This window comes from Parafrigoribacterium humi, from assembly GCF_040227205.1.
In the GTDB taxonomy this organism is placed as follows: domain Bacteria; phylum Actinomycetota; class Actinomycetes; order Actinomycetales; family Microbacteriaceae; genus Parafrigoribacterium_A; species Parafrigoribacterium_A humi.
In genome coordinates, this window is sequence record NZ_JBELOA010000011.1 from 1 (window position 1) to 55732 (window position 55732).

At 66.0% G+C, this 55732-nt stretch carries 59 protein-coding genes; 25 read left to right on the top strand and 34 right to left on the bottom strand.

Going from position 1 to position 55732, the window contains the following annotated elements:
• The 3 genes from ABUA28_RS13355 to glgB all read left to right on the top strand — a co-directional run.
• Positions 1-516: hypothetical protein (locus ABUA28_RS13355; RefSeq protein ID WP_349904746.1), on the top strand; the 516-nt coding region annotated here is incomplete at its 5' end.
• Positions 517-944: 428 nt separating this feature from the next.
• Positions 945-2939, top strand: a complete 1995-nt coding sequence (locus ABUA28_RS13360) for an alpha-1,4-glucan--maltose-1-phosphate maltosyltransferase (protein WP_349904850.1) — start codon at positions 945-947, stop codon at positions 2937-2939.
• Positions 2939-5137, top strand: coding sequence for a 1,4-alpha-glucan branching protein GlgB (gene glgB, locus ABUA28_RS13365; protein WP_349904747.1), 2199 nt, complete (start codon positions 2939-2941; stop codon positions 5135-5137). The genes ABUA28_RS13360 and glgB overlap by 1 nt, the downstream gene beginning before the upstream one ends.
• A gap of 27 nt (positions 5138-5164) precedes the next feature.
• Here glgB and ABUA28_RS13370 read toward each other — a convergent pair whose 3' ends face one another.
• Entirely contained in the window at positions 5165-6091 is a 927-nt protein-coding gene (locus tag ABUA28_RS13370) for a tetratricopeptide repeat protein (protein WP_349904748.1), read from the bottom strand.
• A complete protein-coding gene (locus ABUA28_RS13375) occupies positions 6088-7851 on the bottom strand; it encodes a hypothetical protein (protein ID WP_349904749.1) in 1764 nt (587 codons plus the stop codon). The genes ABUA28_RS13370 and ABUA28_RS13375 overlap by 4 nt, the downstream gene beginning before the upstream one ends.
• 304 nt (positions 7852-8155) lie before the next feature.
• Between ABUA28_RS13375 and ABUA28_RS13380 the strand changes: the two genes are divergently transcribed.
• From ABUA28_RS13380 to ABUA28_RS13390, 3 genes are all read left to right on the top strand, one after another.
• Positions 8156-9646, top strand: coding sequence for a DivIVA domain-containing protein (locus ABUA28_RS13380; RefSeq protein ID WP_349904750.1), 1491 nt, complete (start codon positions 8156-8158; stop codon positions 9644-9646).
• Positions 9647-9722: 76 nt separating this feature from the next.
• Positions 9723-10775, top strand: coding sequence for an AI-2E family transporter (locus tag ABUA28_RS13385; protein ID WP_349904751.1), 1053 nt, complete (start codon positions 9723-9725; stop codon positions 10773-10775).
• 596 nt (positions 10776-11371) lie between these two features.
• Positions 11372-11665, top strand: coding sequence for an ATP-binding cassette domain-containing protein (locus tag ABUA28_RS13390; protein ID WP_349904852.1), 294 nt, complete (start codon positions 11372-11374; stop codon positions 11663-11665).
• A 73-nt stretch (positions 11666-11738) separates the two neighbouring features.
• Here ABUA28_RS13390 and ABUA28_RS13395 read toward each other — a convergent pair whose 3' ends face one another.
• From ABUA28_RS13395 to rpsB, 9 genes are all read right to left on the bottom strand, one after another.
• Positions 11739-12449, bottom strand: coding sequence for an alpha/beta hydrolase (locus ABUA28_RS13395; RefSeq protein ID WP_349904752.1), 711 nt, complete (start codon positions 12447-12449; stop codon positions 11739-11741).
• A 20-nt stretch (positions 12450-12469) separates the two neighbouring features.
• Complete coding sequence (locus ABUA28_RS13400; protein WP_349904753.1) at positions 12470-12775, bottom strand: hypothetical protein; 306 nt, start codon at positions 12773-12775, stop codon at positions 12470-12472.
• Between the two features lie 36 nt (positions 12776-12811).
• A complete protein-coding gene (locus ABUA28_RS13405) occupies positions 12812-13468 on the bottom strand; it encodes an aggregation-promoting factor C-terminal-like domain-containing protein (RefSeq protein WP_349904754.1) in 657 nt (218 codons plus the stop codon).
• A gap of 45 nt (positions 13469-13513) precedes the next feature.
• Positions 13514-14065 carry a DivIVA domain-containing protein gene (locus ABUA28_RS13410; RefSeq protein WP_349904755.1) on the bottom strand — a complete coding sequence of 184 codons (552 nt, stop codon included), beginning with the start codon at positions 14063-14065 and terminating at the stop codon, positions 13514-13516.
• A 59-nt stretch (positions 14066-14124) separates the two neighbouring features.
• A complete protein-coding gene (locus ABUA28_RS13415) occupies positions 14125-15114 on the bottom strand; it encodes a phosphatidate cytidylyltransferase (protein ID WP_349904757.1) in 990 nt (329 codons plus the stop codon).
• On the bottom strand, positions 15114-15668 hold the full coding sequence (frr, locus tag ABUA28_RS13420; protein WP_349904758.1) for a ribosome recycling factor: 555 nt from the start codon (positions 15666-15668) through the stop codon (positions 15114-15116). Before frr ends, ABUA28_RS13415 begins: the two co-directional genes overlap by 1 nt.
• A gap of 55 nt (positions 15669-15723) precedes the next feature.
• Complete coding sequence (gene pyrH, locus ABUA28_RS13425; RefSeq protein ID WP_349904759.1) at positions 15724-16440, bottom strand: UMP kinase; 717 nt, start codon at positions 16438-16440, stop codon at positions 15724-15726.
• A 111-nt stretch (positions 16441-16551) separates the two neighbouring features.
• Entirely contained in the window at positions 16552-17379 is an 828-nt protein-coding gene (tsf, locus tag ABUA28_RS13430) for a translation elongation factor Ts (RefSeq protein WP_349904760.1), read from the bottom strand.
• Positions 17380-17404: 25 nt separating this feature from the next.
• Positions 17405-18436, bottom strand: a complete 1032-nt coding sequence (rpsB, locus tag ABUA28_RS13435; protein ID WP_349904761.1) for a 30S ribosomal protein S2 — start codon at positions 18434-18436, stop codon at positions 17405-17407.
• A gap of 385 nt (positions 18437-18821) precedes the next feature.
• On the opposite strand from rpsB, the gene ABUA28_RS13440 reads away from it, so the two are divergent.
• The 4 genes from ABUA28_RS13440 (at position 18822) to ABUA28_RS13455 (ending at position 21808) form a co-directional block, all read left to right on the top strand.
• Entirely contained in the window at positions 18822-19364 is a 543-nt protein-coding gene (locus ABUA28_RS13440) for a M23 family metallopeptidase (protein WP_349904762.1), read from the top strand.
• Between the two features lie 93 nt (positions 19365-19457).
• The gene (locus tag ABUA28_RS13445; RefSeq protein WP_349904763.1) at positions 19458-20675 is read left to right on the top strand and encodes a sensor histidine kinase; all 1218 of its coding nucleotides are present in this window, start codon (positions 19458-19460) and stop codon (positions 20673-20675) included.
• Positions 20672-21301: a response regulator transcription factor gene (locus ABUA28_RS13450; RefSeq protein ID WP_349904764.1), complete on the top strand. Its 630-nt coding sequence runs from the start codon at positions 20672-20674 to the stop codon at positions 21299-21301. Before ABUA28_RS13445 ends, ABUA28_RS13450 begins: the two co-directional genes overlap by 4 nt.
• A 75-nt stretch (positions 21302-21376) precedes the next feature.
• A complete protein-coding gene (locus ABUA28_RS13455; RefSeq protein WP_349904766.1) occupies positions 21377-21808 on the top strand; it encodes a DUF2871 domain-containing protein in 432 nt (143 codons plus the stop codon).
• Between the two features lie 47 nt (positions 21809-21855).
• Here ABUA28_RS13455 and ABUA28_RS13460 read toward each other — a convergent pair whose 3' ends face one another.
• From ABUA28_RS13460 to ABUA28_RS13475, 4 genes are all read right to left on the bottom strand, one after another.
• Complete coding sequence (locus ABUA28_RS13460) at positions 21856-22842, bottom strand: tyrosine recombinase XerC (protein WP_349904768.1); 987 nt, start codon at positions 22840-22842, stop codon at positions 21856-21858.
• 117 nt (positions 22843-22959) lie between these two features.
• Positions 22960-24207 carry a DNA-processing protein DprA gene (dprA, locus tag ABUA28_RS13465; RefSeq protein WP_349904770.1) on the bottom strand — a complete coding sequence of 416 codons (1248 nt, stop codon included), beginning with the start codon at positions 24205-24207 and terminating at the stop codon, positions 22960-22962.
• Entirely contained in the window at positions 24204-25736 is a 1533-nt protein-coding gene (locus tag ABUA28_RS13470; RefSeq protein WP_349904772.1) for a YifB family Mg chelatase-like AAA ATPase, read from the bottom strand. Before ABUA28_RS13470 ends, dprA begins: the two co-directional genes overlap by 4 nt.
• A complete protein-coding gene (locus ABUA28_RS13475) occupies positions 25736-26092 on the bottom strand; it encodes a YraN family protein (protein ID WP_349904773.1) in 357 nt (118 codons plus the stop codon). The genes ABUA28_RS13470 and ABUA28_RS13475 overlap by 1 nt, the downstream gene beginning before the upstream one ends.
• Positions 26093-26240: 148 nt before the next feature.
• On the opposite strand from ABUA28_RS13475, the gene ABUA28_RS13480 reads away from it, so the two are divergent.
• The gene (locus ABUA28_RS13480) at positions 26241-26990 is read left to right on the top strand and encodes an SDR family oxidoreductase (protein ID WP_349904774.1); all 750 of its coding nucleotides are present in this window, start codon (positions 26241-26243) and stop codon (positions 26988-26990) included.
• Positions 26991-27091: 101 nt separating this feature from the next.
• Here ABUA28_RS13480 and ABUA28_RS13485 read toward each other — a convergent pair whose 3' ends face one another.
• From ABUA28_RS13485 to ABUA28_RS13505, 5 genes are all read right to left on the bottom strand, one after another.
• On the bottom strand, positions 27092-27415 hold the full coding sequence (locus ABUA28_RS13485) for a DUF2469 family protein (RefSeq protein ID WP_349904775.1): 324 nt from the start codon (positions 27413-27415) through the stop codon (positions 27092-27094).
• Positions 27416-27470: 55 nt separating this feature from the next.
• Complete coding sequence (locus ABUA28_RS13490) at positions 27471-28112, bottom strand: ribonuclease HII (protein WP_349904776.1); 642 nt, start codon at positions 28110-28112, stop codon at positions 27471-27473.
• An 18-nt stretch (positions 28113-28130) separates the two neighbouring features.
• Positions 28131-28880: a signal peptidase I gene (lepB, locus tag ABUA28_RS13495; RefSeq protein WP_349904777.1), complete on the bottom strand. Its 750-nt coding sequence runs from the start codon at positions 28878-28880 to the stop codon at positions 28131-28133.
• A 75-nt stretch (positions 28881-28955) separates the two neighbouring features.
• Positions 28956-29306: a 50S ribosomal protein L19 gene (gene rplS, locus ABUA28_RS13500; protein ID WP_349904778.1), complete on the bottom strand. Its 351-nt coding sequence runs from the start codon at positions 29304-29306 to the stop codon at positions 28956-28958.
• Between the two features lie 173 nt (positions 29307-29479).
• Positions 29480-29980, bottom strand: coding sequence for a hypothetical protein (locus tag ABUA28_RS13505; RefSeq protein WP_349904780.1), 501 nt, complete (start codon positions 29978-29980; stop codon positions 29480-29482).
• A gap of 53 nt (positions 29981-30033) precedes the next feature.
• Here ABUA28_RS13505 and map point away from each other — a divergent pair, with 53 nt between their 5' ends.
• Entirely contained in the window at positions 30034-30801 is a 768-nt protein-coding gene (gene map / locus ABUA28_RS13510; protein WP_349904781.1) for a type I methionyl aminopeptidase, read from the top strand.
• Between the two features lie 4 nt (positions 30802-30805).
• Here the strand turns inward: map and trmD are convergent, their stop codons facing one another.
• The 7 genes from trmD to ABUA28_RS13545 form a co-directional block, all read right to left on the bottom strand.
• Complete coding sequence (gene trmD, locus ABUA28_RS13515) at positions 30806-31516, bottom strand: tRNA (guanosine(37)-N1)-methyltransferase TrmD (protein WP_349904782.1); 711 nt, start codon at positions 31514-31516, stop codon at positions 30806-30808.
• A gap of 127 nt (positions 31517-31643) precedes the next feature.
• Positions 31644-32288, bottom strand: a complete 645-nt coding sequence (gene rimM / locus ABUA28_RS13520) for a ribosome maturation factor RimM (protein WP_349904783.1) — start codon at positions 32286-32288, stop codon at positions 31644-31646.
• The gene (locus ABUA28_RS13525; RefSeq protein WP_349904784.1) at positions 32245-32481 is read right to left on the bottom strand and encodes an RNA-binding protein; all 237 of its coding nucleotides are present in this window, start codon (positions 32479-32481) and stop codon (positions 32245-32247) included. Before ABUA28_RS13525 ends, rimM begins: the two co-directional genes overlap by 44 nt.
• A gap of 3 nt (positions 32482-32484) precedes the next feature.
• Positions 32485-33012, bottom strand: a complete 528-nt coding sequence (rpsP, locus tag ABUA28_RS13530; protein WP_349904785.1) for a 30S ribosomal protein S16 — start codon at positions 33010-33012, stop codon at positions 32485-32487.
• Positions 33013-33156: 144 nt separating this feature from the next.
• A complete protein-coding gene (locus tag ABUA28_RS13535) occupies positions 33157-34065 on the bottom strand; it encodes a DMT family transporter (RefSeq protein ID WP_349904786.1) in 909 nt (302 codons plus the stop codon).
• A 46-nt stretch (positions 34066-34111) separates the two neighbouring features.
• Positions 34112-34915: an LLM class F420-dependent oxidoreductase gene (locus ABUA28_RS13540; RefSeq protein ID WP_349904788.1), complete on the bottom strand. Its 804-nt coding sequence runs from the start codon at positions 34913-34915 to the stop codon at positions 34112-34114.
• Between the two features lie 127 nt (positions 34916-35042).
• Positions 35043-35732: a hypothetical protein gene (locus tag ABUA28_RS13545; RefSeq protein WP_349904789.1), complete on the bottom strand. Its 690-nt coding sequence runs from the start codon at positions 35730-35732 to the stop codon at positions 35043-35045.
• Between the two features lie 188 nt (positions 35733-35920).
• On the opposite strand from ABUA28_RS13545, the gene ABUA28_RS13550 reads away from it, so the two are divergent.
• Together ABUA28_RS13550 and ABUA28_RS13555 are read left to right on the top strand one after the other, a co-directional pair.
• Positions 35921-37075 (top strand): sensor histidine kinase, encoded by a 1155-nt coding sequence (locus ABUA28_RS13550; RefSeq protein WP_349904790.1) that lies wholly within the window; start codon positions 35921-35923, stop codon positions 37073-37075.
• Positions 37072-37737, top strand: a complete 666-nt coding sequence (locus ABUA28_RS13555) for a response regulator transcription factor (RefSeq protein WP_349904791.1) — start codon at positions 37072-37074, stop codon at positions 37735-37737. Before ABUA28_RS13550 ends, ABUA28_RS13555 begins: the two co-directional genes overlap by 4 nt.
• 34 nt (positions 37738-37771) lie before the next feature.
• Here ABUA28_RS13555 and ffh read toward each other — a convergent pair whose 3' ends face one another.
• On the bottom strand, positions 37772-39328 hold the full coding sequence (gene ffh, locus ABUA28_RS13560; RefSeq protein WP_349904792.1) for a signal recognition particle protein: 1557 nt from the start codon (positions 39326-39328) through the stop codon (positions 37772-37774).
• A 500-nt stretch (positions 39329-39828) separates the two neighbouring features.
• Here ffh and ABUA28_RS13565 point away from each other — a divergent pair, with 500 nt between their 5' ends.
• From ABUA28_RS13565 to mnhG, 8 genes are all read left to right on the top strand, one after another.
• Entirely contained in the window at positions 39829-40350 is a 522-nt protein-coding gene (locus ABUA28_RS13565; protein WP_349904794.1) for a gamma carbonic anhydrase family protein, read from the top strand.
• 96 nt (positions 40351-40446) lie between these two features.
• Positions 40447-40737, top strand: coding sequence for a hypothetical protein (locus tag ABUA28_RS13570; RefSeq protein WP_349904796.1), 291 nt, complete (start codon positions 40447-40449; stop codon positions 40735-40737).
• A gap of 35 nt (positions 40738-40772) precedes the next feature.
• Entirely contained in the window at positions 40773-43685 is a 2913-nt protein-coding gene (locus ABUA28_RS13575) for a Na+/H+ antiporter subunit A (RefSeq protein WP_349904798.1), read from the top strand.
• Positions 43682-44248 carry a Na(+)/H(+) antiporter subunit C gene (locus tag ABUA28_RS13580; protein ID WP_349904799.1) on the top strand — a complete coding sequence of 189 codons (567 nt, stop codon included), beginning with the start codon at positions 43682-43684 and terminating at the stop codon, positions 44246-44248. Before ABUA28_RS13575 ends, ABUA28_RS13580 begins: the two co-directional genes overlap by 4 nt.
• A complete protein-coding gene (locus ABUA28_RS13585) occupies positions 44245-45801 on the top strand; it encodes a Na+/H+ antiporter subunit D (protein WP_349904800.1) in 1557 nt (518 codons plus the stop codon). The genes ABUA28_RS13580 and ABUA28_RS13585 overlap by 4 nt, the downstream gene beginning before the upstream one ends.
• Positions 45798-46400 carry a Na+/H+ antiporter subunit E gene (locus ABUA28_RS13590; RefSeq protein ID WP_349904802.1) on the top strand — a complete coding sequence of 201 codons (603 nt, stop codon included), beginning with the start codon at positions 45798-45800 and terminating at the stop codon, positions 46398-46400. Before ABUA28_RS13585 ends, ABUA28_RS13590 begins: the two co-directional genes overlap by 4 nt.
• Complete coding sequence (locus tag ABUA28_RS13595) at positions 46397-46663, top strand: monovalent cation/H+ antiporter complex subunit F (RefSeq protein WP_349904803.1); 267 nt, start codon at positions 46397-46399, stop codon at positions 46661-46663. The genes ABUA28_RS13590 and ABUA28_RS13595 overlap by 4 nt, the downstream gene beginning before the upstream one ends.
• Positions 46660-47040 carry a monovalent cation/H(+) antiporter subunit G gene (gene mnhG / locus ABUA28_RS13600; RefSeq protein ID WP_349904804.1) on the top strand — a complete coding sequence of 127 codons (381 nt, stop codon included), beginning with the start codon at positions 46660-46662 and terminating at the stop codon, positions 47038-47040. Before ABUA28_RS13595 ends, mnhG begins: the two co-directional genes overlap by 4 nt.
• Positions 47041-47047: 7 nt before the next feature.
• Here the strand turns inward: mnhG and ftsY are convergent, their stop codons facing one another.
• Positions 47048-47917 carry a signal recognition particle-docking protein FtsY gene (gene ftsY, locus ABUA28_RS13605; RefSeq protein WP_349904805.1) on the bottom strand — a complete coding sequence of 290 codons (870 nt, stop codon included), beginning with the start codon at positions 47915-47917 and terminating at the stop codon, positions 47048-47050.
• A 101-nt stretch (positions 47918-48018) separates the two neighbouring features.
• Here ftsY and ABUA28_RS13610 point away from each other — a divergent pair, with 101 nt between their 5' ends.
• On the top strand, positions 48019-49209 hold the full coding sequence (locus ABUA28_RS13610; protein WP_349904807.1) for an aminotransferase class I/II-fold pyridoxal phosphate-dependent enzyme: 1191 nt from the start codon (positions 48019-48021) through the stop codon (positions 49207-49209).
• Here ABUA28_RS13610 and ABUA28_RS13615 read toward each other — a convergent pair.
• The 4 genes from ABUA28_RS13615 to ABUA28_RS13630 form a co-directional block, all read right to left on the bottom strand.
• A complete protein-coding gene (locus tag ABUA28_RS13615) occupies positions 49206-50984 on the bottom strand; it encodes a sensor histidine kinase (protein ID WP_349904809.1) in 1779 nt (592 codons plus the stop codon). The genes ABUA28_RS13610 and ABUA28_RS13615 overlap by 4 nt on opposite strands.
• Positions 50981-51382 (bottom strand): response regulator transcription factor, encoded by a 402-nt coding sequence (locus ABUA28_RS13620; protein ID WP_349904810.1) that lies wholly within the window; start codon positions 51380-51382, stop codon positions 50981-50983. Before ABUA28_RS13620 ends, ABUA28_RS13615 begins: the two co-directional genes overlap by 4 nt.
• On the bottom strand, positions 51379-51759 hold the full coding sequence (locus ABUA28_RS13625) for a response regulator (protein WP_349904812.1): 381 nt from the start codon (positions 51757-51759) through the stop codon (positions 51379-51381). Before ABUA28_RS13625 ends, ABUA28_RS13620 begins: the two co-directional genes overlap by 4 nt.
• Before the next feature lie 173 nt (positions 51760-51932).
• The gene (locus ABUA28_RS13630) at positions 51933-52943 is read right to left on the bottom strand and encodes a response regulator (RefSeq protein WP_349904813.1); all 1011 of its coding nucleotides are present in this window, start codon (positions 52941-52943) and stop codon (positions 51933-51935) included.
• Positions 52944-53198: 255 nt separating this feature from the next.
• Here ABUA28_RS13630 and ABUA28_RS13635 point away from each other — a divergent pair, with 255 nt between their 5' ends.
• Positions 53199-53900 (top strand): GAF and ANTAR domain-containing protein, encoded by a 702-nt coding sequence (locus ABUA28_RS13635; protein ID WP_349904815.1) that lies wholly within the window; start codon positions 53199-53201, stop codon positions 53898-53900.
• A gap of 49 nt (positions 53901-53949) precedes the next feature.
• Positions 53950-54702: a GAF and ANTAR domain-containing protein gene (locus tag ABUA28_RS13640; protein ID WP_349904817.1), complete on the top strand. Its 753-nt coding sequence runs from the start codon at positions 53950-53952 to the stop codon at positions 54700-54702.
• Between the two features lie 19 nt (positions 54703-54721).
• On the opposite strand, the gene ABUA28_RS13645 is transcribed toward ABUA28_RS13640, so the two are convergent.
• On the bottom strand, positions 54722-55327 hold the full coding sequence (locus ABUA28_RS13645) for a TetR/AcrR family transcriptional regulator (RefSeq protein ID WP_349904819.1): 606 nt from the start codon (positions 55325-55327) through the stop codon (positions 54722-54724).
• Between the last annotated feature and the right edge of the window lie 405 nt (positions 55328-55732).

Here is a 55732-nt window from a genome sequence, read left to right on the forward strand (position 1 = left end):
CCGGAACTCCCTCGGAAACGCTCTCGGCATGGCAAACATCCTTCCAGAGACGAGCTACTCGCCCCAGATCAGGAGTCACCTAAACCTGCAGCAGTCCCGTCCCTCGGCCACGTGGTTCCTGGTGACTGGACGAAGATGGTTATCGTATGTGCAGGCGCGACGAAGGACGAGCTTGACAAAGCGTTGGGATTTGAATGGAAGGACGCGCCTTCGCTTCAAGCTTCCAGCAATTTCATTTCAATGGCTGTGTTTGCCCGAAAAAACGATGTCGAGTCCTTCGACAACGTCGGCTCCGATCCATTTATTGAAGGGGAATGGTATTTCACTCCCTGTACATCAGAAATCCTCGGTGATCCGGATACGGCTGAGCCTCTCTCCCTACCGCGTGCCCATAGCAAGATTTTTCTCACCTTTCATAATTCCGATACTCCGCACTTCTGGTATGTCTCGAAGCAAGAATTCCAGCGGCTCAGGAGCGAATCGAATAATTTCCGAGAGTCTGACGTCTCGCAGTAGCCAATGACATGCGCTGTCACCAGAAAACCACGGCTGAATTAAGCAACCCTAGACTCCTGCGACGCGGGCGCTGGGCGGGATTCTGTGGGGCGGATGGTGCGGCGTACTCCGCGTCCGGCGACTGGTGCCGATCAAGTGCAGCGTTACGCCTATGGGCCGAGTGGTCATTCTGCGGTCCTTGGTGGATCAAACGCTCTGCTGTCGCACACAGTCTCACTTCCTGGTGGTGTGTCGGTCACGTTCCCGGCGCCGGGGAGTGCGGCGCGGTCGTATCCGAGCCTGCATGGCAACAGCATTGTTACGGCAGACAGTGCGGGTGTGAGGGGCCCTGTGTACCCGTACGATCCGTTCGGGCAGCCGATCGACCGGGCATGACCGCACAAATCCATGCGACGTGGAGGTGCACGCGCTACGGTCGTTGAGTGGCTATTGCGTATGAACCAAAGCTGGGGCGCATTCCGATTCGCCACCTGTCTCCGCAGCAACCAGAGAACCTCTGGCCCGCGAAGGCGTTTGTGGGGGAGGTCGTGCCGTTCCAGGCGACCGTGTTCAAAGAGGGGCACGACGCGATCGGCGTCGATTTGCTCCTGACCGACCCGAGTGGCGCCCAGACCGTGCACCGCATGTCCGAGCGAGACGAAGGCAGCGACCGCTGGCAGACGGATGCCCTGCTCGACGCCCCGGGCGACTGGAGCTGGAGCGTGCAGGCCTGGCTCGACGAGTGGGCCGCCTGGCTGCATGTGGCCGAGATCAAGGTTCCCGCGGGAATCGACGTGCAGGTCACCCTGGCCGAAGGGGCCCGCCTGCTGGCCCGCGCATCCACGGCCGCTCCAGACAACAAAGTTCTGAAGGACGCCGCCAAGACCATCGCGAGCAAGAGCCTCGCCCCCGCGGTGCGACTGGGAGTCGCCACGGAACACCGGGTCACCGAGGAGATCGAGCGGCAACCGCTCGCGAGCCTGCTCACCCTCAGCCTTCCCCTGACCCTCCGGGTCGAGCGCACGCGCGCCGGCGTGGGCAGCTGGTACGAGTTCTTCCCGCGCTCCGAGGGAGCCAAACGCGCGAAGAACGGCAGTTGGACGAGCGGCACCTTCCGTACCGCAGCGCGCCGCCTGCCCGCCGTCGCCGGCATGGGCTTCGACGTCGTCTACCTGCCGCCCATCCACCCCATCGGCACGAGCTTTCGCAAGGGACCGAACAACTCCACGGAGGCGGCCCCGGGCGACCCGGGCTCGCCGTGGGCCATCGGGTCGAAGGATGGCGGCCACGACGCCATCCATCCGGAGCTCGGCACGGTCGAGGACTTCACCGCATTCCTCGACACCGCGAAGAAGAGTGGACTCGAGGTCGCGCTCGACCTCGCCCTGCAGTGCTCCCCCGACCATCCCTGGGTGATCGAACACCCGCAGTGGTTCAGCCACCTGCCCGACGGGAGCATCGCCTACGCCGAGAACCCGCCGAAGAAGTACCAGGACATCTACCCGCTCAACTTCGACAACGACCCCATTGGCCTGCGCGAGGAGATCCTGCGCATCGTGCGCTACTGGATCGGTCTCGGCGTGAAGATCTTCCGCGTCGACAATCCGCACACCAAGCCGCTCAAGTTCTGGGAGTGGCTGCTGCACGAGGTCAACGCCGACTACCCCGAGGTCGTCTTCCTCGCGGAGGCGTTCACCCGACCGCCCATGATGCACGCGCTCGCCCAGCTCGGATTCCAGCAGTCGTACACCTACTTCACCTGGCGCAACACCAAGGAGGAGCTCGCGGACTACCTGGTCGAGCTGTCGCAGGGCAGCAGCGACTTTCTGCGACCGAACCTGTTCGTCAACACCCCGGACATCCTGAGCGAATACCTGCAGTTCGGCGGGCCGGCGGCCTACAAGGTGCGCGCGGCAATCGCGTCGACCGCCTCGCCGAGCTGGGGCGTCTACTCGGGATACGAGCTGTTCGAGGATGTCGCCCGCCAGGGCTCAGAGGAGAACGTCGACAACGAGAAGTACGAGTTCAAGCCGCGCGACTTCGCCGCGGCTGAGGCCGCCGGCCGCTCGCTCGCACCGTACCTCGGCACCCTCAACCGCATCCGCGCAGAGCACCCCGCCCTGCGCCAGCTGCGCAACCTCGAGCTGCACTGGAGCGACGACGACTCGATCCTCGTCTACAGCAAGTTCCTCGACGGCAGGCACGTGCGCTCCGGTCGCAACGATGCTGTCATCGTCGTCGCGAACGTCGACCCGCACTCTGTGCGCGAGACCACCGTTCACCTCGACCTGACGAGAATCGGCCTGGACGTCGGCACGACCTTCGAGGTAACCGACCTGATCACGAAACAGAAGTTCGAGTGGGGCGCAGACAACTACGTGCGGCTCGATGCCTTCACCGAGCCGGTACACATCCTGCGAGTCGAGTTCCCGAAGGGCCGATGATGGCGAAGAAACCGGCAAGGAAGCCGGCCATACAAGCCACAACGCTTCCGGAGCTCCACCCCGGCCTCGTGACCGCGATCGCCGGTGGCAGCCATCCGAATCCGCACGGGACCCTCGGGCAGCATCCGGTCGAGGGTGGCTTCGTCATCCGGGCCCTGCGACCGCTCGCGGCAACTGTGACCGCGGTGCGTGCGGATGGCAGCCGCATCTCCCTTGCGCACCTCGCAGAAGGCCTGTGGCAGGCCTTCGCACCCGGAGACGGCCAGGCGTACACGCTCGAGACCAGCTACGACAACGGAGCGAGCTGGGTCACCGACGACCCGTATCGCTTCGTGCCCTCCGTGGGCGAGGTCGATCTCTACCTGTGGGGCCAGGGCAGGCACGAGCAGCTCTGGAAGGTCTTCGGCGCGCACTACCGCCCTCACGAGGATGTTGCGGGCACGAGCTTCAGCGTCTGGGCGCCGCACGCGACGGCCGCGCGGGTCATCGGCGACTTCAACTCCTGGGACGGCGCCGGGCACGCCATGCGCAGGCTAGGCGACAGCGGCGTGTGGGAGTTGTTCGTTCCCGGCCTTACGCCGGGCAACACCTACAAGTTCGAGCTTCGCGCGCGCAGCGGAGAGTGGGTCAGGCGCGCCGACCCGATGGCGCGATGCACCGAGGTTCCGCCCGCCACGGCCTCCGTCGTCGGCACGGTCGGCCACGAGTGGGGTGACACGGAGTGGATGCGCGCGCGGGCCACCCGTGACCCCCACAACTCCCCCATGAGCGTCTACGAGATGCACCTCGGATCGTGGCGCCCTGGGCTCGGCTATCGCGAGCTCGCCGACCAGCTCATCGACTATCTGCGAGAGCTCGCCTTCACCCACGTCGAATTCATGCCGCTCGCCGAGCACCCGTACGGCGGGTCGTGGGGCTACCAAGTCACCGGCTACTACGCGCCCACGAGCCGCTTCGGGCATCCGGATGACCTGCGCTACCTGGTCGACCGGCTGCACCAGGCGGGCATCGCCGTGATCATGGACTGGGTGCCCGCGCACTTCCCGAAGGACGAGTGGGCACTCGCGAACTTCGACGGGGAACCGCTCTACGAGCACTCCGACCCCCGCCGAGGCGAACAGCCCGACTGGGGCACGCTCGTGTTCAACTTCGGCGACTCGCAGGTGCGCAACTTTCTCGTCGCGAACGCCCTGTACTGGCTCGAAGAGTTCCACATCGACGGGCTGCGGGTCGACGCCGTCGCCTCGATGCTCTACCTCGACTACTCCCGGGAGGCCGGTCAGTGGGAACCGAACCACCTCGGCGGGCGCGAGAACCTCGAGGCCATCGGCTTCCTGCAGGAGGTCAACGCGACCGCGTACAAGCGCAACCCGGGGATCGTGATGATCGCCGAGGAGTCGACCTCGTGGCCGGGCGTGACACGGCCGACCTCCGGCGGGGGGCTCGGCTTCGGCCTCAAGTGGAACATGGGGTGGATGCACGACACCCTGCAGTACATGCACGAAGACCCGATGTACCGCTCGTACCACCACAACGACATCACGTTCAGCTTTCTCTACGCGTTCAGTGAGAGCTTCCTGCTGCCGATCAGCCACGACGAGGTCGTGCACGGCAAGGGCTCGCTGCTCGGCAAGATGCCGGGCGACCAGTGGCAGAAACTCGCGAACGTGCGGGCGTACCTCGCCTTCATGTGGGCGCACCCCGGCAAGCAGTTGCTGTTCATGGGCAGCGAGTTCGGGCAGCCGAGCGAGTGGAGCGAGGAGCGCGGGCTCGACTGGTGGATCCTCGACCAGCCCGTGCACCAGGGCCTGCAGCGCCTGGTCGGGCAGCTCAACCGGATCTACCGCGACAACGGCGCGCTCTGGCAGCAAGACAACGTGGAGGCCGGCTTCGAGTGGCTCGAGGCGGGAGACGCGGCACACAACGTCATCGCCTTCCTGCGCTGGTCAAAGGATGGGCAGCCGATTGCCGTCATCATGAACTTCTCGGGCAACCCGGTCGGGCCGTACCGCATCGGCCTGCCGTCCGCCGGCGTCTGGGAAGAACTCCTGAACACGGATGCGGTCGACTTCGGCGGGTCGGGCGTCGGCAACTATGGTGCGGTGACGGCGACGGATGTTCCGTGGGCCGGGCGTCCGGCATCTGCTGAGCTCACACTGCCTCCGCTCGCGGGCCTCTGGCTCACGCTGCGCCGCTGAGACGGCGCGGGCGTCAGTAGAGCAGGCTCAGTACAGCAGTCCCGTGAGACGGCGTCGCGCCGCGATCACCCGCGCGTCTTCTGCCCCGGCGATCTCGAAGAAGTCGAGCAGGCGGGTGCGCACGAGATCCTTGCCCGGCTGGTCAAGGGTTGGAAAGAGGTCGAGTAGGCGCCCGAACGCGTCTTCCAGGTGGCCGCCGCTGACGTCGAGGTCCGCGACGGCCAGCTGAGCCTGAAGGTCTGATGGCGCGGCAGCCGCTGCCGCCCGCACGTCACCGGCCCCGGCATCCCGCAGGCGCGCGAGCAGCGACACCTGGGCGAGACCCGCGACGGCGAGCTGGTCGCGAGGATCCTGCGCAATGGCGGTCTTGTATTCCGCGATAGCGCCCTCGAAGTCGCCGTTCGACATCGCGTCGTAGGCCTCCTGGTGGTGCGGCGGAAGGGGCTCCTCCACGGGCTCGGCCTCCCCCTCGGGGGCGTCGGGCGCCTTGGCCGTTCCCGTCACGCCGTTCTGGGCCGCGAGCGCGGCCAACTGCTCGAGAACCCCGAGCACCTCGGCCTCGGCGATCTCGCCCTCGTACAGGGCGATTGGACGACCACCGACGACGGCGGCAACGGTGGGCACGGCCTGCACCTTGAACGCCTGCTGCAACTGCGGGTTGGACGAGACGTCGACGGTCGCAAGCACGAACTTTCCCGCCTGCGCGGTGATCACACGGCTGAGGCCCACCGACGGCGTACCCATGTAGAACTCGACGACGACGGGAACGCTGCTCGAGAGCTCGAGGATGCCCGTGAAGTTGGTGTCCGTTCCGTCCAGCACCAGCGAGGGCACGGCCGACTCCCCCGCGGATGCGCCCGCGGGAGCACCGGCGGGCGGGGCAGCCGGACGCACGAGAGAGGACAGGTCTACCGCGCCGCGGAGGCTGGCTGGAGTCGGTGGAACGCTGGTCACTGTTTCTCCTTCGCTGAGACGATCCCGTCAGCGTCGCCGAGCAGGACGATCTTCTGGTGGCTTCCCACCTTGGGCACATAGAACAGAAGTTGCTCGCCGTAGGTCGCCACGAGTCCCTTGAGCGTCGTGTTCACCCCCGAGAGGGTCTTGACCAGACCGCTCGAATTCAGCGTGGCTCCGGCCTCGGTGGGACTGACGGTCTCCGACTGGTCGACGCTCACGGCGACGATGGCGCCCAGGTTGTTCGTACCGAAGGCGATGGGCCCGCCGACACCGGGGGCGTTGGAGAACTCGACTCCCACCTTGTCAGGCATTCCTGCCTTCCTCGCCTGCTTGAACTCGTAGCCGTTGTCCTTGGCGAATCGATCGTGGCTCGTGTCGAAGTACTTGGCAAACTCACTCTCAGGACCCTTGAGAAGGATGTCGGCGTATGCGGGACCCACCTTGCCAGGGGGAAGCAGCAGGTTCTTGAAGTCCGGCAGGTACTGCGGGGCACCGATGGAAGCGGATGCCACCTTGGGGAGCACGACCTTGGCCTCGAGCGAGACAGCGTAGATGACCTTGTAGTTGTCGCGAGGAGTCTCCTGCTGGAGCACGAGCGCGAGGGGTGAAACCGTCTTGTCCTTGGGGTTCACGAGAACCGTGAACACCGTGCGCGGCCAGGTGTCGTTCTGCTGGGGAAGCGCGACCTCGATGTCACCGCTCGGAATCGCCGTCAGCGCAGCAACGGTGTCGTCCTTCTTGCGGATCTCGTAGTTGACCGTGCGCAACTGGAGCGCGGCCCCGGCGAACCTCGTGGCCAGCAGCTTCGCATCCTTGGTCTCATCCGCCTTGGCCGCAACCGCAGACACCCGGGTGACGATCTCGTTGAGCTGCGGGACCGTCACGGCCGTGGCCTGTTGGTTGTCCGTCGCAGCGGGATCCACGGTCGCCGTCGCGGACGGCTTGGCATTGCCCTGTGCCCCGAAGAACGACGGCAGCGCATCCGAGGAACAACTGCTGAGCGCGAGGGAGCCCGCCAGAAGCACGGGAAGCACCGCGATCATCCGCCTGCGGGCCGAACGCCGCCCACTCGCGACCTTCGGTTGCTTCGTGCGGCGCGGCTTGTAGCTGCGCTGCTTCGGGAGCTTCGGCATCTTGGGGCTCTTGCGGCGCGGGCCACGGGCCTTCCGCAGGTGATACAGCGCCCACAGGTACAGCCCGAGCCCGAGCAGGAGCAGCGCGACGCCTGCGATCACGAGCGGGCCGGACCACGGAGTGCGGTTGTCGAGCGGCCAGCGGATAGCGACGTCGGTTGGCGCAGGATCGGCGCCATCTGACGCGATGATCAGCGAAATGTCCTTCGGCACGTTCACCGTGAACGACAGCGGAGTGTCGCTGCTGTGTTCTTCGAACCACAGGTCGGAGCCGCGCGGATCGGGAACCGTGGATTCCTTCCCCGTCACCGTCTTGCTGGCCAGGGCATGCGTCGTGGCGTTGTAGCGGATCTTGTTGTAGCTCGCGTCGCCGACCCAGGCGTGGACATCCGCCGTGCGACCGTACGCGGCAAAGATCTTCGTCGCGCCGGAGATCTCGAGTGTCTGATGACCCTTGTTCGCGTCCAGCACCGTGCCGTCGATGATGGTGAGCGGTGCGTTCGAGTCGAGAGTGACGCTCGCCGTGAGGTGATCCGGACCGGCGAGAATGGTGCGCTGTGCGATGCCGTAGCCGATGAGGAGAAATGCGAGAACGAAGCTCACGATGGCAGAGATGAACCGCACGCAATAACTCCTCTCGTATCCACCTGCCGAGTGAGGCCGGGCGAAACCGCGACTCTCCTCGGATGACCACGCGGATGACCGCACCCACACTGGCTCTGGCCTGTGGTGCGCGCCCGTGCCTGCGGGCAAAGACATTCCAGAATAGCGTAGCGAGCCTGAGAGCTCACCCCATCGGCCGCCTCGGCGCCGCAGATTACCGCGGTGCCGCCACTCCTCTCATCGTGCGCCAGCACCGTCCACGCTAAACTCTGAACGTTCGGCACCTTTCACAGCATCCCAACCAACTTCACTCTCGGGAGACACCGTGGCCACTGACGATGAGGCTTTCACCACCGCGATGCGCGGCTACAACCGCGATGAGGTCGACAGCGCAATCCAGGATCTGCGGCGCGAGCTGATCAAAGCCAACACCGACAAGGCAGAGGCCACAAAAGAGGTCAAGCGTCTCACGGCGACCGTCGAGGATCTCCAGGCCGAGATCGAAGAGACGGGAAGCCCCACCTACAGCGGGCTCGGCAGCAAGCTCGAGAACATCCTTCGCGTGGCAGAAGAGCAGTCCACGAGGCTCATCAGCCAGGCCGACATCGACGCAGAAAAGCTGCGCAACAGCGTGCAGGGCGAGATTCACCAGCTGCGGGTCGAATCGATGGAGACAGCAGAGAAGCTCGTCGCCGAGGCTCACGAGAAGGCCGGTTCCATCGTCGAGGCTGCTCACGCCGAGGCTGCTGAACTGATCGCGGCGAGCAAGGCGGAGAGCGAGATCGTCGTCCAGGATGCCCTGCACGAGGCTGCGGCCATCCGGGGCGCAGTCGCCACGGAGGCAGCAGAGGCCAGGGCGACCGCAAAGCGAGAGGCCGCGGCCGTGAAGGCAGAGGCCGAACGCGAGTCCGCAGAGCTCAAGCTCGTTGCGAGCAGAGAGGTGAGCGAATCGCGCGAGCAGGCCGCCGCCCTCGCGAGGGAGACCGAACAGGGCCGCGCGGAGTTCACGAGCGAAGCAGAGAAGCAGTGGGGTGACCTCGCGCGCGACGTCGAGCAGCAGCGCACCGACCTCACCCGCGAGATCGGCGAAGCCAGGGCGGCGTTCGAGCAGGAGATGGCCGCGGCACGCGCCAAGCTCGACCGCGACACGGCTGCGGCGCGCGCGGCTCTCGAACAGGAGACCGCGGAGGCCAGGGCACATCTCGAGGAGGAGATCGCCGCCGAGCGCGCCAGTCTCGCCCACGACATCGACCAGCAGCGCACCGACCTGGAGCGCGAGATCGAGTCCCGCAAGGCCGAACTCGCGAGGGAGAGCGAGCAGGTCAGGGCGCAGATCGCGCACGACCTCGACGAGTCCCGCACCGGGCTCGAGCGCGAACGCGAACAGGGACGCCTCGACTTCGAGGTCGAACTCACCGCCCGCCGTGACGAGACAGAGAAGGAGTTCCTCTCCAAGCACCAGGAGGCGGTCTCGCAGACCCAGAAATACCTGGACGACGCGCAACTGCAGCTCACCGAGGCCAACCTGCGCGCGGCCGAGAAGCGCCAGGAGGCGGACGCAGCAGAGGAAGAGGCACGAACCGCCGCGAAGAGCATCAGGGAGAAGGCGGATGCGGAGGCGGCCGAGATCCTGTCCAACGCGGAGGCCCGCGCGAAGGCCATGGTTCGCGAGTCGGAGAAGCGCAACGCCAAACTCGTCAAGGACGCTGAGGAGAGACTCGCCCAGATCAAGGTTGAGCGCGAGGCCGTCGCGGGATACTTTGAGAGCCTGCACTCGGTGTTGAACCAAGCAGAGAAGGTCACGAGCGAGAGCTGATCATCGAACGCCGAACGTCTGAGCACCCGAGACCCCAGCGCCTCACGAGACAGAGCCTCACGAGAAAGGGATCGCGGTGAAGATCCAGAACGCGTTCAGATTCGGACTCCTGGGCGGCCTCGGCGTGCTCGTGGCGCTCGTCATCGGCGGTGCCGTCGCCACCCTGTCGACGATCCTCACCTACATCGGCGCAGCACTCTTCATAGCCCTGGGCATCGACCCCGCCGTGTCCTGGCTCGAGAAGCACAAGTTCCCTCGCTGGACGGCGATCATCACCGTGCTCATCGGACTCCTCGCCGTCGTGGCCGGGCTCGTGCTCTCGGTCGTTCCGGTCATCGTGGACCAGACCAACCGCCTCATCGCCCAGGTGCCCACCGTGGTTGGCGTGGTATCCGATCCGCACCTGGTGCGGAACATCCAGGCCACGCTGCCCGACTTCATCGACGTGCAGTCGGTGGTCGACGCCATCGTCAAGTTCTTCCAGGATCCTCAGAACCTCACCGCGATCGGCGGCGGTGTGCTGCAGGTCGGGCTCGGTATCGCGAGCGGTGTGGCCGGAGTCGTCATCGTCCTGATCCTCACGCTCTATTTCGTCGCATCCCTGAACGGCATGAAGCGCGGCCTGTACCGCCTCGTTCCCGCATCGAAGCGGGCGGGCTTCGCAGACCTCACCGAGCAGATCAGCACGGCGGTCGGCCGCTACGTCATGGGGCAGGCCACGATCGCCCTGTGCAACGGCATAGCGAGCTTCATCTTCCTCACCTTCATCGCCAAGGTGCAGTACTCGGCGCTGTTCGCCTTCATCGCCTTCTTGTTCGCGCTCGTGCCGCTCGTAGGAACCCTGTCCGGGTCCATCCTGATCACGCTCGGCTCGCTGCTATTCGGCGGGCCCGTGACCGCGCTCTGGGTCGCCATCTACTACCTGGCCTACATGCAGGTCGAGGCATACGTCATCAATCCGAACGTCATGAAACGCGCGGTCAAGGTGCCGGGGGCGATCGTCGTGATCGCCGCCCTTGCCGGCGGCGCGCTGCTCGGCATCCTCGGAGCCCTCATCGCGATCCCGTTCGCGGCGGCGGTGCTCCTCATCGTCAACCAGGTGGTCATCCCGCGCCAGAACGAGCTGTAGTTCGAGCAAGCCCACTACGCGACCATCAACCGAGAGCCGCAACCCGCACAGGGGCAACAGAAAACCTAGGACGTTCAACACAGGGATGTGTGCGGTCGGTCGAGGGCGGCGTGTCCACGGAATACCTGCGCCTGAGAGTCTGTCTCTCGAAGGCGAGAAAGAACGACGTCCCCTTTTTAATGCCGTCTAGTGCGATTTGCTCTCGGATTGATAGATTCGCATCTATTCAGTAAGAGCATTCTTTATTTTTGGACAGTCGCTGGAGCCCTCACAAATTAGGAGAGGAAACGCGTATAACTATATTCGGCAAATCCCGACCACGAACTAAGACAATCGCCGCGGTAGCGCTCTTTGTAACCCTTGTGAGAATCGTCTACTACGACACGTGCCGGGCCTTCTCTGCCACTCACACCATCTCTGTTTGGCAAAATGCGGTTTCCGGAACGAAGTTAGGCGCAAGCTCGACTACCACTTGGACTGGACCGGCCTGCTGACGACGAAAATGGAGCCTTCAGGATGCCAACGGTAGCGTCCGTCGCTCGATGGACACGTCAAAAGCTTGAAATCACTGTCACGGCAGTGCTCTGGCATTCGGAATCGAGAATCGGGCATACAGCCGTCCCCCAACACTTTCTGGCGGCGAGCGGCAGCGCCTTGCCATTGCCCGAGCGTTGTTGTTGGAGCCGCAGCTACTCATCGCTGACGAGCCCACCGCCAGCTTGGATAGTGCATGGGCGGTGGAGATAGTCGCCTTGCTGAAGGAGTATCAAAAGGATGGCCACGCGCTTCTCCTGGCGAGCCACGATGCGAACGTCGTGGGTGCCTGCGAACTGACTATCCAAATAGAGTCAACCCGTAAGCCAATCAATATCCATCGGTTTCACGAGTGAGAACAGTGCCCTGTCGGCCTATTCGCAATCACCCCAGCATTGAACGCCGTCGAGCAGCTGTAGCCGAGGCGTTCTATCCCGTCCACTCCGTCGGCAGCGGAAGTGCTGCTGGATTGAGCCGTTCGACCACCTCGCTGAGTACGCGCCTGGTCTGGTTCTCCCCCACCCAGAGGTGCCTGCCGTCCGGAACGTTCACGAGCTCGATCTCCGGCACCGAGGCGAAGCGCCTCGCCGCGGCCTCAGGGCGCAGGTAGTCGTCGAGCTCCGGGATGACCGCGACGAGCCTGGTACCGCTACCCGCCCACGCGGCGACTTCGGCGTCCGACGTGCGGTGCAACGGCGGCGACAGCAGGATCGCCCCGTCGATCGGATGCTCGAGCCCATACTTCAGGACCACCTCGCTGCCGAACGACCAGCCGAGAAGCCACGGGTGAGGAAGCGCCCGCTGCGCCACGAGATCCATCGCGGCGGCGAGGTCGTAGCGTTCGGCCTCACCCTCGCCGAATGTGCCCTCCGAGGTGCCTCGAGGGGATGACACGCCCCGGAAGTTGAAGCGAAGTACCGCGAGTTGCGCGAGGGCAGGCAGTCTCGCCGCGGCTTTGCGGATGATGTGCGAGTCCATGAACCCGCCGGCGGTGGGCAGCGGGTGCAGCGTCACAAGCGTGGCGACCGGCTCAGTGTCGGCGGGGAGCGCGAGTTCCCCGACCAGGGTGAGCCCGTCCCGCGTGTGAAGCGAGATGTCTTCCCGCCGAGCCGGAAGCTTTACGCCCGCCCTGATGTCCATCCTCGACTCCCTGCCTCTCGTTACTTGATGCGCCAGCAGTGCGTGTGCCAGTGACGCCTGGCCGCGATGTCGTCTGCCTCGCCCATGAGCCCGTCCGCACGCCAGGCGACGAGGTGCGCGGTACCCGGAGTGATCTCCTGGCCGCACCCCGGACAGGTGTAGTACTTCACCGCGGCGCCCGGAGCAAGGGGCTGCACGTTCCACAGCCCGTCGCGCTTCGTCTCGGTGTGCAGGCGCCCGTAGAGCGCGCGGGTGAGGTCGACGTCCTCGTCATCGCCGCGGTCAGCGCTCGAGCGCGAACGTCGCGGACGATTGGACCTGGGCATGCATCCAGCTTATGCGGAACCACCGAAAGGCTCGCCTCAGTACCAGCCCTTGGCCTGACTGTGGCTCCACGCGCCACACGGGGTGCCATAGCGGGCGGCGATGTACCCGAGACCCCAGGTGATCTGGGTGCGCGGGTTGGACTGCCAGTCCGCTCCTGCCGAAGCCATCTTCGTGCCCGGCAATGCCTGGGGAATACCGTATGCACCGCTGATCGGGTTGCCCGCGTAGACATTCCAGTGCGACTCGCGATTGTAGAGCGCGACCAGGCAGCTGTACTGGTCCTCGCCCCAGCCGCGAGCCATCACCAGCTCGTGGCCGATCGCCTGCGCGCTGCCCGGATCGGGGATGCCCGCGGCGGGAGCCGGACTCAGGATGCGAACAACCCTCTTGGTGACCGTGTAGTCGTCGCGCAGCATGGCGACGACCGGTTCTCCCGTGATGGTCTTGCCGCCGTCTGCGTGCGCGGAGACCACGAGTCCCTGTGCCGAGCCTGCGCTCGCCTCCTGTTGCGGCTCCACCGCGGCGATCGCCTGCGGATTGGGAGCGATGACGGCGAGCGCCATGAACGCTGCAGCGGCGAAGAATGCGAAGGCCGAGACGATCCCGCGATTTCGCAACCGCCATCCCCGAGTCACGGCCTCGGCTCCGGTCTGCGGTGCCTGCGGCGACGTCTCTCCCCTGTGCCTACCCACGATCAGACGATCGTAGCCGAAAGAGACATAGTTTTCCCTGAACGACTATCGGACCGCCAACATCACGCTCACGACGGTGTCGAGGAGAAGGTCGACCTGGGTCTCTCGATACCCGCCCTTCTTAGGCCGGAAGGCGATCGTGCGCACCTCTTCGACGTTCAGGGCGGAGCCATCCTGGAAGTAGGTGACAAGACGGTCGGCGAGCGCATCGACGTCTTTGCGGTGATATCCGTCGCTCAGGAAGTTCACGCGGTCGAAGCGGCGACCCGCCGGCCGGGACAGCCTGTCGAGGATCTCCTGGGCAGTCGACCGCGCCTGCGTGTACCAGGCCTCGTCGCCGACCTCCTGGACTGCCTGGTCGCGCTCACGGCCGGCAAAGGCATCCTCGAGCCGCTCGAGAGCGGCATCGACGTGCACGGGCGAATACCCGCCCTTCTGCATTTCGAAGGATGTCCTGCGGATGCTCGCGGCCGTGATCACAGAACCGACCGTGGTCTCCGCAGAGTACGCGCGACGCGCATCCTCAAGGAAGTCCTCGACCTGATCGACGTTGTAGCCTCGGCGGGACTTTCGGGTGCGCGGGAATGTTGTGCTCACGACACCATTCTGCCCTATGGTGCCTGGCGCTCCGCTCAGTGACGCGAGAGGTCTGCGCGTTATCTGCCGAAGATGAGGAACAGCGCGTAAGCCGCAGCGGCGCTCGGCAGGATCGAGTCGAGCCGGTCGAGGAAGCCACCGTGGCCCGGGAGCCAGGTGCTGATGTCCTTGATACCGAGGTCGCGCTTGATGAGGGACTCCGTGAGGTCGCCGGTGGTTGCCGTGAAGGCGATGACGGCTCCGAAGACGAGCCCGAACCACGCGGGTTGCTGCAGCATGAACACCGAGAGGATCACGCCGCCGATCATGGCGACGACAACGGACCCTGCGAGACCCTCCCAGGTCTTCTTCGGGCTGATCTTGGGCGCCATCGGGTGCTTGCCGAACAGGAGCCCGCTCGCGTAGGCGCCGGTGTCGACGGCGATCACGAGGATGAGGAAGGCGAGGGTCCACCACTCCCCGCCCTCTTTGCCGTCGAGAAGCACGGCGAAGCTCGCCAGGAACGGCACGTAGATCTGCACGAGCGCACCGGCCGCGAGATCCCGGCCGACCTCGCGAGCGCTCCCCCGGTGCGCAGGGACCGCCAGTTCGATGATGCGCCAGAGAGTCACAAACAGGATCGCGCCGAGGAGCACGAGCCAGTGGCCGCCGTCGTTGAGGTAGAAGGCCGCGGGAACCATCGCCACTGCAGCAACCGCGGTCGGCCAGCGCGGCACATCCCGACCGGCATACCGCAGTGCGCTCGCCAGTTCGAACGCCGTGAAACCGATGATCGCGCCGGCGAAGATCATGAACAGCCACTTGTAGACGATGAGGCTGAACAGCATGAGCAGACCGAGCCCGAGGCCGATCAGGATCGCCAGCGGGAGGTTGCGTCCGGTGCGCGCCTCGATCTTCTCGTTGGCCGCGTCGATGTGGGCCCTCGTGACCTTCAGCTCCGCCTGGAAGTCGTTCTTGAGCGCGTTGGCGCGCGCTTCCAGCTCAGCTCGTCGTGTGAAGAACCGTCTACCGCGCGTCGGCGTAGGGCGCTCCTCGGATGGATCCGTCATCAGACCTCGAGAAGCTCGGCTTCCTTCTTCTTCACGGCGTCATCGATCGCGTCGATCGCGTTCTTGGTGATGACCTCGAGCTCCTTCTCGGAGCGGCCCACCTCGTCGTCGCCGACCTCGGTCTTGAGCGCGTCGAGCTCGTCCTTGGCCCTGCGGCGGATGTTGCGAACAGACACGCGGGCGTCCTCGGCCTTCCCGCGAACGATCTTCACGAAGTCGCGGCGGCGGTCCTCGGTGAGTTCCGGTAGCGTCACGCGGACGATCGTGCCGTCGTTGCCCACGTTTGCACTGAGGTTCGGGGCATTGACGATCGCACGCTCGATCTCCTTGAGCGCGCTCTTGTCGTACGGCGTGACGACGAGCACGCGCGCCTCAGCGTTGGTCAGGCCGGCGAGCTGCCCGAGCGGAGTCGCCGTTCCGTAGTAGTCCACCATGATCTTCTGGAACAGGGCGGGGTTGGCGCGACCGGTGCGCACGTTCGCGAAGTCGTCCTTGGCGGCCTCGAGAGACTTCTGCATCTTCTCTCGTGCCTCGGCCAGTACATCGGAAATCACAGGGGCTCCTTCGGTGTTGTGCTACCGCTAGGTAGTTTACTGGGCTGCGCGGGGGCTAGTTCGAGACGAGAGTGCCGATGCGATCGCCGCGCAACGCCGCAGCGACGTTTCCCTCGGGCTCCATGCCGAAGACCACCATGGGCATCTTGTTGTCCATGCACAGGCTGAACGCAGTCGAGTCGACGACCTTGAGGCCCTTCACGAGCGCCTCCTGGTAGGTGACCTCCTCGAGCTTCCAGGCGTTCGAGTCCTTGCGCGGGTCGGCGGAGTAGACGCCGTCGACGCCGTTCTTGGCGACGAGCACGACATCCGCACCGATCTCCAGCGCGCGTTGCGCCGCCACGGTGTCCGTGGAGAAGTACGGGAGGCCTGCGCCCGCGCCGAAGATGACGACGCGGCCCTTCTCGAGGTGCCGCTCGGCGCGGCGTGGGATGTATTGCTCGGCCACCTGGGTCATCGAGATGGCGGACTGCACACGGGTCTCGGCCCCGGCCTGCTCCAGGAAGTCTTGCAGGGCGAGGGCGTTCATGACGGTGCCGAGCATGCCCATGTAGTCTGCTCGACCGCGATCCATGCCGCGGAGCGAGAGCTCAGCGCCGCGGAAGAAATTGCCACCGCCCGTGACGATCGCGATCTCGACGTCTGCGGCCACGGACGCGATCTCGCGCGCGAGAGAACTGACCACATCCGGATTCACACCGAGCTGGCCGCCGCCGAACGCTTCGCCAGAGAGTTTGAGGAGAACCCGTCGTCTGCCGGTTTCTGATGTCATCGTCTCTCCTTGGGTTCGGCTCGTTACAGATTATCGTTCAGGCTCGACAAATGGGGCCCGGCCGCTGACGCGATCCGGGCCCCATTGTCATGAGCGGATGTCTCGGTGTGACTACGCGCCGACCTTGAAGCGAACGAACTCGCTCACGGTGAGCCCGGCATCCGACAGCACCTTGCCTACGGAGAGCTTGTTGTCTTTCGCGTACTCCTGCTCGAGCAGGGCGACCTGCTTGATGAACGCGGTGAGACGGCCCTCGATGATCTTCGGCAGGGCAGCCTCGGGCTTGCCCTCTCCGCGGCTGATCTCCTCGACGATGCGACGCTCGTTCTCGACGTCGGCCACGGGGATGTCCTCACGGCTGAGGTACTGCGGGTCGGCAAAGGAGATGTGCTGCGCGACGCTGCGCGCGGTGTCTGCGTCGTCACCGGAGTATCCGACGACAACACCGACCTGCGGCGGCAGGTCCTTGTTGGTCTTGTGCAGGTAGATCGCGAACTTCTCGCCGGAGACGCGAGCGACGCGACGAAGCTCCATCTTCTCGCCGAGGATCGCGGCCTCGTCACCGATGAGCTCGGCAACCGTCTGGCTGCCCGCTGGAGCGGCAAGCCCCTCCTCGACGGTCGATGCTCCTGCCGCGGTGACGGCGTCGAGCACCTTGTTGCCCAGGGTCACGAACTTGTCGCTCTTGGCGACGAAGTCGGTCTCGCAGGCGAGCTCGATGAGTGTGGTGGTGCTGCCGTTTTCCTTGGCGGCGACGAGCCCCTCGCTCGTGGAACGGTCGGCGCGCTTGGCGTTGCCCTTTGCACCCTTCAGGCGCAGGAGCTCTGTGGCCTTCTCGAGGTCACCGCCGGCCTCGACGAGGGCGTTCTTCGTCTCGACCATGCCGGTGCCGAGGCGCTCACGCAGGGTCTTGAGGTCTTCCAGGCTGAAATCTGCCATCGACTCTCTCCTTGTTCAGATCGGCTTACTTTGCGTCCGCTGCTGCTGCAGCGTCAGTCTTCTTGGCGGCGGGCTTTGCAGTCGCCTTGGCCGGTGCCTTCGGCGCGGCCTTGGGCGCCGTGGCCTCCTTCTCGGCGACTGCGGCATCCGCTGCGTTCTCCTCGACGGGAACCTCGGCGACGACCTCTGCCACGGCCTCAGCGGCCGCAGGGGTCTCGGTGGCGGACTCGACCAGGCCGTCGACGGCCTCGACCTTTTCTGCCTCGGTGGCCGGAGTCTCGGATGCGGCAGTTTCAGAAGCGCCGAGCAGTTCGGCCTCCCACTCGGCGAGGGGCTCCACGGCGGAGACGTTGCCCTCCTCCGCCTTCTGGTGGCGCTGGATGAGGCCCTCTGCGGCAGCATCCGCGACAATGCGCGTCAGCAGGCCGACGGAACGGATCGCGTCGTCGTTACCCGGAATCGGGTACTGCACCTCATCGGGGTCGCAGTTGGTGTCGAGGATGGCAATGACCGGGATACCGAGCTTGCGCGCCTCGTCGATGGCGAGGTGCTCCTTCTTGGTGTCGACGATCCAGATCGCGGACGGGGTCTTCGAGAGGTTGCGGATGCCGCCGAGCGAGCGCTGCAGCTTGGTGAGCTCGCGGCGCTGGATGAGCAGCTCCTTCTTGGTGTAGCCCTTGGTCGTGTCGTCGAAGTCGACCTCTTCGAGCTCCTTCATGCGCGCGAGGCGCTTGGAAACGGTCTGGAAGTTGGTGAGGAGGCCACCGAGCCAGCGCTGGTTGACGTAGGGCTGGCCGACGCGCTGGGCCTGCTCCGCAATGGAACCCTGGGCCTGCTTCTTGGTGCCGACGAAGAGGATCGTGCCGCCGTGAGCGACGGTCTCCTTGACGTAGTCGTAGGTCTTGTCGATGTAGGCGAGCGACTGCTGAAGGTCGATGATGTGGCTGCCCGAACGCTCCGTCAGGATGAATCGCTTCATCTTCGGGTTCCACCGACGGGTCTGGTGTCCGAAGTGAACGCCGCTGTCGAGCAGCTGGCGGATGGTGACAACGGCCATTGCCGTCTCCTTTTCTGGCACCGACGCACAGCCTCGCGGGAGGCGGTTGCGGTGCACACTCAGTTGTTATCGCACCGGTCGGTGCGAATCCTGGTGCCCGGCCCGCATCCAACCCGGCAGAATGCTGCTTTCGCAGTTTCGACCGGGACTGAGTGGATGCGTGGCGTGCTGTGCCATTCACCATGGCTTCGCACGACGGACACGCGTAGTCACCCCGTGCAAACGGGATGCTTCCGAGAGTCTAGCATCCCCGGGCCGGGCGTTCTGCGCGTCCGCGCCGTGCACTGGCGCGCTCTTCTCCTCCACCGTGACGCGGCGGTGTCGCGGTTCCACAATTGCGCCAGATGCGCGTCGCGAGTGGTCGGAGCCAGGCATCCTGTATCGCGTGTTGCTCCCGTTGCTCCCCAGACCGGCTCGAATCATCGGCCTGGTATTGCTCGCGCTGACTGTGGTCGCGGTCTCCCCCGCGCAGGCGTCGGCGAGTGAGCAGTCTCGTGCGGGAGCAACACCCCACTGGGTATGGCCGATTGCGCCACCGAGGGTCGTACTGCGCGCGTTCACCGCACCGGAGACCGCCTACAGCGCGGGCCACCGCGGCATCGACCTGGCCGCGTCGACTGGCACGACCGTGTATTCGCCGGCCGATGGAGTCATCCACTTCTCCGGGGTTGTCGTCGACCGCCCCGTGCTCTCGATCGAGCACGCGGGCGCGCTGCTGTCGAGCTTCGAGCCCGTGACATCGACGCTGCCCGCCGGGACGGTGGTGCACCGGGGCGAGCCCGTCGGTGTCGTCGCCGCGGCGGGCGGCCACTGCGCGTCGTCCTGCCTGCACTTCGGTGTGAGACTGCACGGGCAGTATCTGTCCCCACTCAACTTTCTCGGTGGCATCCCCCCGCCCGTGCTACTGCCGACGCGCGCGTTCCGGTGAGTCCGGCGTCACGGCGTCGTGGCTGCGGCCCCGATAGCGCGCTCAGCCCTTCGATGGATGCCCGCCCGAGCGGTGCTGGTTAGGCTGATTCGCGTGACAGACTCCGCCGGGCCGGAGCTTGGGAGAGCTCGCGTCCACACTCCACTGACTCCGATCTTTCTCGGGCTGCAGATCGGGCTGCACGGCATTTTCGTCGCTCTCGCCGCGTTTGTGGTGGTTCGCGCGATCATCGCGCCAGGCCACGAAGCTCCCTGGACCATCGCGCTCGGCATCGTTCTGCTCGTCACCTACCTCGCCGGGGCATTCCTCGCGCGCTCCGCGAGCACGCCGTGGGTTCCACGGGTATGGCTCGCAGTGCTGACGGCGATCGTTCTCGCTCTCCTGGCGCTCACCCCGGACGCGACATTCCTGGTCTTCCCCCTGTTTTTCCTGCAGCTCCACGTGCTGCCGTTCCGCTGGGCGATTCCCGTCACCCTTGTGACGACGGCAGTCGCGATCGTTGCGTTCGGCAACCACAACGGATGGACGGTCGGCGGAGTGGTCGGACCGCTGATCGGCGTGACCGTTGCCATCGTGATCGGTCTCGGGTATCGCGCGTTGTATCGGGAGGCGCAGCAGCGACAGCTGCTCATCGACGAGCTCCTGTCCACGAGGGAGAAGCTCGCCGCGCGCGAACGCGAGGCCGGCATGCTTGAGGAGCGATCCCGACTCGCCCGGGAGATCCATGACACGGTCGCGCAGGGGTTGTCGAGCATCCAGATGCTGCTGCACGCGGTCGAACGCGAGGGTTCCAGCTCGGCGGCGATCGAGCACATCAGGCTCGCGAGGGAGACTGCAGCGGCCAATCTTGCGGAGGCGAGACGCTTCATCCGCGAACTCACGCCTCCCGCGCTGGAACAGCAGACCATCGCTGCGGCGCTGGCACGGCTCGCCGCCGCCGACGCCAGCGATTCACTCGCGGTGAGCTTCCATGTGAGCGGCGACCCCGTGGAACTGCCGATGAGAATCGAGACCGCGCTGCTGCGCATCGCGCAGGCGACGCTCGCGAACGTGCGGCAGCACGCGGACGCGGGGCGTGCGGAAATCACGCTGAGCTACCTCGACGACTGGGTGGGCCTGGACATCGTCGACGACGGCAAGGGCTTTTCGCCTCGTACGGTCGGCGGGGCAGCCTCCGACCGCACCTCGTTCGGCCTGATCGCGATGCGCCAGCGTGTCGAGCAACTCGGCGGAACGCTCGCGGTCGAATCGCGAGTGGGCGCGGGCACGGCGATCGCGGTGGGCTTCGACCTGGAAGGGGCCTCAAAATGATCCGCCTGCTGCTGGCCGACGACCATCCGGTGGTTCGCGCGGGGCTACGCGCCCTGTTCTCGGCCGAGTCGGACATGGAGGTCGTTGCCGAGGCGGCCACTGCGGATGATGCGGTGCGCGCCTGTGCCGGAATCGACGTCGACCTCGTGCTCATGGACCTGCAATTCGGATCGGGAGAGAGCGTTCAGGGAGTCGACGCCACCCGGATGTTGCGGGCCGCCGAGCGCCCACCGCACGTTCTGATCCTCACCAACTACGACACCGACGCCGACATTCTCGGCGCGGTCGAGGCCGGCGCGAGCGGATACCTGCTCAAGGACGCACCCCCGGAGGAACTGATCGCGGCGGTTCGGGCAGCTGCCGCGGGCGAAAGCGCGCTTGCCCCGGAGATCGCCGACCGTCTGAGCTCCCGGGCGCGCACGACCGAGCAGGGGCTCAGCCTGCGCGAGGCCGAGGTACTCGGTCTCGTCGCGCAGGGCAAGTCGAATCGGGACATCGGGCGGGAGCTGTTTCTCAGTGAGGCGACCGTGAAGTCCCACCTCGCGCACATCTTCACGAAACTCGAGGTGAGTTCTCGCACTGCGGCCGTCGCCAAGGCCCGCGCGACCGGAGCCATCCGCACCTGATCACTTCGCTACGAGCGGCACCGATACCAACTTTCGGACGATGCTTCCCTCACGAGACTCGGCGAGGCTGGAGGCATGAAAAAACTCTTTTATGCTGCCACCGTCTATCTGGTGCTCGGGCTGGCATCCGGTCTGTTCTACCGGGAATTCACCAAGGCGAACGGGTACACCGCAGCGGACGGTTTCACTCAGCTTTCAGTCGTGCACACTCACCTGCTGACGCTCGGCGTCATAGTGCTGCTCATCGTGCTCGGGTTGGAGAAAGTGTTCGGGCTCTCCCGCAGCCCCCTGTTCAGTTGGTTCTTTTGGTTGTACAACGTGGGCCTGATCATTTCGAGCGGCACCATGGTGGTGAACGGCATGCTCCGCGTGCGTGGCGAAACCAGCAGCGCGGCCCTCGCGGGTATCTCGGGTTCCGGCCACATCATCCTGACCGCGGGCCTGATCCTGCTCTTCGTTGCCCTCGGCAAGCGCGTCCTGGAGAAGCCCGCCGCCGAGCTGAGCTGAGCGCCCCTCTGCGCGGCCTCGGCCCACCCTCGTGGCTTGGCGTGCAGCTACGCTCGCGGGTGGGCAGAGGCATAACTGGCCTTGAGCCGTTCCGCCGAGACGTGGGTGTAGATCTGGGTGGTTCCGAGGCTCGCGTGCCCGAGCATCTCCTGCACCGCGCGCAGATCGGCGCCACCGTCGAGAAGGTGAGTCGCGGCCGTGTGCCGCAGGGCGTGGGGCCCGGAGGGGCCGCCGCCGGGCAACCGCGCGAGCAGCGATGACACGAGCGTGTAGACGGCGCGCGTGCCGAGGCGTTTGCCCGTGTGGCCCAGGAACAGCGCACTGCCTGCTCCCATGGCCCTGTTGGTCGCAGCGCCGATCGCCGCGTCGAGAAGGATCGGCCGTGCGCGCTCGAGATACTCCGTGATCGCGTGCTGCGCGGGAACACCGAACGGTACGACTCGTTCCTTGGACCCCTTGCCGAGCACTCGCACGGTGAGCCTGCCGAGATCCACGCTGTTCACGTCGAGGCCGGTGAGTTCGCTCACGCGCAGCGCTGAAGCGTAGAGCAGTTCGATGATCGCGAGATCGCGGATCGCTTCTGCGCGGGCAGTCGCGAGGTGCGGGTGGGCTGTGTCGCCAGCGTTGTTGGTTTCGGCAGCGTCGTGCGCCCGGTGCGCGAGGTCGTCGAGGATGCGCTCGATCTGTCCGCGGGTGAGAACGCGCGGCAGGTGCTGGTCGACTTTCGGTGCCCGCAGGCGCGAGGCGACATCCGTCTGGATGGCGCCCTCGCGCAACAGCCAACCCGTGAGGCCGCGGGCAGCGGCGGAGCGCCTGGCCAGGGTCGACTTGGCGAGGCCGTTCTGGGATCCGGCCCAGACCCAGTCGCGCAGGAGTTCCAGGGTGATGCCCTCGACCTCGATCGCCCCGTTATCCTGCGCGAAGTGGAGAAGACTTTCGAGGTCTGACCGGTAGGAGCGGATGGTGTTGCCGCTGAATCCGCGCTCGGCGGAGAGATAGACGGTGAAGTCCTCTATCGCTCGTCGCAACTGCACCCCTCTATCGTCGGGCTCCGCGGGCGGATACGGTGCATTCTGCCTCGCGAGTCTGCTTCACGCCGCGACTCGGCGGCGCCTTCCGCGCGCTGCGGTGTGGCTACCCACGCCCGGCCCTCATCGCTTCGACACCCAACCTCCCCCGAGCTCGACCGCGATGCCGTCGAGTTCCAGACCACCGAGTACGCCCTGCACCTCGGTCACGGAGAGGCCGGAACGTCGCGCCACCTCCTCCGCCGATCGCGCGGCCCTCGGCGCGAGGGCGTCGAGCACCCGTGTCTGCCGCCGGTCCCCACCGTCCGCGCTCCGCTGTGCGCCCTCCGTGCCCGATTGCTCGTCCCGACTGGCGAGGGTCTCGTCATCCAGCGGTGCGAGCTCGGCCATCTCGTCGGGGTTCGTCACGCAGCGGGCATCGAAGTCGCGGATCAGCCGGTGGCATCCGGCCGATGCCGCGGAGGTGACGGGCCCCGGCACCGCACCGAGCGGCCTGCCGAGGGCGGCGGCATGGCCCGCGGTGTTGAGCGAACCCGACCGCCACCCTGCCTCGAGCACGACAGTCGCTCGGCTCGCCGCCGCAATGAGCCTGTTTCGTTGGAGAAATCTCCATTTGGTGGGCGGCTGGCCGCAGGGCAACTCGGAGACGACCGCGCCCTCCTCCACGATTCGTGTGAGCAGCGCCTCGTGCCCGCTCGGATAGAAACGATCGACGCCGCCCGCCAGGAAGGCGATGGTCTGGCCGGAACTGGCCAGCGCGGCCCGATGGGCCATTCCGTCGATTCCGTAGGCGGCCCCCGAGACGATCGTGTAGCCGCGGTCGACGAGGCCGGCCGAGGCCTCCATCGCGACGTGCTCCCCGTAGCCGGTGGCCGCCCTCGCCCCGACCAGGGCGATCGAGCGGTGTACGGTGGCGAGGGTGGACCCGTTACCACGCAACCACAGGGCGACCGGCGCATGGTCACCGAGATCGGCAAGCCCTGCGGGCCACACAGGATCGCCAGGGACGATGAGTCGCACGGAGTAGCGCGCGGCCTGCTTGAGTGCGACGACCGCCGCACTGGACGTGAGCCTGGGCATCCAGCGCTCCAACGCCTTCGCCAGTTCCTCCCCGTCCGGGGCTTCCGCGCCAGCGGCAGCGAGCGCGGCTGACACGCGGTCGATCGGCCAGCGCTCGACGACCGTGGTCAGCGCATCCGCCGCACCGAGGGCGGCGACGATGATGCCCGCGATCCGATCGCCCGGCTCCGCTATGCCTGTCCAGCTCGCTCGCGCAAAGCGATCCGGAAGTTCGGCGGTGGGAAGCTCCTCGTCGACGATCGCTCGCAGGAGTGGCGCGACCACCGCCTCTTTCAGTCCGAAGATTGTCATGACATTGCCCTTCTCAGATACAGCGCGCGACCGACATGGTCGGCATTCGGGGAGGGTGCGCCCTCCAAATCGGCGATGGTCCAGCTCAACCGCAACACTCGGTCGTAGCCACGCATGGTGAGGCCGCCGCGTTCGAGCGCGCGGTCGATGGATGCGGAGCTTGCGGGGGCGAGCCGCCTCGCCGCGCCACGCAACCACGGCCCGGGAACCTGCGAGTTGAGTCGCCACGGGGTTCCCTCCAGTCGTTCTGCCGCCGCTCCTCTCGCCTCGATCACCCTGCTGCGCGCCTGTGCCGTGCTCTGCCGCGCAGAATCGTCGGAGACTCGAAGCTGCGCTGCGGTGATCCGTGTGACGCGCAACTGGATGTCGATGCGATCCAGCAAGGGCCCTGAGATGCGGCCGAGATAGCGCCGCCTCGCGTTCGGCGGGCAGACACATTCCGAATCGCGGGCGCCGTACTGCCCGCAGGGGCACGGATTGGCAGCCATGACGAGCTGGAACCGCCCGGGAAAGTGCGCAACCGCCTTCGCGCGGTGAATGCTGATGACTCCGGATTCGAGCGGTTGGCGCAGCGCGTCGAGCACCGCGGAGGAGAATTCGGGCGCCTCGTCGAGGAAGAGCACGCCGTGCGATGCCCGCGCGGCGGCGCCCGGCCGGATGACACCGCTGCCGCCACCGACGAGAGCGGCGGCGGTCGCGGTGTGGTGTGGTGCCTCGAGCGGCGGGCGGGTGGACAGGCTGGCGCCGACGGGGAGCCCGGCCAAAGACCTGATGGAGCTGACCTCGAGGGCCGCTTCGGCATCCAGCTCGGGGAGCAGGCCGGGCAGGCGCGCGGCGAGCATGGTCTTGCCCGCGCCGGGAGGACCGAGCAGGAAGACATGGTGGCCGCCGGCGGCCGCGACGAGCATGGCCTGGACGGCATCCTCGTTGCCGACGACGTCTGCAAGGTCTGGTTCGTCGTCGTGCTGTTCGACGAGCGCCGGGCCGGGAATGGGGTCCACGGGGTGCAGCTCGAACTCTCCACCGTGCCAGATGGCCGCGTCACGAAGCGACGGCATGCCGACGATGCGAATGCCGGGAACGAGACTCGCTTCATCCGCGTTGCCGCTCGGCACCATGACGGTGTGCGCGCCGGCACGAGATGCCGCGAGGACGGCGGGAAGGATGCCGTTGATCGGGCGCAGGCGACCGTCCAGTCCGAGCTCGCCGAGGTGCACGACACGCTCCACGGACTCCGCCCCGACCATGTCCGCAGCCGCGAGCGCGGCCATCGCAATGGCCAGGTCGAAACCGGAGCCGTGCTTGGGCAGGGCCGCGGGCGACAGATTCACGGTGAGCTTGCGGCTCGGCAGCGCGCATCCGGAATTCGTCGCCGCGGACCGCACCCGATCCCGCGCTTCACCGAGCGCGGTGTCGGGCAGACCGATGATGACGAAGGCAGGCAGGTTGGCGGAGAGATCCGCCTCCACCTCGACGAGTGCGCCGTCGAGTCCGAGCAGGGCGACGGCTCTTGTGCGGCCAACCGGCATCAGAACACCCGCTTCAGGTGTTCGAGCTGCGGCGCCGCTCCGCGGGAGATGATCACGGCGAGCGCGTCGATGCGGATGCGATCGTGGTTGCCCGGATGCTCCTCACACCAGGCCGCGGCGAGCCTGCGCAGCCGCGCGAGCTTCTGCACGGTGATCGCCTCGAGCGGATGCCCGAACGCGAGCCCGGAGCGCGTCTTGACCTCGACGAAGGCCGTCTCGACCCCGTCGAAGGCGACGATGTCGATCTCCCCCTGCGCACACCGCCAATTGCGGTCGAGGATCGTGTAACCCTCGTTCTGCAGGTACGCGGCGGCGAGATCCTCGCCCCGCCTGCCCAGCTCATCCTTCGCGGCCATGGCCACCTCCGGCTACGAGAATGGCGAAGCGGGCAGGCCGCCGGGGCGGTGAGCGAAAATCTCTGGAGAACGGCCGATCACCCGGCGCTGTGCAGGAGGAGTCGTGCAGAAACAGTGCCCTATCCTCAGACTGTCGAGAGGGGCATCCATGTCACAGAAGACCGCGCTCATCACCGGTGTCGGGCGCAGGCGGGGGATCGGTGCGACGATCGCGCTCGAACTCGCAGGCGCGGGCTGGGATGTCGCGTTCACCTACTGGACGCCGTACGACCAGCGGATGCCGTGGGGCGAGCAGCCCGACGACCCCCGATCGCTGGTCGACGACCTGACTGCCATCGGCATCCGAGCGCTCGCGATCCCGGCCGACCTCTCGGAGCCGGCGACCGCGGCCCGACTGGTCAAAGACGTCGCGGACGAGCTCGGCCCCGTCTCCGCGCTCGCGCTGTCCCACGCCGAGAGCGTCGACTCCGGCATACTGAACACCACGCTCGAGAGCTTCGACCGCCACTTCGCCGTGAACGTGCGGGCGAGCTGGCAGCTGATCGCGGAGTTCGCGCGCCAGGTGCCTGCCTCGGGTGGGCGCATCGTCGCGCTCACGAGCGATCACGTCGTGGACAACCTGCCCTACGGCGCGAGCAAGGGCGCGCTCGACCGGATCGTCATCGCCGCGGCGCGCGAGCTCGCCCACCTCGGCATCACCTCGAACCTCATCAACCCCGGCCCGGTCGACACCGGGTGGATGACGGATGAGGTGCGCGAGAGGCTCACGGCATTGCAGCCCACCGGGGCGCTCGGCACGCCGCAGGACACGGCCAACCTCGTCGCATTCCTGCTGTCGGACAAGGGCGGCTGGATCAGCGGCCAGCTCCTGAAGAGCGACGGCGGCTTCTCCGTCTGACAGCATGTCTGCAGACGATGATGCTAGAGCTTGTCATCGATGCAACCGCTATGACTGCCGCATCGACAACGACACGGCGCACCGTACGGCCGCGGGCGGCGCTACTCGTCGAGCGCGAGTTCCTTGGGCAGTTCGAGTTCCTTCGAGGAGAGCTCCTCGACGTTGACGTCTTTGAAGGTGAGCACGCGCACCGACTTCACGAAGCGATCGGAGCGGTAGACGTCCCACACCCAGACATCGTTCATGGTGAGTTCGAAGTAGAAGTCGTGCTCCGTGTCCTGCCGCACGAGCTCGACCTCGTTGGCCAGGTAGAAGCGGCGTTCGGTCTCGACCACGTAGCGAAACTGGGACACGACATCCCGGTACTCGCGGTACAGCGCAAGCTCGACCTCGCGGTCGTAGTCTTCGAACTCGTCTTCGTCCATTGCCGTTCAATCCTAGCGCGAGCGCGCTGCGCGAGACGCGGCCGGGCGCACAGGCTCAGGGCGACTTGAGCCAGCTGCGACGGTGGAAGTCGGTCGCGCCGAGTGCGGCGATGGCCGCGAAATGACCGGCGCTGCCATAGCCCTTGTTGCCCGCCCAGCCGTAGCCCGGCGTCACCGCATCCGCCTCGATCATGAGGTGATCGCGATGCACCTTGGCGACAACGGATGCCGCAGCAACCGACGCGCAGTCGCGATCGGCCTTGATGCGGGTCGACACCCTCACGGGCGAGGCAAGCGCGGGATTCAGCCAGTCGAAGTGGCCGTCGAGCAGTACGACACTGTCGAGGATGCTCGCGCCCGCCTCGTGCAGGATGCCGAGCGCCCGCTTGCCCGCAAGCCCGAGCGCCGCCGAGATGCCCAGCTCGTCGACCTCGGCCGGGGACGCCAGCCCAACCGCGGAGAACACGGCCCAGTCCCGACTAAGCGGTGCGAGTGCCTCGCGGCGCTTCTCGCTCAGCATCTTCGAGTCGCGCAGGCCCACGGGGAACGCCCCGACCGCGGTGTCGACCACGCACATTCCCACTGCAACGGGCCCGGCGATCGCGCCACGACCCACCTCGTCGCAGCCGATGACGAAGCGCGATCCCGCAGCGTGCAGCGACGCCTCGACCTCGAAGGTTGGGTCTGCTACCGACACCCGATCGCGCCCATCACGCTACTTGCCACCGTGTTCCACGCCGTCGAACACATCGGGGTAGTCGTCGAGCCAGGCCCAGTGATTCGACGGCCAGCTGATGACGAACGCACGGCCGACCACATCGTCCATCGGCACGAAACCCTTGCTGGGGGTAGAGGTGTTGTAGCGCGAGTCCTTGGAGTCGTACCGGTTGTCCCCCATGACCCAGAGTGAGTTCTTGGGGACGACGACCTTGAAGTCGATGCCCGAGGCCCGTTTGACCCCGTTGTCGAGCTTGAGATAGGGCTCGTCGAGCGGAACGCCGTTGACAGTCATCTGGCCGAGACTGTTGCAGCACGCGACCGTGTCGCCCGGCAGGCCGATCACGCGCTTGACGAGGTGGTCATTGCTGTCCGGGGCGCTCAGGCCCACGACGGAGAGCATCCAGTCGATCGCAGCAGCGAAACCGTTCTGCTTGGGGGCCAGCGGCTGCGGGTCGAGCCATCCGCCCGGATCCTTGAACACGACCACATCACCGTGCTGCACGGGCACCAGGTTCGGCACGAGCTCGTTGACGATGATTCGGTCGTTGACCTGCAGTGTGTCCTTCATCGAACCGGAGGGAATGTAGAAGGAGCGGATCAGGAAGGCCTTGATGCCCACCGAGATGACGATTGCCGCCACCAGAACCAGCACGATGTCGCGAATGAACAATTTGACGCCACGCGATCGTCGACGCCGCTCTTTTTCTACGGCAGCAGCGTGTGCGGATGGTTCTGTTTCTGTCATTAAACCCCTGAGCTCCCCATCATTTTAGGTGGTGGGGAGCTCAGGAAAAGTCAGACTCGCGTGGAAAGCCGAGGGTCAGTTCGTTTCGCGCTTTTCCTTGATCTTGGCCTTCTTGCCACGCAGGTCGCGCAGGTAATAGAGCTTGGCGCGGCGCACGTCACCGCGGGTGACGACCTCGATGTGGTCGATGACGGGAGAGTGCACAGGGAAGGTACGCTCGACGCCCACCTGGAAGCTCACCTTGCGAACGGTGAACGTCTCGCGCACGCCCTCGCCGGAGCGGCCGATGACGACACCCTGGAAGACCTGGATGCGCGAGCGCGTGCCTTCGATGATGTTCACGTGAACCTTGACATTGTCGCCGGCACGGAAGTCCGGGATGTCGGAGCGGAGTGAAGCCGCGTCCACGGCGTCGAGAATGTGCATGATGGTTCGCTCTCTGCAACCGCCACAGGTCGATCGCGATCTAAACTTTTAGAAGGGGGAAGAGACGCCTACCTGAGTGACGACTCCCCTGTGGCAGAGTCGTGCGGTGGCACAAGGGCTAATTCTGTCATACTCCGACGGGCTGCCGCCACTCGAGCCCGGTCAGGACACGCTCAGCGCTGGTGCAGCGGGCGCACAAGCCCCGAGATGCGCTCGCGGATGCGCTCCCTCGTCTCCTGGGGCAGCTGCCGCAGTGCGCTCCACAGCGCGGTCAGCGCAAGCACGGCCGCGATCGGGCCGACGGTATTCGAGATCGTGTACGACACGACGTTCAAGTCGAGCCCGAACAGCACGGTGAACACGGAAGAGCCGCGATCTCCGGCGATCGGGGCGTCGATCATGAAGAAACCGTAGGCGATACCGAACGCGTATGCGCTCGTCAGGATCACGGCATCCCGAGTCGACACCGCCCTGCTCTCCCGAACCTCATTGCGGGCCAGGGTCAGCAACAGCGTGGCGAGCAGCACGAGGAAAGCGGTGGGGCAGAAGATGCACTGGAACTTGAAATGCCAGCCGAGATACACACCGAAGAGTCCCCGCCCGGCGAAGACCCACGCCGGAGCGAGCACCAGACCCGCAAATTGGATGTAGTACACGACACGACGAAAAGACATTGCCTCATTCTAAACTCTTGTCTGGAACCACCCCGAATCGCGTCAGGAGACACATGATCGAGCTCAGAACGCCAGCCGAAATCGAACAGATGAAGGTTGCAGGACTGTTTGTCGCCGGTGTTCTCAAGGAACTGCGCGCGTTCTCCCGGGTGGGGGTCAATCTGCTCAAGCTCGACTCCGTCGCCCACGACCTCATCCGCGAGTACGGCGCAGAGAGCTGCTACATCGACTATCACCCGTCGTTTGGAGCGATGCCGTTCGGCAAGGTGCTGTGCACCTCGGTCAACGACGCCGCCCTGCACGGGCTGCCGCACGACTATCCGCTGCAGGATGGCGACCTGGTGAGCCTGGACTTCGCCGCCTCCGTGGGCGGATGGGTCGCCGACTCCGCGATCAGCTTCATCGTCGGTTCCCCGCGCGACGAAGACCTGCGCCTCATCGAGACCACGGAGCGAGCTCTCGCGGCCGGGATCGCCGCAGCGACCGTCGGCAACCGCATCGGCGACATCTCGGCCGTGATCGGCACCGTTGCCCACGACGCCGGCTACTCGGTGAACACCGACTTCGGCGGTCACGGGGTGGGGCGACAGATGCACGGTGATCCGCACATCGCCAACGACGGGCGGGGCGGGCGAGGACTCCCCCTGCGCGAGGGCCTCGTGTTCGCGATCGAGCCCTGGTTCATGCAGGGAACCGACCGCATCTTCACCGACCCGGATGGCTGGACCCTGCGCAGTCTCGACGGCTCACGGGCCGCACACGCCGAGCACACCATCGCGGTGACGGACGAGGGCCCGATCGTGCTCACGGCGCGGGTGTAGCGCCCTATTCCACCGGGCCCTGGTCCAGCAGATCGGGACGGACGCGCCTCGTCCGATCGAGCTGTTGCTCGTGACGCCAGGCCGCGATCGCGCCATGGTTACCGCCTAACAGGATCGGCGGAACCTCGAAGCCACGCCAGGCCGGCGGCTTCGTGTAGCTCGGGTACTCGAGCAGGCCATCCGAGTGGGACTCCTCGACGAGGCTCTCCGGATTGCCGACAACACCGGGGATGAGCCTGCCGATGGCTTCGATCATCACCATGGAGGCGACCTCGCCACCGTTCAGCACGTAGTCGCCGAGGCTCAGCAGGCGCACCCGGCCTCGCGTGGCCGCATAGTCGATCACGCGCTGGTCGATGCCCTCGTAGCGGCCGCAGCCGAACACGAGGTGTTGCTCGGTCGCGAGCTCCTGCGCGATCGCCTGGGTGAAGACCTCACCGGCGGGCGACGGAAAGATGATCACCGGCTCCGTCTTGCGCAGTTCCGAGGCGTACAGGATGCTGTCGAGGGCCTCGCCCCACGGTTCGGGCTTCATGACCATGCCCGCTCCCCCGCCGTACGGGGTGTCGTCGACGGTGCGGTGGCGGTCGTAGGTGAAGTCGCGAAGGTCGTGCAGGCCGAGATCGATCACCCCGGCCTTGCGGGCCTTGCCGAGCAGCGAGACATCGAGCACGGAGAAGAACTCCGGAAAGATCGTCACGATGTCGATGCGCACCCTATGACACTAGCTGTCGCGGCGGGAATGCTCGCCTGGCGGAGGGAGAACGGTTCGATATGGTGGGAGAAGGATGCTCGCGGCGGGATTCATTTCTCCCTCCGTGAGCGGGTGTCTCCCGCCACCACTAGGTGTCGGCGGCGGATGACTCGGTGACGGCGCCCCGAGCATCGTCATCGTCATCGTCCGGCAGTTCCTCGAAGAGACCGGCGGGCGGGGTGACCGTGAGCGTGCCCGCCTCGACGTCGACCGTTGGAACGATCGCCTTGACGAACGGCACCAGCACGTCGCCGGCATCCGTCGTCACGTGCAGGAGGTCCTGCGCAGGCAGGTGGTCGACGAGGCTGACCACGCCGACCTTGACACCATCCCGCATCACCGCGAGGCCGACGAGCTGGTGGTCGAACCAGGCGTCTTCTTCCTCCGGTGACTCCGCGAGGTCCTGGTCCACCCACAGGATCGCCTTGATCAGCGTCTCCGCCGTCGTGCGGTCGGGCACATCCTTGAAGAACGCGACGGCGTGGGAGTTGAACCACTTGAGCTCGGCAAGCTCAAGCGTCTTGCCGTGCCAGGGCGAACTGGTGGGCACCTGAAGCGTGAACACGGCGCCCGGCACGAAACGTCGTGCCGGGTCATCCGTGTATAACTCGATCTTGATCGCTCCCTTGAGGCCATGGGCCTTGGTGAGACGACCGACCCTCAACTGGGTCTTGTTCGGAACAGCTTCTCTAGAAATCGGTGTCCACCACGTCGACACGTACCTTGTGGCCATCAGCCAGGGCAGACACGAGCGTACGAAGCGCCTTCGCGGTGCGCCCGGCGCGACCGATCACGCGGCCAAGGTCCTCGGGGTGCACGCGCACCTCAAGAACCTCACCACGCGGGGAATTCTTTGACACGACCTCCACCTCGTCGGGGTGATCGACGATCCCCTTGACGAGGTGCTCAAGAGCGGCTGCGAGCACGGATTACGCCTTGTCGGCGTCGGCGTCGGCCGGCGCCTCTTCGGTTGCGGCGGCTTCTGTACCGGGTGCTTCTTCGGCGGCGGGTGCCTCGACCACGGCATCGGCGGCCTGGTCGTCACCGGTGGCTGCCGCAGCATCCTCGTCAGCCGCCGGCTTCTCCTCGGCCTTGGGCGCTGGCGCCTCGGCCTTCGGCTTCAGCACGGCCTTCTTCTTCTCGTCCGCGACGAACTCGACCTTGGCTTCCTTGACCTTCACGGTGTTCTTCGGGTTCTTCTCACCCTTGAACGTGCCCCAGTCACCGGTCAGCTTGAGGATCGCCTCGACCTGCGGGCTGGGCTGGGCGCCGACGCCGAGCCAGTACAGTGCGCGGTCGGACTTGACCTCGATGAACGAGGGCTCCTCGGTGGGGTGGTACTTGCCGATCTCCTCGATGACGCGACCATCGCGCTTGGTGCGCGAGTCAGCAACGACGATGCGGTAGTACGGTGCACGGATCTTGCCCATGCGCTTCAAACGGATTTTTACAGCCACAATTCTCCTGCGATTTCTGAATATGAGAGCGAACTGACAGCCGTGAGCGTGGGGGCACACTCGGCAGAAAGGTCTAAAGGGAGACCGGCGTCGTCTGATTAGAGGGTCGGATAACGCGGACTCGACTGCCTATTCTGCCAGAGATCAGCGGGGAGTGCGTACCTCAGGGCGGTGGCGGCTCAGTGCGACCCCGATCAGCGCGAGCACACCGCCCACGATAGCGAGCACGCCAGGGGCCTCACCGAAGAACACGAAGCCGAAGACGATGACGATCGCGGGCACGACGTAGGTGGTGACGCCGAGCTGGCCCGCGGGCATCCTCGAGAGTGCGTAGGCCCAGGTGCTGAAGGCGAGAGCGGTCGGCACCGCGCCGAGATAGACCATGCCGAGGATCGAGGTGGCCGGGGCCTCCGCGAGTTCTGGAACGAGCTGCCAGGCGAACGGGACACAGGCGATCACGCCGATGACGCAGCCCATCCAGGTGACCTGGGCGGCGGGAACCCGGCGCAGTGTCTGTTTCTGGCAGAGCACTCCGATCGCGTACGTGACGGCGGCGAGCAGTGCCCACAGCATCCCCGCGATATCCGAGAAGCCGGATGCGCCCATGCCGAAGCCGATCAGCACGACCCCGGCGAAGGCGACACTCGCACCGATGACAAGCCAACGCGGAATGCCCTCGCCCAGGAAGATGCCCGCACCGAGCGCGATGAGGATCGGGCCGATGTTGACGATCATGGCCGAGGTTCCCGCGTCCAGGGTCTGCTCCGCCGTATTGAGTGCCACGTTGTACGCGCCGAACCACGCGATGCCGAAGACAAGGAGGAGCGCCCATTCGCCGCGGGTGGGTCGCACCCAGCGGCGCCCGATCACGAGAACCGACAGCAGAACGGCACCGACCAGGAGCCTGCCGAGCGCGAGCGCACCACCGGAGAAGTGTGGCGCAACACCGCGAATGACAAGGAAGGCGCTGGCCCAGGCCAGAACCGTGACGACGATGGCGACGAGAACGCCGGTGGACAGGCGCGCGGCGGGGCGCGCGGGAGCGGTGGTCATCGGCTCAGGCTAGTCGGAGCCACCGACGCAGCCTCGATCCGCAGAGTCAACCTCGCGCCGCGTTCTTCTCGTCGCGCCAGGCGAGCCAGTCCTTGAGGCCGCTCAGGCTGTAGCTCGGCCCGCTGATTCCGACGGTGAAGAGGGTCGCGCCGAGAGCCACCATCTCGTTCACCTGCTCGGGGGTGCGGTTGCGGATCTCGGTGGAGATCTCGATTTCGCTCGTGTCGCGGCCGACATCCGCCCCGTGTGCCGCGAGGATGCCGAGCTTGCGCTCGAGCACCTCCGGGTCGCTGAAACTGTGCCAGATGTCGGCGTGCTTCGCCACGATGCGCAGCGTCTTCTTCTCTCCGCCTCCACCGATCAGTACCGGAATCTTGCGGGTGGGAGGCGGGTTGAGCCTGCCCCAGCGCGCCTCGATGACGGGGAGGTTCTCCGCGAGCGCGTCGAGGCGCTTGCCCGCTGTGCCGAACTCGTAGCCGTATTCGTCGTAGTCGTGCTCGAACCAGCCGGAGCCTGTGCCGAAGATGAAGCGCCCGACCCCCGTGCCCTTTGCGCTGATGTGGTCGACCGTGCGGGCCATGTCGGCCTGCAGGTTCGCGTTGCGATAGCTGTTGCAGTTGACGAGGGCCCCGAGCTCGACCCTGCTGGTCTGCTCGGCGAGGGCCGCGAGCATCGTCCACGACTCGAAGTGCAGGCCATCCGGGTCACCGGAGAGCGGGAAGAAGTGGTCCCAATTGAAGATGATGTCGACGCCGAGCTCTTCCGCCTCCGCGGCGGTGTCTCGGATCTTCTCGTAACTGGCGTGCTGCGGCGCGATCTGCACGCCGATGCGGATGGGGCGTTGGGTCATCTGTCAAGCCTAAGCCGCTACAGGTCGCGCCCACCTTCGTCTCACGCGGCGAGATGCCAGTTGTGGGGGTCATTCGGTGCCGTAGACCCCCACAACTGGCATCTCGCGGGTGGATCGCGAGGGCTGCTCAGCGACGACGCAACAGCAGGATCGTGAGCGGCACGAAGGCGAGCAGCATCGCGACGAGCTGCACTGCGCCGGCCGGGATGCCCCCGACGAAGTTCGCGACGACCATCACGATTGCCGCGACCGGCACCCACACCGCCACGAGCCGCGCACGACGCAGCCCGATAGTGAGCAGGATCGGTCCGAGGGAGAATCCGGCCAGGAACAGGATCAGCAGCAGGGTGCCGAGCAGCCCGCCGTCGTCCGCGCCCTGGACGGCCTGGACCGCCTTCGTCGAGATGCCGCTCGCGGCGAGGTCGCTCGAGACACCGAAGAACAGCGCGAGGTGTCCGACGCCGGTGATGAGTCCGAGGGCCGTGATCGAGCCACCCACGGTCGCGAGCACCCAGCCGCGATCGCGCACGAGGCTCGTGACCGCACCGATGCCCGCGACCCAGAGCAGGGGGCCGAGCACCGAGAGCACGCTCGTGACCATCCACATCCCCTGGTGCGCGTTCACCATGTCGACGATGGTGTCCGAGGGGCTCGTGGGCTGCAGCGTCCACTGCACGATCGTCGTGACGACGAGGCTGAGCATGCCGACGATCATGCCGACCGCGCCGATGAGTCGCCAGCTTCGCTCGGCGGGAGACAGGTCGCCCTGTGCTGCCACAGGCTCTGCCCGACGTTCCGTTTTCTGTTCCGTGTTCATGGGTTGGTCCCTTCTCGAGGAATGTTTGTACGAGCCTGCGGCCTGGCGCCTCGACCGCGCCTCCCTCCCGAGGACGAAAAACCGTGGCACGCGAGCGAAACTGGCGGATGCCGCATCCGCCGTGGTGCGGAGCGCTCTCCCCCGAATTGCCGATTCCACCGTGCCGCAGCGAGCAATAGAGTGGGCGAATGTTCGGTCGCCTGGCCCCCTGGCTGCGTCGCCCGGTCGGCGGATTCGCCACCGGAGACCTGCTGCTCGCCGGGGTGCTGTGCGCGATCGCGGTGGCGAGTGTGCTCACGGGAAACCCGTACGAGGGCCCGGTTTACATCACCCTGCCTGTGGCGATCGTCTCGACCTGTGCCCTCGTCTGGCGCGTGCGATGGCCCGCGCTGAGTGTGATCCTGCTCGTTGCCGCTGAGCTCGTGCAGTCCTTCACCTCGCAGGTGCCGGGCTCGCTGTGGGCGCTCGTCGTCTCGATCATTGTCGTGTACTCGGTCGCCGCGCACTACCCCGAGGGCCGGGCCGCGATCTACGGACTCGTCATGGTGGGTACCTCGATGCTCGAGGAGAGGGTCGACAATGGCGTCGATTACCTGTTCATCGTCGTGCTGTTCGGTGGAACCTGGTTGCTCGGTCGGGCTAGTCGGCTGTGGCGGGGGCGCGTGAACCACGCAGAGCAGCGTCAACACGACCTCGCCAGGATCGCGGTGGCGGAGGAGCGACTGCGCATCGCGAGGGAACTGCACGACGTGGTGGCGCACAGCCTGAGCGTCATCTCGGTGCAGGCCGATGCCGCAGATGCCGCGCTGGCCCGCGACCCGGCGCTCGCGCACGAGCCGCTGCGCGCAATCCACGCGAGTGCGCGAGGCTCACTGCACGAGATCCGAGACATGCTGCAGCTGCTGCGCAGCGAAGACGACGATACGGATGCCGACAGCACGCTGCGACCGACGCCCGGCCTCGCCGCTATCGACGAGCTTCTCGCGAGCGCGGAGCGCGCGGGGCTCACGGTGGACGCGACCATCGAACCGGGAGCGGAGAACATTCCGCCGGTCATCGATCTCGCGAGCTATCGCATCGTGCAGGAGGCGCTCACGAACGTGGCGAAGCACGCGGGAGCCGTGGCCGCGCGCGTGATCGTGCGCCGCGCATCCGACCGGCTGGAGCTCGAGGTGACGAACGCACCGGGCACCTCACGACCGAAGATCGCGAGCGCGGGCGTCGGGCTGCTCGGCATCCGCGAGCGGGTCGAGCTGGTCGGAGGCACGCTGCGGTCCGGACCGACGCCGGAGGGCGGCTGGCAGGTCCGCGCCGAACTCCCGCTCAATGGCGGTGCGCGATGACCACGGTTCTCCTCGTCGACGACCAGCAACTCGTTCGCACGGGCTTCAAACTCATCCTCGACCTCGAAGACGACATGACCGTGGTGGGCGAGGCCTCGGACGGCCAGGAGTGCCTGCGGCTCGTCGCCGAGACCCAGCCGAACGTCGTGCTCATGGACGTGCGGATGCCCGTGCTCGACGGCATCGAGGCCACCAGGCGTCTGAACGAGGCCGGCTCCGCGAGCCGCGTGCTCATGCTCACGACCTTCGATCTCGACGAGTACGTCTACGACGCGATGCGCGCCGGGGCCAGTGGATTCCTGCTGAAGGACGCGCCTCGCGAGCAACTGGTCTCCGCCGTACGCGTGGTCGCGCGCGGCGAGGCCCTGCTCGCGCCCTCTGTCACGAAGCGGCTGATCGAGCAGTTCGTTCGCATGCCCTCGCCCTCCGATGGCGTGCCGGAGGTGATGCGCGAGCTCAGTTCTCGCGAGCGCGAGGTGCTGGCCCTGCTCGTGCGGGGCCTGTCGAACGCGGAGATCGCGAGCCGCATGATCCTGGGCGAGGCGACGGTGAAGACCCACGTCGCCAGGCTGCTCGCGAAACTGGGCGTGCGCGACCGCATGCAGGCGGTCATCCTCGCCTACGAGAGCGGTTTCATCCGCCCTGGCGAACCGAGCGCCTAACGCCCCGCCCCGGCAGCGACCTGATGACAGCGGGCTAGCGACCGAGCATCTTCTGCAGGGCTGCGAGCTCTTCCTCGGTGGGCGGTGCGCCCTTCTTGCCGCCGAGGCCGAAGCCCGAGCCGCCTGCGGCTGCCGTGGACTTGGTTCCCGAGGCGAGCGCCGCGTTCTCCGCCGCGCGCTTGGCCGGGTTGCCCGACTTCGAGCCCTTCTTCTTCTGCTGCTTACCGCGACCCCCGCCGAATCCCGCGCCCGGGATCGGCCCCATGCCCGGCACCTGCGGCACACCGCCCTTGGCGACGGTCTTCATCATCTTCGCCGCCTGCTCGAAACGGTTGACGAGGGCGTTGACCTCCGTGACCGTCGTGCCTGAGCCGTTGGCGATACGCACGCGCCTGGACCCGTTGAGCACCTTGGGCTGGCGTCGCTCCTGGAGCGTCATCGACTGGATGATCGCCTCGGTGCGCGTGATCTCCGACTCGTCGAAGTTCTCGAGCTGCTGGCGCATGCCCTTCGCGCCGGGGAGCATGCCGAGCATGCTCTTGAGCGAGCCCATGTTCTTGAGCTGCTGCATCTGGCCGAGGAAGTCCTCGAGGGTGAAGCTGTCGGTCGCGAACTTCTCTGCGACCTTGCGCTGTTCCTCCTCGTCGAAGGTCTTCTGCGCCTGTTCGATGAGGGTGAGGATGTCGCCGAGGTCGAGGATGCGGCTGGCCATGCGATCGGGATGGAACGGCTCGAAGTCCCCGAGTCCCTCCCCCGTGGAGGCGAACATGATAGGACGCCCGGTAACCGAGGCCACCGACAGTGCGGCACCACCGCGCGCGTCTCCGTCGAGCTTGGTGAGCACGACGCCGGTGAAGTCGACACCGTCCTGGAACGCCTTGGCGGTGACCACGGCATCCTGACCGATCATCGCGTCGATGACGAACAGCACCTCGTCTGGCTCGACGGCCCTGCGAATGTCCGCGGCCTGCTTCATGAGCTCCGCGTCGACGCCGAGACGACCGGCTGTGTCCACGATCACGGTGTCGTACTGCTTGTCGCGCGCGAACTTGAGCGCGTCCTTGGCGACCTTGACCGGGTTCCCCTTGCCGTTTCCGGGCTCTGGGGCGAAGACGGGAACGCCCGCCTGTTCGCCCACCACCTGCAGCTGGGTTACGGCGTTCGGGCGCTGGAGGTCGGCCGCGACGAGCAGCGGCGTGTGGCTCTCAGACGACAGCCACTTCGCGAGCTTGCCCGCGAGCGTGGTCTTACCCGCGCCCTGGAGGCCCGCGAGCATGATGACGGTCGGCGGGTTCTTGGCGAACTGGATGCGCCTGGCTTCGCCTCCGAGGATCTGGATGAGTTCGTCGTTGACGATCTGCACGACCTGCTGGGCAGGGTTGAGCGCCTTCGACACCTCGTCGCCGAGGGCGCGCTCGCGCACACGGGCGGTGAAGTCCTTCACCACCTCGAGGGCGACGTCGGCGTCGAGCAGCGCGCGACGGATCTCGCGGACGGTGCCGTCGACATCCGCCGGGCTGAGCTTGCCCTTTCCGCGCAGATTCTTGAAGGTCTCGGCGAGGCGATCGGTCAGATTTCCAAAAGTGGCCATGGTGCAGACAGTTTAACCGGAACACGGTCTGCAGATACTGTCAGCCAGGAGTGCTCGCGCGCTATCCATGTAAAATTGCTGGCTGGGGGAACTATTTGGCATTCTGCAACCGTCGCGAATCGCTCCAGGCCGTGAACGTCCCCGGTGCTGGCGAAATCTCGCGACTCCGCGCAGCGGGAGTCAGACGATGACGCGTCGGCGGCCGGGCGCTCCGGGGCACATCGAGGCTGCGTCCGCGTGCCCGGTGTGCGGGAACACACTGGAGAAGAGGCAGAACCCGAGCTACGGCACCGGTCTCGCCGTTCACCCGTACATCCTGGTCTGCTCAAGGTGCGGTTGGGTCAATCTGGAACCGGTCGCTGCAACCGTGGCACCGGTATCGGCACCCGCTCCGCGGCGGGGGTTTTTCGCCTGGCTCGGTCTTCGTCGCCGCAACTGACGGTTGCCGCGGTGATGTCTGCCTGGTGACGTCGACCGTGAGGCCGGGATAGGTTGAGGGCATGAGCGCAGTGATTCTTTCCTACGACGGCAACTCCCCCGCAATCGCAGACTCCGCCTGGGTCGCGCCGAACGCCACCCTCATCGGTCGCGTCACGATCGGTGAGAACGCGAGCGTGTTCTACGGCTCCGTGCTGCGGGCGGATGTCGACTCGATCACCATAGGCGAGGGCAGCAACATCCAGGACAATGTCTCGGTGCACTGCGACGCGGGCATCCCCACCACTCTCGGACGCGGCGTGAGCGTCGGCCACTCCGCCGTGCTGCACGGCTGCACGGTAGAGGATGACTGCCTGATCGGCATGAGCGCCACGGTGTTGAACGGCGCCGTGATCGGAACGGAGTCCCTCGTGGCCGCCGGGGCCGTCGTACTGGAGGGCACGGTCATCCCGCCCGGCTCGCTCGTTGCGGGCGTGCCCGCGAAGGTGCGCCGCGAACTCAGCGCAGAGGAGCGCGAGCGCGTTCGTGACAACGCACGGCACTATGTGGAGCTCAGCCGCGCCCACGCCGCACTGCAGCCCTGACCCGGGCGAGCGGCGGGCCGCTCGGCTAAACTTCAATTAGTTGTTGCTTGACAGAACCACTCGCCTTCCAGATACGGGAAACGGAGATGCGCTGCCATGGAGATAACGCGGACTTCGGTACCGGGCGTCGGCATGATGCACCACTGCGTCACGCGCGGCGGGCAGCACTTTCGGGTGCTCGAGAACAAATCGGGCAGCAGGACTCTCTACATGTACGGGCCGTCGGATGCGCACGACGATGCGGCGCCGGACGAGCAGTTCGTGACGATCGAGCTCGACGAGGACGAGGCGGACTACCTCGCCAACATGCTGCACAGCAGGCCGATCCCCGACCGGGTCGCCGACCTCGAACGGCGTTTCACCGAGATAGCCGGCGAAGACATCTGATGGCGCGCGGCCGCCACGACTTCCTCTGAGGGCCCGTGCTTTTCCTCCTCGTCGCGTTCGCGCTCGTTCCACTCTTCGTCCCAGCACTGAGCCATCTCCTCGGTGTCAGAGTCTTCCCCGTCGTCGCGATTGTTCCTGCCGCGGCCTTCGCACACACGCTGGCCCAGACCTCGACGGTCGCCGCGGGTGGAGTCGCGACCGAGACCCTCCCGTGGATTCCGCAGCTGGATCTGGATCTCAGCCTGCGAGTCGACACGCTGTCGTGGCTGCTCGCACTCATCGTCACCGGCGTCGGCGCGCTCGTGATGCTCTACTGCGCCAAGTACTTCAGCGACAGCGAGGACGGCCTCGGGCGGTTCGCCTCCGTGCTGCTCGCCTTCACCGGAGCGATGTACGGGCTCGTCATCGCGGACAACGTATACCTCCTCTACCTGTTCTGGGAGGCCACGAGCGTCTTCTCCTATCTCCTGATCGGCCACTACACGGGCCGCTTGGCGAGCCGCGGTGCCGCGCTCCAGGCCCTCATCGTCACGACGGCCGGCGGCCTGGCCATGCTCGTCGGACTCGTCATGCTTGCCGGTAGCGCGGGCACCCCGAGCCTGGCGCGGCTCGTGCAGCTCGCGCCGCACGGGGTGATCGTGACGGTGGCGATCACGCTGATCCTGGTGGGTGCGCTGAGCAAATCCGCGCTCATCCCCTTCCACTTCTGGCTCCCCGCCGCGATGGCCGCGCCGACTCCCGTGAGCGCGTACCTGCACGCCGCCGCGATGGTGCAGGCGGGCATCTATCTCATCGCGAGGCTCGCGCCGGGCTTCGGCGGGACGCCCGGCTGGCATCCGCTCCTGCTCGGCCTCGGCGTGCTCACGATGCTCGTGGGCGGATGGCGGGCCCTGCGCCAGTTCGACCTCAAGCTGCTCCTCGCCTACGGCACGGTGAGCCAACTCGGCTTCCTCGTCGTGGTCGTGAGTTTCGGCAGCAGGACTGCGGCTCTTGCGGGCCTCGCGCTCCTGCTCGCGCACGCGCTGTTCAAGGCCGCGCTCTTCCTTGTCGTCGGCATCGTCGACCATCGTGCGGGAACGCGCGACTTGCGCAAGCTCAGCGGACTCGGCAGGGAGGCCCCGTTTCTCGCCGTCATCGCGACGCTCGCGACCCTGTCGATGGCCGGGGTGCCGCTCACGGCCGGGTTCGTCGCCAAGGAAGCCGTGCTCAGCGGATTCTTTGAGGATGCCGCTACCGGTTCCGTCGCAGGCTGGTTCGCACTGGTCGGCGTGGCGATCGGATCGACGCTCACCGTCGCGTACAGCGCGCGATTCCTGTGGGGTGCATTCGCGCGCAAACGGGGTGTCGAGAAGGTGCGACCTGTGCACGAGAGCGTGGCGTTCCTGTTCTCTCCGGGTCTCCTGGCCGTCGCGGGAATCGTGCTCGCACCGCTGTTCTCACTCGTCGGTGCCGCCCTCGCCGGCTACCCGGCGCAGTTCCCGTCCGGCCATCACGACTACGACCTCGCGCTCTGGCACGGCTTCGATGCGGCACTGTTGGTCTCGACGCTCACCCTGCTCGGCGGCGCTGCGCTGTTCCTCGCGCGCGCGCCGGTTTCCGCGGGCCAATCCCGGGTTCCCGCGCTCATCGATGCGAGCGAGGTCTATCGCAGTTCCACGCGTGCACTAGACCGGGTCGCCGGGAGGATCACCGCGACGACGCAGCGCGGCTCCCTGCCCTTCTATCTCAGCGTCATCCTTCTCGTCATGGTTGCCTCCGTTGGAGCGACCCTCGCGATGAACCACAGCTGGCCGAGTGGGCTCGCGCTGTTCGACAGCCCGGCGCAGCTCGCCATCGGCGCCATCATGGTGGTCGCGGCAATCGCGCTCGCCGGGGCGGGCAAGCGATTCCAGGCCGCACTCCTGGTCGGCGTCACCGGTTACGGCATGGCCGCCCTGTTCGCCTTCCACGGCGCCCCCGATCTCGCGCTCACCCAGGTGCTCGTCGAGACGGTCACCCTCATAGCGTTCGTACTCGTGCTCAGGCGTCTTCCGGCCAGGCTCGGGCAGGAGCACGGAAGTGCGCACCGGGTCGTGAGAGCGGTCATCGGCAGCGCGGTGGGACTCGTGATGGCCGTGGTGGCGATGATCGCTCTCGGTGCCAGGACAGCGACACCCGTCTCGGTCGACTTTCCCGAGTTCGCCCGCAAGCTCGGGCACGGCAGCAACGTCGTCAACGTCGTGCTCGTCGACATCCGTGGCTGGGACACCCTCGGTGAACTCTCCGTGCTCGTGGCCGCCGCGACCGGGGTCGCGAGCCTCGTGTTCCTGCACAGCCGCACCGACAATCTCCCCCGCGTACCGGGGCACCGTCGCAGGCGCACGATGCGGGCGCGCCTCAACCCACTGCGGGAGACCGTGGTCGCGGAGTACGTGCCGGGTGTGCAGGACCCGTCCACGCGCAACGCCTGGCTGCTCGCGGGGCGCAAGCTCGCACCGGAGAACAGGTCGATCCTGCTCGAAGTCGTCATCCGCCTGCTGTTCCACGCCGTCGTCGTGCTCTCCGTCTATGTGCTGTTCGCCGGGCACAACCTGCCCGGCGGTGGGTTCGCCGGCGGGCTCGTGGCAGGGCTCGCGCTCGCGGGTCGCTACCTCGCCGGCGGTCGCTACGAGCTCGGGGCCGCTGCCCCACTCGACGCTGGCAAGCTCCTCGGGGCCGGCCTGCTCCTCGCCGCGGGTACGGCGGCCGCTCCCCTGCTCTTCGGCGCGCACGCGCTCACCTCGACCTGGTTCGAGACGACGATCCCGGTGCTCGGACACCTGGAGTTCACGACCTCGACCGTGTTCGACATCGGCGTCTACCTCGTGGTGATCGGAATGGTGCTCGACGTGCTTCGCAGCCTCGGCGCGGAGGTTGACCGCCAGCAGGAAGACGCGTCCGACGAACTCGAGAGCGGGAGCACGATATGAACGCCTCACTCGTACTCGTCGTCGTCATGGGCGTGCTCTACGCTGCGGGCGTGTACCTGCTGCTCGAGCGCAGCATGACGCGGGTGCTGCTCGGGTTCCTGCTCGTCGGCAATGCGACGAACCTGCTCATCCTGGTCATCTCCGGGCGTGCGGGCGCCGCCCCCTTCTATGGGGAGGACGGCCGGCTCGCCGATCCGCTTCCGCAGGCCTTCGTCCTCACGTCCATTGTGATCACCTTCGGGGTCTCCGCCTTCCTGCTGGCGCTCATCTACCGCTCCTGGCGGCTCGCCCACATGGATGTCGTGCCCGACGACGCCGAGGACGCCGAGGTCGGTCGCCGCACGGCCTCGGTCACCGCCGAGCGCGACGTCGAAGGCGACGACACCGAGTTCGGTATCCGCGCGGCGGCTGCCGTCTCCACCGCGCTCGACCTCGCCGAACAGGAGCGGCTCGAAGAGCAGGAGAGCGTCGCGGAACAGCAGCAGGCGGAACGACGTCGAGAAGAACAGCGGCGCGCCGAGCTGCGTCGAGCCGAGCAGCAGGAACGGGAGGAGCGCGAATGAACGTTCTGATACCGCTTGTCGTGCTCCTGCCCCTGCTCGGTGCCGCCGCCGCGCTCGCGCAGGCGAAGCATCCGCGCGTGCAGACCCTCATCGCCGTGGGCGTGCTCGGCGCCGTGCTCGCGATCGGCATCGCCCTGCTCGTGGCCGTGGACGGCAACGGTGCGATCGCGATGGAGATCGGCGGATGGAAGGCCCCGTTCGGTATTGTGCTGGTCGTCGATCGGCTGGCCGCACTGCTGCTCGTCGTCTCCGCGGCCGTGCTGCTGGCCGTTCTCGTGTTCTCGGTGGGCCAGGGATTGGCAGACGGGGACCGTGAGACGCCCGTCTCGATCTACTACCCGACCTACCTGATCCTCGCCACGGGCGTGTTCAACGCCTTCATCGCGGGCGACCTGTTCAACCTGTACGTGAGTTTCGAGATCCTGCTGGTCGCGAGCTACGTGCTCATCACGGTCGGCGGCACGGAACTGCGCATTCGCGCGGGGATCACCTACGTCGTCGTCAGCCTCGTCTCCTCGGTGATCTTCCTCGCTGCCATCGCCATGATCTACGGAGCGACAGGCACGGTGAACATCGCCCAGCTGTCGGTGCGTCTCGCGGAACTGCCCCAGGACGTGCAGCTCATCCTGCACGTCATGCTTCTGGTCGCCTTCGGCATCAAGGCCGCGGTGTTCCCGCTCTCCTTCTGGCTGCCGGACTCGTACCCCACCGCGCCCGCGCCGGTCACCGCTGTCTTCGCCGGCTTGCTCACCAAGGTCGGCGTGTACGCGATCATGCGCACCGAGATGATCATCTTCCCCGGCCCGCAGCTGAACACCCCGATACTGATCGTCGCCGCACTCACCATGATCGTCGGCATCCTGGGTGCCGTTGCCCAATCCGATATCAAGCGGCTGCTGTCGTTCACGCTCGTCAGCCACATCGGCTACATGCTGTTCGGCATCGGGCTCGGCACCGTCGCAGGGCTCGCCGCGGCGACCTATTACATCGTGCACCACATCACCGTGCAGACGACCCTCTTCCTCGCAACCGGCCTGGTCGAACGACAGGGGGGAACGACCGGCATCAACCGTCTCGGCGGGATGCTCAAGGCCTCTCCCGTGATCGGCATCCTGTTCTTCATCCCCATGCTGAGCCTCGGCGGCATTCCCCCGTTCTCCGGGTTCATCGGCAAGCTCGCGCTGTTCGAGGCCGGGGCCGAGGAGGGCGGCGCGCTCGCCTGGGTCCTCATCGGCAGTGGTGCTCTAGTCTCCCTGCTCACCCTGTACGCGCTCGCGCGCGCGTGGAACATGACCTTCTGGCGCGACGTGGATGAGGTGGCCGGCTACGAGCATCCGCTGCCCGTGCTGCAGACCGTCGGCACCGCAACCGAGGTGAAACCGGCTCGCAGCATCCCGCGCATCATGGTGGGAGCGACCGCCGCGATGGTCGCGCTGACCGTCGCGCTCACCGTGTTCGCCGCCCCGCTGTACGCGCTGAGCGCTCGCGCCGGCCACAACATCACCGGCCCCGGCTACTACGTCACCACGGTGCTCACGGGAGAGTCGGAATGAGCGAGAGGAGCGACACCACAGGCGTGAACCAGACGCCCCGGCCCGCGACCCGGCGCGAGGTGCGCGGGCGCTTCCTCACGCAGCTGCCGCTTCTCGTCGGACTCGTTCTGCTCTGGATGGTGCTGTGGGGCCAGGTCACCTGGCTCAGCGTGCTCACCGGAATCGTCGTTGCGATCATCGTGACGCGCACCTTCTACCTGCCTCCCGTCGAGCTCTCTGGCCGCATCAACGTCTGGTACCTGCTCGTCTTTCTCGCGCACTTCTTCCTCGATGTCGCCGTCGCCTCGTTCACCGTCGCATTCCAGGCGTTGAACCCGCGGCCCATCCCCCAGTCTTCTGTGATCGGCATCCAACTGAGAACCCGCTCCGACCTCATCATGACCCTCGACGCGATCGCGATGTCGCTCGTGCCCGGATCCCTCGTGGTCGAGGCGGACCGCGAACGCTCGACTCTGTACCTGCACACCTTCGCCACGCGCACCGAGGATGACGTGGAAGCGATGCGCGCGAAGGTGTTGGTGGTCGAGGCCCGCATCGTTCGCGCGATCGGATCCAGGGCGGATCTCGAACGCATTCGCGGAATCGAGGACGAACGATGAGCGGATGGGTGTTTCTCGTCGTGGGGGTCATGCTCACGGCCGCCGCCGCGCTTGCGCTGTATCGCATCGCACGCGGGCCGTCGATTCTCGACCGGATGATCGCGTCCGACATGCTGCTCACCACGATCATCTGCGCGATGGGCGCCGAGATGGTCTACAACTCGCACGCGAGAACCCTGCCCGCGATGCTCGTGCTCGCGGCGACCGCGTTCCTCGGCTCGGTCGTCGTGGCCCGCTACGCCTCGAGGAGCGGACACAAATGACCTTCGACTTGATCATCGATGTACTCACCGGCGTCTTCCTGATCCTCGGGGCGTTCCTGTCGTTCGCGGCCGGTGTCGGACTCATCCGCTTCCCCGACGCCATCGCCCGCATGCACGCGACGACCAAGCCGCAGATCCTCGGGCTCATCTTCATCCTGCTGGCGATCGCCCTGCAGGAACATCGCCTGTCGACGATCCTGATGCTCGTGACACTCCTGCTGTTCCAGATGATGACGGCGCCGATCTCGGCGCACATGATCGGGCGGGCGGGCTATCGGAACGGCGTCGTGGCGGAGGGTTCGCTGCTCGTCGACGAGCTCGGGCGTGCCATCGAACGCGCCCAGGACGAGGAGCCGGAGAGCCCGGAGCCCAAATGAAGCGGTCTCAGTCGAGGAGTCCCTGCACGAAGACGTGGGGGGTGAATCCGGTGAGGTCGCCGATGCCCTCGCCCTGGCCGACGAGCTTGATCGGAATCCCCGTCTTCTCCTGAACGGCGAGCACGAAACCGCCCTTGGCCGAGCCGTCGAGCTTCGTCAGCACGAGCCCCGTGACGCCCGCGTGCTCGATGAACGCCTCGGCCTGGGCGAGCCCGTTCTGGCCGGTCGTGGCATCGAGCACGAGCAGCACCTCGGCGATCGTGGTCTGCTTCTCGATCACCCTGCGAATCTTCGTCAGCTCGTCCATGAGCCCGCTCTTGGTCTGCAGGCGCCCCGCCGTGTCGATGAGCACGATCTCGGTGCCCTCGCGCTGGGCGCGTTCCACGGTCTGGAAGGCGACCGATGCCGGGTCCTGCCCCTGCTGCTGCGGCTTCTGGATCGAGGCCCCGCCGCGCTCGGCCCAGGTCGCCAACTGCTCCACCGCAGCCGCGCGGAAGGTGTCCGCGGCGCCGACGATCACACTGCGGCCGTAACCGGTGAGGAACTTGGCGAACTTGCCGATCGTCGTGGTCTTACCCACACCGTTGACGCCGACGACGAGCACGACGGCGGGACGGTCGCTGAGTGTGAGGGTCGCATCGAGCCTGGCCAGGCGCTCCTCAAGGCTTTCGCGCAGCATCCGCTTGAGGTCTGCCGGGTCCGTGGTCTTGTATCTCGCGACGCTCGCGCGCAGCTCGGTGACCAGCGCATCCGTGAGGTCCGCGCCGAAGTCCGCAGAGATCAGCGCGTCTTCAAGATCGCTCCAGGTGTCGTCGTCGATCGTCTTGCGGGCGAACATGCCGCGCAGCGCGCCGGAGAGAGACCAGGAAGAAGCCATGCGACAAAGCTACCCGAAGCATCGAGGCTCCAAATGGCGGCGCACGGCGGGCGCCGTCGATAGGGTAAAAAGGTGACGATGACGATGAAGTTAGCCAAACGATGAGCGTCTCCGGCGCGTGGGAGCGCACGGCGCGGGGAGCAGGGCTGCTCGGCCCGAACGGTGAGTTGGCACCCACGATCTTTGCAGAGATGTCTGCACTGGCCGCCTCGACCGGTGCGATCAACCTCGGGCAGGGATTCCCGGATGAGGATGGCCCTGCGGAGGTTCTCGAGGCCGCGAGACAGGCGATCAGCGACGGCATCAACCAGTACCCGCCGGGAATCGGCGCTCCGGTGCTGCGGAACGCGATCGCGCACCACCAGGACCGGTTCTACGGCCTGGCTGTCGATCCAGACCGGGAGGTGCTCGTGACCGCGGGCGCCACGGAGGCTCTCGCCGCGACCATTCTCGCCCTCGTCGATGAGGGCGACGAGATCGTCACGCTCGAACCGTTCTACGACGCCTATGCCGCGATGATCGCGCTGAGCCGCGGCGTGCACCGCACCGTCGCGCTGCGCGCACCAGACTTCCAGCCGGATCACGACGAGCTCGCGGCGGCCGTGACCGACCGCACTCGCATCATCCTGATCAACAATCCGCACAACCCCACAGGCACTGTCCTGCGCCGCGACACCCTCGAACTGATCGTGGAGCTCGCGCACAGGCACGACGCGATCATCGTCACCGACGAGGTCTATGAGCACCTCGTCTACGGCACGGAGCACATCCCGGTGGCCACGCTGCCCGGTGCCGCCGAGCGTACCGTGACGATATCGAGCGGCGGAAAGACATTCAGCACCACGGGGTGGAAGATCGGCTGGCTGACGGCGCCGAACGAACTGCTTGAGCCGATCCTCGCGGTGAAGCAGTACCTCAGCTATACCAACGGTGCACCGTTCCAGCCGGCGATCGCCGTGGGTCTCGGCCTCCCCGACGAATACTTCAGCGGCACCGCCGCGATGCTCGCGGACAAACGCGACCTGCTGTCCGCCGGGCTGAGGCGGGCGGGCTTCACCGTCTCGGAGCCGCAGGGCTCATACTTCATCGTCGCGGACGCCGCCCCGCTCGGATTTCCGGATGCCGCGGCATTCTGTCGCGCGCTGCCCGAGCTCGCCGGGGTCGTCGCGATCCCGATCAGTGCGTTCGTGAGCAGGAAGAACGGCGGAGAGTACGCCTCGCTCGTGCGTTTCGCCTTCTGTAAGAAGCACGAGCTGCTCGAACAGGCCTCGGCGCAGCTGGCCGACCTCTAGGAGGCGAGGGCGCCGCCGGAGCGCGCACCCTCCAGCACGTTCTCCTGTTGCACGATCGGGAACGTCATGCTGAAGCTGGTGCCAACACCCTCTTCGCTCGTGACGCCCATGTCCCCGCCGTGCGCACGCACGATCGCCCTCGTGATCACCAGGCCGAGACCCACGCCGGGGACGGCGTTGCGCGTTGCCGTCGACGCCCTGAAGAAGCGCGAGAACAGCTTGTCGAGCTCGGAGGCCGCGATCCCCATCCCGGTGTCCGTGACGGTGATCAGCACGTCGGAGCCTTCCCTACGGAGCGCCAGAGTCACTGATCCACCGCTCGGGGTGAACTTGATCGCGTTGGAGATCAGGTTGTCGCAGGCCTGGCCGATGCGCACGGAGTCACCATTGACGAGGAGTCCCTCGGCCAGCTCGGTGTGCAGCGTGATGCCCGCGGCAGTCGCGACCGGGCGAGAGGATTCGACCGAGGCGAGAACGATCGGCGCGAGGTCCTGTTCCTTCTGGTCGAGGTTGAACTTGCCGGATTCCACCTGAGCGGTGAAGAGCAGGTCGCCGACGAGGCGGAGCAGTCGGTGCGCGTTGCGCTCGGCCACGCCGAGGTAACGGAGCTGCCCGTCGGACAGCGGCGCATCCTCGTCATCGCGCAGCAGCTCGAGGTAGCCGAGGATCGAGCTGAGCGGTGTGCGCAGTTCGTGTGAGATCAGACCGACGAACTCATCCTTCAGCCTCGCGACCTCGCGGGCCTTGGTCTGGTCGTAGGCGACGAAGAGATACCCGACGATCTCGCCGGACTTGTCGAGCCTCGGGGTCACCGAGAGTTCGATGGGAATGGTCGTGCCGTCCGCGCGCACATAGCTCCACTCGCGAACTTCCGCGACGCCGAGTCGTGCGGATTCGACGAGGGCAGAGAAGCCCGGGTTCAGAACGGTGGCGCCTGCCGGGTACGACAGGTCGCGGGCGCGCTCGAGGAGTTCATCCTGAATGTGGAATTCGTCGATGTGAAGCTTGCCCTCGACCTCCGCAACGCCGAGGCCGAGCATCTTCTCTGCCCCGGGATTGAAGGCGTCCACGAGGCCGGTGAGGTCGGTGCCGATGATCGCCTGCTCTGTCACGGAGACCCAGATCTCGCGGAACATCCGCTCTGCGGTACGCACCTTCGCTTCGCTCTGCTTGAGCTCGATCGCGTGCTGCACGCTCTCGGCGAGCATGACCCTTCCCTGCTCTGCGAGGCGACGCACCTTGTCGAGACGATGCCGTGCGGTGCGGGAGATCTCGTTGATGACCGCCGCGGCCACTCCGAAGACCAGAACGGAGAATCCCCCACGAACGATGGCGGATACGTTATCGACGACGCTCAATCCGAGTACGAACGGCATGTAGACGGTGATCGCCGTGCCGAGGGCAGAGTAGATGATGTACTGGCGGCCCTCTTCGGCCGCGAACCAGACGAGGGGCAGCGCAACGAGCGCGGCATAGGCACTGCTGCTCGCCCCGGTTCCGTCTCGCAACAGGCCAATGGCGATGAAGTCGACGCCCGGAACTATGAGACCCCAGTTCCAGAGCGACTCCCTGGGGCTGATCGCCGCCGCGAACGCGGTTGCGACGAGCACCAGGACCGTGCCGATGACGACAGCGGACCCCGAACTGACCCTCAGCCCAGGAATCACACTGGCCCCGACCACGGCCACGAGGAACAGCAACACCGTCGGAAGCTGCTTCAACAGCGGCGATGGCGCGTCGAAACCGAGTCGCTTGTACAGTGCTGCGATCTTCATGCTTCTGCTCCAATCGATGGCGCGATGCGTGCGAGACGCTCAGCCAACTCGCGCGGGCTGAAGGGCTTGATGAGGTAGTCGTTGGCGCCGGCATCCCTGCCGAGTTGCTGGGATGCCTCGTCGACCGCAGCGGACAACAGCACGATGTGCATGCCGTTCACCTCGTCGTGGGCGCGCACGAGACGGCACAGTTCGAGGCCGGTCTTGCCCGGCATCGCGACGTCGAGAACGGCGAGATCCGGCTTGAACGCGACGATGGAGTCCCAGGCATCGTCGCCGTTGCCGAGCTCGTCTACGAGGTCGAGGCCGGCCTTCTGGGTCGCAAAAGCGACAAGGCTACGAATATCGGGGTCATCATCCGCGACGATGACGCTGATTTTGACACCCGAATCATTCATGGCGCAATCCACCTCGGTACACAGTTGAGAAGCACCTCGCGCACGCTGGCGCGGGTGACTGGCTTGGGAAGAGCGGCCCGCATCGGCGGGTAGTTCTCCTGGTCGAGCACGGAGCTGATGGCGACGGGGCAATCGGGTACGTCGGCGAGCAGACGCTCGCTGAGGGCCCAGCCGTCCATGCCCGGAAGCATGAGATCGATGACCGCCAGGTCGAGATCGAGGTCTCCGTACACCGAGATGGCGGACTCTGCGGTGGCCGCATCGGTCACCTCGCAGCCAGCGATCTCGAAATGGCGGCGAAGAAGATTTCTCTGATCCTCGTTGTCGTCGACGATCAGGACTTTGACGCGCTCCTGCGTCACTGTGCTGAGGCTCATTCGGCGATGTTCTTTCTTTTGGCGATACCGTTCATCGGGGTTCCGATGAACGCTGGGGCCAGCCGAAATGCCTCGGGCGTGCTGTATTCTACTTCCCCCACAACCGACACTAGCGACGTAATTCTCTCTGCGCAGCAACAAATCATGATTCGCGAACCCCCATTCATGGGGACTCAAGAGACCTGTGAAGAGTCGCGGATGATCTCGAGTGGTTCGCAGTGTTCTCCCTGTCCGTAACGGGACCAGTAGCGTGCCGTTGCAAGGGCGAACTCGCCCTGGAGATACTTTGCGCGCTTCTGGTTGCGGGAGAAGCATTCGAGCATGGCAGCCTTGGTATCCGTGAAACCGTCGATGCTCACGAAGCGGTTCGGATGGAAGTCGACAGTCGCCGTAGAACTCTGGTAGCAGGCGATCGTGCGCACCTCACTCGTCGCAAGGATCGTCGCATCGTGCACCGCTCTGTGATCCTGGTGGCGGTCGCTGTTGCTGTGAACGTAGACGACGGTGGGCCGCAGGTCGGAGATGACCCGTTTGATGATGCTCACGGTCGGCTCCGAGCTGCTGAGCTGTGGCTCCGCGCTGTCTTCGAGCACGAGCGTGGCACCGATGATCGCCGCGGCGGAGGAGCCCTCTTCCCACGCCGTACGGATTCCCCCGTCTCGCGTGCCCTTCGAGAGAGTGAGGATGGTCACGGAGTCGCCGGCGGCCCGATGCGCGGCCATGATCCCGCCGACGCCGATCTCCACGTCATCCGGATGCGCGCCGATGGCCAGAACGACCTGTCGCTCTGGCGCGCTCGCCCACGCCTCCCGTGCCGCATCCGCGAGACGCGAGACATTCGAAACGAGGTCGGCGGTCGAGACAGGCTTGGTGAGGAACTCGTCGGCCTGGTTGCGCAGCGCGCCCACCGCGTAGTCGACGGAGACATGCGCGGTCATCACGATGATCGCGACACCCGGCCGTGCTTCCTTGTAGGTGGCCATGAGCTCGAGACCGGATGCGCCTGGCATCTCGATGTCGGTGATGACGACGTCCGGCTGGAGTTGCTCGATCGCACTCCTCGCCTGTCGAGGGTCGGAAATGGCGACCACGAGAGCGCCGAGGCGCTTCTCGAGCACGGTTTTCGTATAGTCGGCGACGTCGAGGTCATCTTCGACCACGACCACCCGATATGGTTCAGACATCCAAGCCCCCGCTCGAATCACATTTCTCCTCACTGTACGCGGCGGAAGGGGTTCAATGGGGTACAGAGGCACCCCCAAAGATGGTGCCTAGTTGTGATTCCTATGACCGTTGTCAATAGCGCGGCGTGAGCCGACAAGGCAATGGCTCAGATCATCGTGCGGCTAGGCTCACGCATAGCGGTAGCCGGCGGAAAATGCGGAACCGCGACCGCGACTTGTGGATTCATCCGGTTAGGTTACGTCTGAGAGTCTCTGATGGTTGACGAAAGTGCACCGATTGATGCGGAGAACTCGGGCAGCGCGACTCCACGCGAGGCCGGAGAGGATCTGTGCCAGCGGTTTGTCGAACTGCTCCCCGTGACGGGGGCGTCGATATCGGTGATCGGCGGGGCCGGTCAGTCGACGTTCGGCGCCAGCGACCCGGTAGCCGCACGCTTGGAGGAACTGCAGTACGAACTGGGAGAGGGACCCCACAGGGAGGCGCTGCGTACGGGGCAGCCCGTCTTGGTTCCGGATGTGCGCGCGGGAGAGCATTCGCTATGGCCGGTCTTCGGGGCCGCCGTACGTGAACTAGAGGTTGGCGCGTTATTCGCTTTTCCCCTGGTCATGGGAGCGGTCACGATCGGAGTGGTCGACATGTACCGTTCCACCCCGGGGGCGTTGGATGTCGGCACAGTCTCGAGAGCTCTCTCCCTTGCCGCCTCCACCGCGGGCCCGGCATCACGCCTCGCCGCCCGATCCGCGGACCAGGATGCGCCGACCGCCGGGATGGCAGTGCCTGAAATGCGGCGAGAAGTGCATCAGGCGACAGGGATGATTCTGGTGCAGTTGGGCACGAGCGCTACGGAGGCGTTCTCCCGCTTGCAAGCGCATGCCTTTTCCAGCGGACGGACAATACAATATGTGGCACACGAAGTGGTTATGCGGCGACTTGATTTCCGCGGTCTAGAAGAATGAAGACAACCAGCGTTCACGGGGCTGTCAGAATAGGTGTGAGGGCAGTCTGATGAGCGACGTTTCGAGAGAAACAAAGATCAACGAGGCATTCGTGAAACTCGCCGACACGTTGATCGCCGACTACGACGTCATTGATCTCCTGCATGCCCTGATGGAAGAGTGCATTGAGCTCTTGGGCACACAGGCTGGCGGGTTGATGCTTGCTGACACGCTTGGCACCCTGGAGCTGGTGGCATCCACCAGTGAGCAGGCCGATTTCGTCGAGGTCATGCAGCTGAACGCCGGGGCCGGGCCCTGCATCGACTGCTTCTCCACCGGTACGGCCATATCCGTCGCCGATATCGATGAAACGGCCGCGCAGTGGCCGGAGTTCCGGACCGCAGCCCTGCAGCAGGGATTCCACTCAGTGCATGCAACGCCGCTGCGACTGCGTGGACAAATCATCGGGACGATGAACCTCTTCGGCACCAGCGTCGGAGAATTGAGCCCCAAAGATGCGGCGGTCACCCAGGCCCTCGCGGACGTCGCCACGATCGGCATACTGCAGGAGCGAATCATCCGTGAAAGCGGCATCGTCGCGGAACAACTCCAGCGCGCGCTCGACAGCAGAATCTTGATCGAACAGGCCAAGGGCGTTCTCTCCGAGACCGGCTCCCTGGAGATGGGCGAGGCTTTTGCCGTGTTGCGCGCCTATGCCCGCAACAACAATCTCAGCCTGCGTTCCGTGGCCGAGGGGGTCACCAGCCGCTCGCTGGATATTCTTAGCGCCCCGCGTGCGGTGACGCCCAAATCCATGGCGTGAAGCTCGCCGTAGCTGTGCCTCAATCGGGCTGATCGGCGTGATCACCGGAAAACTGGCCGATCACCAGCGCACCCATCTTCCTGGCGCGTAGCGCCGCCGTGCGATCGCCTTCCGCCGCTGAGATGATCGAGCCCTTCATGAGGATGTGCCAGGACCAGACGAAGTCATCGAGATCGCGCAGGCCGGCTTCCTCACCCAAGCGGCGGATGATGTCGCGGATGTGGCTCAGATATTCGATGCTCGCCCGACCGATCGGGTGGTCCGACCCCATCTCGAGCAGCACATTGATGAATGAGCAGGCTTCGTAGTCATCACGCTGGAACCACTCATCGAACACATCGAAGATCGCCAGCAGACGCCCCGAAGGTGTCTGCCCGCGCCGCCTCGCCTCTGACTCGACCAGACCCAGCGTCCACAGCTGTTCACGGCGTGCCAGAAAGGCCAGAACCAGGTCATCCTTCGAGGAAAAATGCCGGTAGAAGGTCGAGATCGCAACGCCCGAATGGTGGATCAACTCGTCTACACCGACATCGCGCACGCCGCGCTTCGCGAACAGTTCATACGCGCTGGTAACGATGCGCTCGCGCGCGGGTGATCGTGTGTGTGAGTTCTCCCTGACGGTCATGGTACGGCCAGAGTACTCCTTGACAGAGCGAGCGTTCTCTACTATGAATGGACTACCTGATAGTGATCGTTCTCTCCAGTCCTCGGAGTACGCGTCGTGGGGAACTCATTCGAGTTCTACAGATGTGGAGCAGAGGCATGAAACCGACAACGAATTCATCACAATCGACAGAGAGTCCCAGTTCGGATGCCGTCCTGGAGTCGGTATTTCAACCGCACTCCGCATTTCAACTGCACTCCGCATTTCAACCGCACTCCGCGGTCGGCTCGACATGGGGAGAAACCCTCGCCACGGCAAGCACCAGGTTGCTCCATGAATGGCTCGACGACGAAACCGCGAACCGCGAGCCACAGGCCGGTGATGTCGCGTGACTCTCGACGCAGCTGAAGCTGAAGCTTCGAGTGC

Coding starts and splice junctions, on each gene's coding strand:
- ABUA28_RS13505 (WP_349904780.1), bottom strand. CDS start 29,980: ATGTCTTTTCGTCGTGTCGTGTACTACATCCAATTTGCGGGTCTGGTG.
- ABUA28_RS13645 (WP_349904819.1), bottom strand. CDS start 55,327: ATGACCGTCAGGGAGAACTCACACACACGATCACCCGCGCGCGAGCGC.
- ABUA28_RS13620 (WP_349904810.1), bottom strand. CDS start 51,382: ATGAATGATTCGGGTGTCAAAATCAGCGTCATCGTCGCGGATGATGAC.
- ABUA28_RS13565 (WP_349904794.1), top strand. CDS start 39,829: ATGAGCGCAGTGATTCTTTCCTACGACGGCAACTCCCCCGCAATCGCA.
- ABUA28_RS13595 (WP_349904803.1), top strand. CDS start 46,397: ATGAGCGGATGGGTGTTTCTCGTCGTGGGGGTCATGCTCACGGCCGCC.
- ABUA28_RS13625 (WP_349904812.1), bottom strand. CDS start 51,759: ATGAGCCTCAGCACAGTGACGCAGGAGCGCGTCAAAGTCCTGATCGTC.
- rimM (WP_349904783.1), bottom strand. CDS start 32,288: ATGGCCACAAGGTACGTGTCGACGTGGTGGACACCGATTTCTAGAGAA.
- ABUA28_RS13615 (WP_349904809.1), bottom strand. CDS start 50,984: ATGAAGATCGCAGCACTGTACAAGCGACTCGGTTTCGACGCGCCATCG.
- ffh (WP_349904792.1), bottom strand. CDS start 39,328: ATGGCCACTTTTGGAAATCTGACCGATCGCCTCGCCGAGACCTTCAAG.
- glgB (WP_349904747.1), top strand. CDS start 2,939: ATGGCGAAGAAACCGGCAAGGAAGCCGGCCATACAAGCCACAACGCTT.
- ABUA28_RS13585 (WP_349904800.1), top strand. CDS start 44,245: ATGAACGTTCTGATACCGCTTGTCGTGCTCCTGCCCCTGCTCGGTGCC.
- ABUA28_RS13555 (WP_349904791.1), top strand. CDS start 37,072: ATGACCACGGTTCTCCTCGTCGACGACCAGCAACTCGTTCGCACGGGC.
- ABUA28_RS13540 (WP_349904788.1), bottom strand. CDS start 34,915: ATGACCCAACGCCCCATCCGCATCGGCGTGCAGATCGCGCCGCAGCAC.
- ABUA28_RS13550 (WP_349904790.1), top strand. CDS start 35,921: ATGTTCGGTCGCCTGGCCCCCTGGCTGCGTCGCCCGGTCGGCGGATTC.
- rpsB (WP_349904761.1), bottom strand. CDS start 18,436: ATGGCCGTTGTCACCATCCGCCAGCTGCTCGACAGCGGCGTTCACTTC.
- ABUA28_RS13470 (WP_349904772.1), bottom strand. CDS start 25,736: ATGCCGGTTGGCCGCACAAGAGCCGTCGCCCTGCTCGGACTCGACGGC.
- ABUA28_RS13535 (WP_349904786.1), bottom strand. CDS start 34,065: ATGACCACCGCTCCCGCGCGCCCCGCCGCGCGCCTGTCCACCGGCGTT.
- ABUA28_RS13450 (WP_349904764.1), top strand. CDS start 20,672: ATGATCCGCCTGCTGCTGGCCGACGACCATCCGGTGGTTCGCGCGGGG.
- ABUA28_RS13475 (WP_349904773.1), bottom strand. CDS start 26,092: ATGGCCGCGAAGGATGAGCTGGGCAGGCGGGGCGAGGATCTCGCCGCC.
- ftsY (WP_349904805.1), bottom strand. CDS start 47,917: ATGGCTTCTTCCTGGTCTCTCTCCGGCGCGCTGCGCGGCATGTTCGCC.
- ABUA28_RS13630 (WP_349904813.1), bottom strand. CDS start 52,943: ATGTCTGAACCATATCGGGTGGTCGTGGTCGAAGATGACCTCGACGTC.
- map (WP_349904781.1), top strand. CDS start 30,034: ATGATCGAGCTCAGAACGCCAGCCGAAATCGAACAGATGAAGGTTGCA.
- dprA (WP_349904770.1), bottom strand. CDS start 24,207: ATGACAATCTTCGGACTGAAAGAGGCGGTGGTCGCGCCACTCCTGCGA.
- rplS (WP_349904778.1), bottom strand. CDS start 29,306: ATGCACATTCTCGACGCCGTGGACGCGGCTTCACTCCGCTCCGACATC.
- ABUA28_RS13545 (WP_349904789.1), bottom strand. CDS start 35,732: ATGAACACGGAACAGAAAACGGAACGTCGGGCAGAGCCTGTGGCAGCA.
- ABUA28_RS13400 (WP_349904753.1), bottom strand. CDS start 12,775: ATGCCCAGGTCCAATCGTCCGCGACGTTCGCGCTCGAGCGCTGACCGC.
- ABUA28_RS13485 (WP_349904775.1), bottom strand. CDS start 27,415: ATGGACGAAGACGAGTTCGAAGACTACGACCGCGAGGTCGAGCTTGCG.
- ABUA28_RS13455 (WP_349904766.1), top strand. CDS start 21,377: ATGAAAAAACTCTTTTATGCTGCCACCGTCTATCTGGTGCTCGGGCTG.
- lepB (WP_349904777.1), bottom strand. CDS start 28,880: ATGACAGAAACAGAACCATCCGCACACGCTGCTGCCGTAGAAAAAGAG.
- ABUA28_RS13580 (WP_349904799.1), top strand. CDS start 43,682: ATGAACGCCTCACTCGTACTCGTCGTCGTCATGGGCGTGCTCTACGCT.
- pyrH (WP_349904759.1), bottom strand. CDS start 16,440: ATGACATCAGAAACCGGCAGACGACGGGTTCTCCTCAAACTCTCTGGC.
- ABUA28_RS13610 (WP_349904807.1), top strand. CDS start 48,019: ATGAGCGTCTCCGGCGCGTGGGAGCGCACGGCGCGGGGAGCAGGGCTG.
- ABUA28_RS13635 (WP_349904815.1), top strand. CDS start 53,199: ATGGTTGACGAAAGTGCACCGATTGATGCGGAGAACTCGGGCAGCGCG.
- tsf (WP_349904760.1), bottom strand. CDS start 17,379: ATGGCAGATTTCAGCCTGGAAGACCTCAAGACCCTGCGTGAGCGCCTC.
- ABUA28_RS13415 (WP_349904757.1), bottom strand. CDS start 15,114: ATGACGGATCCATCCGAGGAGCGCCCTACGCCGACGCGCGGTAGACGG.
- ABUA28_RS13395 (WP_349904752.1), bottom strand. CDS start 12,449: ATGGACATCAGGGCGGGCGTAAAGCTTCCGGCTCGGCGGGAAGACATC.
- ABUA28_RS13590 (WP_349904802.1), top strand. CDS start 45,798: ATGAGCGAGAGGAGCGACACCACAGGCGTGAACCAGACGCCCCGGCCC.
- ABUA28_RS13640 (WP_349904817.1), top strand. CDS start 53,950: ATGAGCGACGTTTCGAGAGAAACAAAGATCAACGAGGCATTCGTGAAA.
- ABUA28_RS13570 (WP_349904796.1), top strand. CDS start 40,447: ATGGAGATAACGCGGACTTCGGTACCGGGCGTCGGCATGATGCACCAC.
- ABUA28_RS13480 (WP_349904774.1), top strand. CDS start 26,241: ATGTCACAGAAGACCGCGCTCATCACCGGTGTCGGGCGCAGGCGGGGG.
- mnhG (WP_349904804.1), top strand. CDS start 46,660: ATGACCTTCGACTTGATCATCGATGTACTCACCGGCGTCTTCCTGATC.